Genomic DNA, 57,115 nt, shown 5'->3' with positions numbered 1-57,115 from the left:
GTAAAGGCAAAGGGAATTTCGCAATGCTCAAACCTGTATGGAAAGCGTTCGCCTGCACTCTGGCTTTCGGCGTGTGGGGCACGGTCATGGCGGCTGAGCCGATCGTCATCAAGTTCTCCCATGTGGTAGGCGACCAAACGCCCAAGGGCCAGGGCGCGTTGATGTTCAAGAAGCTGGCGGAAGAGCGACTGCCGGACAAGGTGAAGGTCGAGGTCTACCCCAACTCCACGCTGTACGGCGATGACAAGGAGATGGAAGCCCTGCTTCTGGGAGAGGTGCAGATCATTGCGCGGTCACTGGCCAAGTTCGATCAGTACACCAAGACCGTGCAGCTGTTCGACTTACCCTTTCTATTCGACGACATCGCCGCAGTAGACCGTTTCCAGCAAAGCCCCGAGGGCCAGAAACTGCTCAAGTCCATGGAAAGCAAGAACGTCACCGGCCTGGCCTATTGGCACAACGGCATGAAGCAGCTGTCGGCCAACAAGCCATTGCGTACCCCTGAGGATGCCCGTGGCCTGACGTTCCGGATACAGACCTCCGCGGTGCTGGAGGAGCAGTTCAAGGCGGTGGATGCCAAAGCCAAACCGATGATTTTCTCGGTGGTGTACCAGGGGCTGCGTACCGGCCTGGTCAACGGCACGGAAAACACCTATTCGAACTTCTACAACCAGAAGCTCAATGAGGTGCAGCCATACGTCACCGAATCCAACCACGGCATACTCGACTACATGTTGATCACCACGTCGGACTTCTGGAACGGCCTGCCGCCGGATATCCGCAGCGAGCTGGAGAAGATCGTGGTCGAATCCACTGCCCATACCAACCAGGAAGCGGAACGATTCAACCAACAGGACAAGCAGCACGTCCTGGACGCCAAGACCACCGAGATCATCACCCTCACACCGCAAGAGCGCAGTGTCTGGCGCGAACGAATGAAACCGGTATGGGCGAAGTTCGAGAAAGAGATCGGTCCGGACCTGATCAAGGCGGCCGAGGCTTCCAACAGCGCCCAGTGACATCGCCAGGCGTGACACTTTCCTGTGGCGAGGGAGCTTACTCCCTCGCCACAACAGTGCCCGCCCCCCTATCCCCAGCTGCACAGCACATTGCGTTATGATCCCCGCCTCTCCCTGAATAGAGCTTTTTCCGCTGATGCTGTCGTCCACCCCCGATATCACCCTTGCCCTGCCCCCTGTCCTGGTCGGTCCGCTGTTGCGGCGCCTGGAGCCTGCGCGCCTGGTGATGTGGTTGGTGGGCACGCGAGCGTTGGCGTTGACGCTACGCATTGACGGTGTCGGCGACCTGGCACTCGATGCATCACGTTGCACCGTGGTGCCGGTCGGGCAACGGGCGTTTGTGCACTTGATCGATGTGACGCTCGACGCCCCTCTGCCCCAGGACGTGGTGATTGGCTACGACCTGCTGGTGGACGGTGCGCCCATCGCCGAGTGGGCGCCGCATCTGTTGTATGACGGCGCGCAGTACCCGAACTTCATGCTGCATTCGCGTATCGAGCAATTGGTCCACGGTTCCTGCCGCAAACCCCACTACCCGGCCAACGACGGCCTGCTCTGTGTCGACCGTCTGCTCGCGCAAGACCCGGCGCAACGCCCGGCACTGTTGATGATGAGTGGCGACCAGGTCTATGCCGACGACGTCGCCGGGCCCATGTTGCGGGCGATTCACGGGCTGATCGAACGCTTGGGACTGTTCGAGGAATGCCTGGACGGCGCCGTCGTGGAAGACAGCGCCAAGCTCTACCAACACCCGGCCAGTTATTACCATCGCGCCGATTTGCTACCGGCACTGGAGAGCAACGAAACCCTGCGCGAGCGCTTTTTCGGCGGGGCGCGCAAGCCGATCTTCACCAGCAGCAGCGCCGACAATCACCTGGTGACCTTCGCCGAGGTCATGGCGATGTACCTGCTGGTGTGGTCGCCGGTGCCCTGGACACTGATCTCCGTGCAGCCCCCCGAACTGACCGCCGAGCGGCGCCAGCGCTACGACCTGGAACAGCGACGCATCGACGCGTTCAAGACCGGGCTGGGCGGTGTGGCGCGGGTATTTGCGCATTTGTCATGCCTGATGATTTTCGATGACCACGACATTACCGATGACTGGAATCTGTCCGCTCAGTGGGAGGAAACGGCCTACGGCCATCCGTTCTCCAAGCGCATCATCGGCAACGCCTTGATCGCCTACATGCTTTGCCAAGGCTGGGGTAACAACCCGGATGCCTTTGCGGACGTGCTCCCGAAAACCCTGGCCTTGAGCGACACCGCCCGAGACCGCTACCTCGACAGCGAACCCCAGGACCAATTGATCGACACCCTGCTGGGTTTCCAGCAGTGGCATTACGTACTGCCGAGCACCCCGGCCCTGGTGGTGCTCGATACCCGCACCCGTCGTTGGCGCAGTGAGAACAACCTCAAGCAACCTTCCGGCCTGCTGGATTGGGAAGCCCTGAGCGAGTTGCAGCAAGCGTTGTTGGATCACCCCTCGGCCATCATCGTCTCACCGGCACCGATCTTCGGCGTGAAGCTGATCGAGACCGTGCAGCGGGTGTTCAGTTGGTGTGGTTACCCGTTGCTGGTGGACGCGGAAAACTGGATGGCCCATCGCGGCGCGGCCCAGGTGATCCTGAACATTTTCCGACACTCGCGTACACCGGGTAATTACGTGGTGCTGTCAGGGGACGTGCATTATTCCTTCGTCTACGAGGTGCTGATCCCACACCGCAAGGGCGGCCCGCGTATCTGGCAGATCACCAGCAGCGGCATCAAGAATGAATTCCCGCCCGTGCTGCTGGAATGGTTCGACCGCCTGAACCGCTGGCTCTACTCCCCCCGCTCGCCCCTGAACTGGTTCACCAAGCGCCGCAGCATGCGCATCGTCCCCCACACCCCGGAACACGCCGAGGCGGGCGAACGGCTGTGGAACAGCGCCGGCATTGGCCAGGTGTTCTTCAATGAACAGGGCCAGCCCACGAAGATCTACCAGCACAACGCCAACGGCCAACCACCGACTCGCATGCGGCCCCCCAAATCCCCACCAGCCTGAAAACATTGTGGGAGCGGGCTTGCTCGCGAAAGCGGTGTATCAATCGCCAAATAAGTTGCCTGACACTCCGCTATCGCGAGCAAGCTCGCTCCCACAGGGGACTGGGACGGATGCAAAATCTACAGTCACACCAAAACAACTGTGGGAGCGAGCTTGCTCGCGATGACGGCGGCACAGCCAGCACCTGGGCAAGCTGACACGGCGCTTTCGCGAGCAAGCCCGCTCCCACAGGGGATTGGGGATGGATGCAAAATCCACGGTCCCACAGGGAAGTAGCAGTCAGAACGCCAACTGCAGGGTCTGCTGGCCTTCGAGGCTGAGCAGCAATTGTTTGGCCGCCAGGCCGCCAGCGAAGCCGGTGAGGCTGCCGGAGCTGCCGATGACGCGGTGGCACGGGGCGATGATCGAGATGGGGTTGCGACCGTTGGCGGCACCGACCGCCCGGACCGCTGTCGGCTGGCCGATCTGGACGGCGATATCGCGGTAGCTGCGGGTTTCACCGAAGGGGATGGTCAGCAGTGCGTGCCACACTCGGACCTGGAAATCAGTGCCGGCAAAGTCCAGCTCAAGTTCGAAACGGCGGCGCTGGCCGGCGAAGTATTCCAGCAACTGACGTTCGGTTTCCTTGAGGACCGGATGCCGAGTGTCTTCTTCCAAAGGCCCCAGGCGCACCCGGTTGAGCCGCTCGTTTTCCCACAGGATGGCCGCCAGTCTTGTCTCCCGGGCGACGAGGATCAACTGGCCGACGGGGGATGGGATGGTTTTGTACAGAGGCAACATCGAGGGATTCCTTGTCAAAGCCTTTGTGGCGAGAAAGCTTACTCCCTCGCCACAGGTTTTTCTCGCCGTTGCCAAAACCTCGCTCAGCCCAACAACCCCAACGCCTTCGCCCGCGCCACCGCCTGGGTGCGGCGCTCGACGCCGAGTTTGCTGTTGATGTGGCTGGCATGGGTCTTGACGGTGTGCAGCGAGATGAACAATTGCTCGCTGATCTCCTGGTTCGAACAGCCCTGGGCAATCAGCTGCAACACCGCCCGCTCGCGACTGCTGAGGGTTTCGACAGGTGCCGTCGGGTCGACAGGCTGGGCCACCGCCGAGGGCAGGCGTTCGAGCAGATGTTCGCGCAACGTGCTGGGCGGTGCGTGCAGCAGTTGTTCGCGAAACCATTCACAGTGCTTGCCAAACAACCACTCGAAGGGCTGCAACACGCCGCCGCTGGCGGCTTCGAAAGCTTGGGCCAGGGTACGGCGGGCTTCGGGCTCACGGCCGGCGCTCAACAGCAAGGCGATCTTCTGGTTGAGCGCCATCACGCTGAGCATTTGCCGGCCGGTTTGCTGGCCGTGTTCAAGCAGGGCATCGAGTCGCCCTTCGGCAAGCATCGGTTGACCCCGGATGGATTCCAGCACCGCCTGCTGCAATTCGACATGCAGCGGCAGTTGCGGGTGGAATTCCGGCGGCGCGGCGGCCCGTTCGCCCGTGTAGGTCTGGCCCAAGCGGGCCAGCCAGGCTTCGGCCAGGTCGGTGCGACCCTGGGCCAGCCAGAGCTCGCATTTGACCAGGGTAATCATTGCCAGGTAGTAGATCGGCGGAACGTCCCAGATGTGCATCAGGCGCTCGGCTTCAGCCAGTTCGGCAAAGGCCCGGGCGAACTCGCCGCCATGACCTTCGATGCGCGCGATCACGCAATGACCGATCAGCACGCTGATGTCGCGGCAGGCGCGGGCTTCGGTGAGGCCTGCCTGCAACCGCGCCAGGCCGACCTGGGGTTGCATGCGCAAGGTCAGCAGGAAACCCTCGTACATGATCAACCGCGCCCGCACCGCGTAAAGCCGCTGGGGCGATAATGCATGCAAACGCTGCAACCCCTGCTGCACTTCGTCCAGCGCCCGCAGGATTTCGCCCCGTGCCTGCAAGACCCGGGCACGGTCGTAATGGGCCAGGGCCTCGAACAATGGGTTGCCGACCCGCTGCGCCAGCTCCAGGGAATCGCGGTTCAGGTTCCGGGCACGCCACAGGTCGCCGTCGGCAATCGCCAGGTTCGACAAGGTGGACAGGCACATCAGCCGCTGGCCGTAGCGTTTTTGCGGCAGGCTCTCCAGGGCTTCGCCGCAATAACGCACGGTGGCCTCGCGATCGCCGCGGCCACGGGCGACGATACCGCTCAGGGCCAGCCATTGGGCAAGCATGGATTTTTGCGCGGTGGCGGAAGGGGCCGGCAGGAAGCGACTCAAGTGCGCGGCCAGCTCTTCGGCGGCGTCCAATTGACAGGCCAGGCCCAATGCCCAGCTATAGAGCACGATCAGTCGCGGCGTGCTGATGAGCAGGCTGTCGGGCAAATCCATTTTCCAGCGCAGCAACATGCCGACGTTCTGCTCGGCCAGCAGTTGCTCCTCCGAAAGGTTCTGCACCAGGTTCGCCGCCACGTCCAGGTGCCCGGCCCGCAGGGCCTGTTCCACGGCTTCGTCGATCAGGCCCTGGGCGTTGAACCAGCGACAGGCCCGCAGGTGCAGGGTCGCGGCCGGGACCATGGCCGGCGCGCTGGGGCGACTGCGCAGCAGGTCGGAAAACAGGTGGTGATAACGATACCAATGGCCGTGCTCGTCCAGCGGCACCAGGAAGACCTGGTGGGCCGCCAGGTAACGCAGGATTTCGCCGCTGTCATGGGCTTCGCGCACGGCATCGCACAGCGCGCTGCAAAAGCGTTCCTGGGGGGCCGTGTCGTAGAGGAACGCCTGCACCTCGGCGGGCAGGCAATCGATGACTTCTTCGAGCAGGTAATCGCGGATCAGCCCTTCCCCACCGTGCAGAGCCTGGGGCAGCAGGCCTTCGCTGCCGGCTTCGGAGGCGGCCAGCAACCAGAACCGCAGCCCGGCCACCCAGCCTTCACTACGCTGGATGAGGTTTTCCAGCGCCTCGCCGCGCAACGAGCTGCTGTGATGCTGGAGCAGGGTCAAGGCTTCGTCATGGGTCAGGCGCAGGTCTTGCTCGTTGAGTTCGAGCAATTGCCGCGACAGGCGCAGGCGCGCCAGGTGCCAGTCCGGGCGCTGACGGCTGGTGACGAGTACCAGCAAACCGTCGGGCAGGTGATTGAGGAAAAATTGCAGGGAGCGATCCAGCACCGGGCCCTGGGCCAGGTGGTAATCGTCGAGGACCAGCAGCAAGGGGTTACGGAGCGACAAGTGGGCGGACAATTCGTCCAGCAAGCCATCGAGCCATTCTTCGAAGGCAAAGGGTTGATGGCGCTGGCGCATTTTCAGCAGCCCCAGTGCCCGGCCCCCCAGTTGCGGGAAAAACGCCTGGAGCCCTTCGAGCAAGCGCTCCAGGAAACGCCCCGGATCGTTGTCCCGGGCACTGAGCCCCAGCCAGAGGCTTTGCCAATGGGCCGGCAGGCTCTGGCAGAACTCCACCGCCAGGGAGCTTTTACCGAACCCCGCCGGGGCACTGACCAACAGCAACCTGCCCCCAAGCCCAGCGGCCAAACGCTCGCACAACCGCGGCCGCGCGACATGGCCGTCGGGCAAGGGCGGGCGGTAGAAACGCCCGTCCTGTACCGCGATGGCTGCGCGGGCAGAATCCGGAAGTGAAGACAAATCAGTCATGGCCGGCTCTTGTAGGAATGCGGGTGGCGGCGTTGCAGATGTCCGCAGACTAGCGGTAAACGAGGAGGTATTGAAGGGAGTGCTACAAATGGCTACAAAAAGACTACAAGCCGACCGACTTGAAAAAACTCAGGCAGCCAACGCTCTTGTGGCGAGGGAGCTTGCTCCCGCTGGGTTGCGAAGCAACCCGCAAGGCAGCGACCGCGTTGTACCTGACACAATGAGTAGGCTGGTTTGGGGCTGCTGCGCAGCCCAGCGGGAGCAAGCTCCCTCGCCACAGGGTTTTGTGTTGACTGATCGAACAAAAAAAACGCCCCGAACCAGTCGGGGCGTTGTTTCGAGGATGCGGCCTCGGGTGGAGCGGTTTAGCGGATGCCGTCCTGACGCAGTGCGTTCGGGGTGAAGTCGGCGGTGGTGGCGGTGAAGCCGAAGTCGTAGGCCGATTTCTCTTCGTTTTTCATGCCCAGCGCCAAGTAGCGGCCGGACTGCAGGTCATAGAGGGTTTCCAGGGCGTACCACGGCACTTGCTTGTCGTAGTAGTTCTCGGCATGGGCCTCGGCCACGCGCCACAGTTGGCCACGACCGTCGTAGTGGTCGATCACCGCGGCTTGCCAGGTGTCTTCATCGATGAAGAAGTCACGCTTGGCGTAGATGTGGCGCTGGCCTTCCTTCAGGGTCGCAGTCACATGCCAGACACGACGCAGCTCGTAGCGGGTCAGGTCCTGGTTGATGTGGCCGGCCTTGAGGATGTCGGCGTACTTGAGTTGCGGCGAATCGATCTTGTAGCTGTTGGCGGCGATGTACAGTTCCTTCTTGCCTTCCAGCTTCCAGTCGTAGCGGTCCGGTGCGCCGTTGTACATGTCCAGGTTGTCGGAGGTACGCAGGCCGTCGGCCGCCGTACCCGGGCCGTCATAAGACACTTGCGGGGCACGGCGCACACGGCGCTGGCCAGCGTTGTAGACCCACGCCGAACGCGGCTCCTTCACTTGGTCCAGGGTCTCGTGCACCAGCAGCACACCACCGGCCAGGCGCGCCGGCGCGGTCACTTGTTGCTTGAAGTAGAACAGGATGTTGCCAGGGTTGGCCGGATCGAAATCCTTCATCTTGTCGCGGAACACGAACTGGTCGCGGAAGTACACCAGGCTGTACGAACCGTTGGGCTGCGGGGTGGCCTGGGTGACCAGGCGCGTCACGCTGCCGCCGCGATAGCGGGTGATGTGGTTCCAGATGACTTCCACGCCGCTCTGGGGAATCGGGAACGGCACGGCCGTCTCGAAGTTCTCCAGGCCGTTGCCGCCGGAGACCAGCTTGGTGTTGACCGCATTCTTCTTGATGGAGGCGAACACCTCGTCCGGCACGGTGGCGCCGCGATGGGTCGGGTAGACCGGCATCTTGAAGGTTTCCGGGTAGCGCTTGAACATCGCGTACTGGCCTGGGGCGAGCTTGTCCTTGTATTGCTCGACGTTCTGCGCGGTGATGGTGAACAGCGGCTTCTCGCTGGCATATGGGTCGGAGAGGAAACCCTTGCTGTCCACGGAGCCGGCGTTCTTGGCCATGGGTTTCCAGGCCGAGATCGAACCGTCGGCGTTGCCGGCCATCTCGGCGCCCATCGGCGTCAGGCTCTTGCCCAGTTTGTCGGCCTCGGCGGCAGGCACCGCCGCCATGACACTGGCAGCCAGCAGGGACAGCCCCAAGACACCGACCTGCAACAGATTCTTCGTTATTTTCATAATGTGTCGTCCTGAAATACGGTGCTTAGAAGGTCACGCCGACGCTGAGCGCCAGGAAGTCGCGATCGTCTACGGTGCTGAAGTCGCCACCAAAGAAGTTGGTGTAGGCCAGGCTGGCGTTGTAGGTGTTCTGGTACTCGGCATCCAGCCCGAGGCTGACGGCTTTGCGGCCTTCTTCGAAGTTGCCGCCAGGGCCCGGCGAGTAACCCTTGACGTCATGGGACCAGGCCACGTTGGGCTTGAGGTTCACGCCAGCGAACACGTCCGGGTATTCCCAGATGGCGCGAGCGCGGTAGCCCCAGGACGTGGAGGTGGTGAAGCCGTCGTTGTTGCAGTTGCTGTTGACGTCGTTGATGGTCTGGCCGCCCCCCGTCGCAGTGGACGTATTGAGCGAGTTACAGAAACCGTTGGGCAGTTCACCCGGCCCGAAAACCGGATCACGGCCATAGCGAGCGTCGGATTTGCTTTCCAGGCCACCGACATGGGTCACCCCGATTTCACCCACCAGGGTCAGGCGGCTGGCGCCCATGACTTGATCGAGGAAGTGCGTGAAGGTGGTCTGGAACTGAGTGATCTCTTTACGGCTATAGCCGTGCAGGTCCTGGCCCGGCGTGCCCTGGAGCACCGATGCATTGCCAAATCCGGGAAGTGGCGTCACACCGGCGAAGAGAATGTCAGTGGTGCTCAGTTGCACCGGTGCATTCGGCCGATAGCTGATCTCACCGCTCCACGCCGTACCGGTAGGCAGTGTCGTGGAGAAACTCAGGCCGTAGAGACGGATATCTTCCGGGTATTCGACGAAGTAGTTGGAGTTACCCGCTACGATCAGGGGACGCAGTGCCGCGATGGGCCCCGCGGTGTAGAACTGCTGCGCAGCCCCCTGGGCACTGAAAATCGGCGCACGGCTGTGGTAGTTCATGAAGTAGGCACCGAACTCGGTGTCCAGCGGTTCGAACATGTACTTCAACGATGCGCCCCACTGGCCGCTGTCACGGGCATCGCGGTCCGGGCCACGACGTACCAGCACGCCTTCTTCGTTGATGTCGACGCCCTGGCCTTCCAATATTGGAAGAATGGCGCCCGGCAACGGAATGGTCGAACGCTTGTTCAGCACCCGCAGGTTATCGGTGCAGCCGTCGGCAATCACATCCGGCTGGGAGAAGAACGTACCGCAGTTATCCACCACGGTCTGGTCCCACTCCAACTGGTAGAACGCCTCGGCCGAGAGGTTGTCGGTCAGGCTCTGGGACACGTAGAACATGTTGACCGGGATCAGGCCTTCCTTGATCTCGGCGCCAGGACGACGGAACGCGGAGACGTCGACCGGGTTGATGGAGTTGATGCCGCCCTGGATGAACGTGCTTTCACCCCAGCTGACCACCTGCTTGCCCAAACGCACAGAGCCTGGCTGATCGGCAATGGAATAGTTGTGGTAGACGAACGCATCGAGGATCTGCCCGCCGGAGGACTTGGCGCCTTCCTTGCGGTTGCTGTCGCTGATGTCCTTGTACAGGCGATTTTCGTCCTTGAGTTCGAAGTCGTACCAGTACTTGCCGCGCACGAACACGCCGGTATCGCCGTACTTCAGTTCCAGGTCATGGATGCCCTTGAAGATCTTCGAGAAGGTTTCCCCTCGCTTGAAGTTCAAGTGGCCGTCATCGGAGGTCTGCGACAAGCCTTTGCCGCCATTGTTGACACCGATCAGATCCCGGTTGGCCTTGGCCGTGGACCAGCTAGCACCGACCGACAGGGATGAGTCGAACTGGCCTTCGATTTCACCGATGTTGAAACTGACGCCGAATGCTGGCCCGGCGAGCGAAGAGGCGAGACTGACCGCCAGAGGCAGTTTTGCCCGGCGCCAGAACGTGGTTGCTGAGGTCATCGACGCTACTCCATGTGCATTATTGTTATGGCAATGGACATTTCAAAAACACCTCGGCGGCAGGGAGCGGCAGCGTCCCGACATCCGTCGAAGTCGCATCGCCCTTTCGTGCGTGCGCCCCGTTCTTGAGAATCCGTGAGCGGACTATAGCCAGCAGGTAGTACGGCTTGATCCCTCTAAAGTGTGATTTGCAGCCCGCGACCACTCTGGAACAGTCCTTTCGCCAGGCCGACAGATGCCGGCACGGCAAGGATGGCTGAAATTTGCGGTTTGACAAGGCAAGCGCTTGCTTGGTGGGGCTGCCGTGCCCTTTCGGGCACGGCAAAAAGGCCTAAAGCGTGGACAGGAAGGTGCTGTTGTTGCTCTGCCATTCGGTGATGTCGACGCGGATACGCTTCTTGTCGAGCTTGCCGACGCTGGTCTTGGGAATTTCCGTAACAAGGGCGATCTGGCTCGGGATCGCCCACTTGCTCAAATGCCCCAGCTCGACGAACGGCTTGAGGTGCTCCTTGAGTTCGCGAGCCCCGATCTCATGCCCTTCCCGGACCACCAGCAAGGCAAACGGCCGCTCGCCCCACTGCGGATCGGGAATGCCGACCACTGCTACTTCGCGTACCCCCGCATGCCGGCTGATGAGGTCTTCCAGGTCCAGGGAGGAGATCCATTCGCCACCGGTCTTGATCACGTCCTTGATGCGGTCGCGGATGTCGATGAAGCCCATGTTGTCCAGCGTGGCGACGTCACCGGTATGCAGCCAGCCGCCGTCCCAGAGTTCGGCGCCCTTGTGCGGCTCGTTGAAATAGCCCTCGGTGAGCCACGGCGCGCGCAGCACCAGTTCGCCTTGGGTCTCGCCATCGGCCGGCAGGAACCGCCCCTCGGCATCGACAATCGCCGCCTCCACCAGCGGCCCCGGCACGCCGGCCTTGATCCGATAGGTGGTGCGCTCGTCCTCGCTGCCAGCCATCAATTCTTCGTTGAGGTGGGCACAGGACACCAGCGGGCCGGTTTCCGACATGCCGTAGGCGGCGGTGAGCTGGATGCCCCGCGCCTTGGCCGCTTCGTACAGGCTGCGATTCAGGGCGCTGCCGCCGATGACGATTTTCCAGCCGCCGAAGTCGGTGTCCTGGGCGCCCTTGGCATTGAGGACCATTTGCAGGATGGTTGGCACGCAATGGGAAAAGGTGACCTTTTCCTTGCGCCATAGCTGGACCAGGAACTCGGGATCGTAGCGCCCCGGATAGACCTGCTTGAGCCCGAGCATGGTCGCCACGTAGGGCAGGCCCCAGGCGTGGACGTGGAACATCGGCGTGATCGGCATGTACACGTCGTTGGTGCCCAGCAGCCGCACGCTGTCGATGGACCCCATGATGGTGGCCACGCCCAGGGTGTGCAGCACCAGTTGCCGATGGGTGAAGTACACGCCCTTGGGGTTGCCGGTGGTTCCGGTGGTGTAGAACGTGGTGGCGACGGAGTTTTCGTCGAAATCCTGGAAGTCGTAGGTGGGCGCCGCGGCGGCCAGCAATTGCTCGTATTCACCCACCAGGTCCGGCAGGTCGGCGGTTTTTTCCGGCAGGTCGGTCAGTAGCAGGGTCTTGTCCACGGTGGTCAGGTGCCCGGCTATCGCCTGGTACAAGCCGACGAACTCGCTGTTGACCAGCACGAAGCGGTCCTCGGCGTGGTTCATGGTGTAGACGATCTGCTCCGGTGACAGGCGCACGTTGATGGTGTGGATCACCGCACCGATCATCGGGATCGCGAACATGCATTCGAGGTAGCGATGGCTGTCCCAGTCCATCACCGCCACGGTATCGCCGGCCTTGACCCCCGCCTCGGTCAACACGTTGGCCAGGCGCGCGACCCGTTCGATCAGCGTCGGATAGCTGTAGCGCAACTGGTCACGGTAGACGATCTCGCGGGTTTTCTCGTAACGCGTGCCGGACATCAGCAGCCGCTTGATCAGCAGCGGGTATTGATAGGCGCCTTCGGCTGGAGGAATAACGCGAGTCTGCAACATAAGAGTCCCTTTTCTGACTGCACGGTCTTGGCTGGAAGCAAGCACTCTAGAGCGCTTATACACGGATCAAATCAGCCAAAGGAATGATTTGATCCGCGCGCAAATACTAGCCTTGAGCCATCTCGCACCCAGGTTTCGCAAGCATCGCGTAACCAAACTTGTCAGATCGATATCCAACAGCGAGCATAGGTATCACGCTTGCTACAAAAGCCTATGGGGAAAATGCCCTGGCAGGTCTTCAGCATGCCACCACTTTTTGACAGAAAATAATGAACAACGAACTGACCTCTTCCCAGGCCTCCGTGCCTCAAGGTGCGCCGCTTGTGTCGATCGTGGCCCCTTGCTACAACGCCGGGAAATACTTGGAAGAGGCGTTCCACAGCCTCTTTGCCCAGGATTACCGGAACGTTGAGGTCATCGTGGTCGACGACGGCTCCACCGACGACAGCCTGGCCATGCTCCGGCAGTTGCAGCGAACCTACGCTTTCCAGCTCTACTCCCAGGAGAACCAGGGTGTGAGCGCGGCACTCAACCACGGGCTGAAATATGCCAAGGGCACGTATGTCGCCACCCCGGACCTTGACGATGTGATGCTGCCCCATTCGATCCGGGTCCGCGCCCAATACCTGGACGAACACCCGCAGGTGGGTTGTGTCGGCGCGCTGGTCATCTACATCGACAGCGATGGCCGGACCATCAAGGAGCAACGGCGCGACCACATCCAGGTACACACCTTCGATGACCTGCTGCGCAACGCCGCCGTCATCGGCGCGCCCACGGCCCTGTATCGCATGAGCGCCCTGCGGGACGCCGGTTTTTACGATCCGCAGCTCAGGGTCCAGGATTTCCAGATCACCCTGCGGATCGCCCGCCAGGGTTATGAGATCCACGAACTACCGATCTGCGTCACGCGCTATCGGCGCCACCCCAATAACCTGTCGAGGAAATACCGCTTGATGCTCAAGACGGACCTGCAGGCCATCGAGCCCTATCGGGACCACCCCGCCTACCAGTCGGCCCGCACGGTGCTGGTGCACAAAGCGCTGAAGTACGCCGTGGTCGAAGACCGGAAAGAAGCCTGGCGACTGTTGCGCAGTATCCCCTGGCGCCACTGGAACAAAACCAGTTTCAAGCGCCTCAAGCGACTGGCTTTGCGATTGCCGATGACAAGGTCCTAACCATGAAGTTCTTGCAGAAACTCAAGGAACGCAAAGTACGAAAGCACCTCAAGCGCCTGGAAAAACTCGAACGAGCACCGGAAAAAATCCGTCTGCGTTATCCGAAATACCAGGTCGGAGTGGGCACCTATGGCATTCCCGAGGTGATGGAGTTCGGCGACGACACGGTCCTCAAGGTCGGTTCCTACACGTCGATCGCCGAAGGGGTGAAGATCCTGTTGGGCGGCGGGCATCGCACCGACTGGGTCAGCACATTTCCGTTCCCACTGATGATCGATGAAGCCCGGGACATTCCCGGCAGCAACCCGACCAAGGGCGACGTGGTGATTGGCAGCGACTGCTGGATCTGCGCTGAAGCGATGATCCTGTCGGGCGTGACCATCGGCCATGGCGCCGTGGTCGCCGCCGGCGCGGTGGTGACACGCGATGTCGAGCCTTACGCCATGGTGGGCGGCAACCCGTGCCGGTTCATTCGCTGGCGCTTCGAGGAGCCGGTGCGTCAGGCCCTGCTGGCGTCGGCCTGGTGGGAGTGGCCGATGGAAGAGGTCAAGGCGGTGTCACCGCTGCTGTGCAGTGACAACATCGACGCTTTTCTGGATTACGCCCGCCAACGGCATTGATCGCCCCACATCTGCGTGGAAGCGATCAAGGCAAAGCGCGCAGCGGTCAGTGCGCCTCGGTAAACGCCAGCTTCACCCCGATGGCGACGAGCACCGCGCCCATGGTCCGGTCGAACCAGTGGCCCATGCGCGCGAAACCGGCGCGCACCCGTTGCTGGCTGAACAACAGCGCCACCAGGCAGAACCAGACAGCCGTCGCCATCGCCAGGTACACGCCGTAACCGGCCTGGATTGCCAACGGCGTGTGCGGGTTGATTACCACGGTGAACAGCGACAGGAAAAACAATGTCGCCTTGGGGTTCAGGCCGTTGGTGACAAACCCCGAAATGTACGCGCCGCGGGCGGTCCGCTCACCGACTTCCTTGTGCAGGTTTTCCTCGGCCGGCTTGGCCGGTTGCGCCCGCAGTGCCTTGAAGCCGATGTACAGCAGGTACGCGGCGGCGGCCCACTTCAGTGCGTTGAACAGCACGATCGATTGCGACACGATCAGGCCGATGCCCAGCAACGAATAGCCCACGTGCAGGAAAATCGCCGTGCCGACACCCAGCGCCGTCCAGGTCCCGGCGCGCCGGCCATGGGTCACGCTTTCGCGCACCACCACGGCAAAATCCGGCCCGGGGCTGGCGACAGCCAGCAGGTGGATCAGGGCGACGGTGAGGAATTCGGTAAGGTACATAGGGGCTCCTGAGGGGTGGGCCTTGTCAAGCTCCCTCGCCACGGGAGTTCGGTGCCAGGGCCACATTCATCTGATAGGCTCGCCACATTACGCCTTCGGTTCTTGACATAAAAGGTACAGCTGATGACGAACACCGCCCGCGCCGTTTTCCTCGACCACCCTTCCCTGGACCTCGGCGACCTGGACCTGAACCCGTTGCGCAGTTGCTTCGGCGAACTGCAACTGTTCGCCCGGACCACGCCGGACCAGGTCATCGAGCGGCTCAAGGGCGCCACGGTGGCAATCACCAATAAAATCGTGATCGATGCCCAGGCCATGGCGGCCAGCCCTGAACTGAAGCTGATCCTGATCAGTGCCACGGGTACCAACAATGTCGACCTGGCGGCCGCCCGCCACCACGGCATCACGGTCTGCAATTGCCAGGGCTACGGCACGCCGTCGGTGGCCCAGCACACCCTCATGCTGTTGCTGAACCTGGCGACGCGCCTGGTCGATTATCAAAAAGCGGTGGGGGAAGGTCGCTGGCAGCAGGCTTCGCAGTTCTGCCTGCTGGACTATCCGATTGTCGAGCTGGAAGGCAAGACCCTGGGCTTGCTCGGCCATGGCGAATTGGGCAGCGCCGTCGGGCGGCTGGCCGAAGCCTTTGGCATGCGCGTGCTGCTGGGGCAGATCCCTGGGCGCCCGGCCCGCTCCGACCGCTTGCCGCTGGAGCAATTGCTGCCACAAGTCGATGCCCTGACCCTGCACTGCCCGCTCAACGAGCACACCCGGAACTTGATCGGCGCCCGGGAACTGGCGCTGCTCAAGCCCGGCGCATTCGTGGTCAACACCGCCCGCGGCGGGTTGATCGACGAACAGGCCCTGGCCGAGGCACTGCGTGGCGGTCACTTGGGAGGCGCCGCTACCGACGTGCTCAGCGTGGAACCGCCGACCCAAGGCAACCCGCTGCTGGCCGGCGATATCCCACGGTTGATCGTCACCCCACACAACGCCTGGGGCAGCCGCGAGGCGCGGCAACGGATCGTCGGCCAAATGAGCGAAAACGCCCAGGGCTTTTTCAGCGGTACAGCGCGGCGTGTCGTCAGTTGATAAACTGCCGCACTTTTTTTTACCCGCTTTATCAAGGAGCAGACCATGGATCCGCGCAGTGAAGTACTGCTTCGTCAGGCCGAGTTATTCCAGGGTCCGGTGTTGTTGGCCGGCCTGCCCGCCGACGATTTGCTCGGCCGTTTGCCTGAGGCCCATGGCTGGTGCTGGCATGCCGGCGATCAGGCGGCGCTGGACGCTCGTTTTCCCGAGCGCAGCCACTTTGGCGTGACCGTGCCCGAGCGTGCGTTCGACACCGCCGTGGTGTTCCTGCCCAAGGCCAAGGACCTGACCGACTACCTCCTCAATGCCGTGGCGGCGCGCCTGGCCGGGCGCGAGGTGTACCTGGTGGGGGAAAAACGCAGCGGCATCGAAGGGGCGTCCAAGCAGCTCAACCCGTTCGGCAAGCCGCGCAAGCTCGACAGCGCCCGGCACTGCCAGCTGTGGCAGGTCACTGTCACCAACGCACCCGAAGCCAAGCCCCTGGAAAGCCTGGCCCAGACCTACGAACTGCCCCTGGCCGAAGGCCCGCTGAAGGTCATCAGCCTGCCGGGGGTATTCAGCCACGGTCGCTTGGACCGCGGCAGTGCGCTGCTGTTGGAACACCTGGATAAACTGCCCAGCGGACACTTGCTCGACTTCGGCTGCGGTGCCGGGGTGCTGGGGGCCGCAGTCAAGCGGCGCTATCCGCACAACACCGTCACCCTGTTGGACGTGGACGCATTTGCTGCCGCCAGCAGTCGCCTGACCCTGGCCGCCAATGGCCTGGAAGCCGAAGTATTGACCGGCGATGGCATCGACGCCGCACCGATGGGTCTGAGCGCGATCCTGAGCAACCCGCCGTTCCACGTCGGGGTGCACACCGATTACCACGCCACGGAAAACCTGCTGCGAAAAGCAGCCAAACATCTGAAAAACGGTGGCGAACTTCGGTTGGTCGCCAATAGTTTCCTCAAGTACCAGCCGCTGATCGAGGAGCATTTGGGCGTCTGCGCGATCAAGGCCGAAGGCCAGGGCTTTCGCATCTATCGGGCCAAGCGCGGTTGAAGCTTTTTAGGAAACAGTACTTGCTCAATCGGATTTGCCTAGGCAGAATCCGCTCCGTCCTAGGGGAGTAGTCTCCCGCGAGCACCCTGCTCGCCCGGCATACGTCAACATACTTGGTCAGCAGACCATGGCGTATGCGGCCCAAGCGTCCACGCAGATGGCCGCTGGGTTTGACAAGACCTATGACACGCACACCTTACCCGGGGCGGGAAGGCTGTACGTGTCATAGCCGTGTCGACCCGCCCCTTTAGGAAATTCCTGATGCTGGACTCACTCCTCGTACCTACGGCGATCGTTGCGCTGGCCGAAATCGGCGACAAGACGCAATTGCTCGCACTCATCCTCGCGGCTCGCTTTCGCAAACCCTGGCCGATCATCGCCGGCATCGTTGCCGCGACCCTGGCCAACCATGCGGCGGCCGGCGCGGTCGGCGCCTGGGTCAGCGGTTTTTTCTCCAACGCGGTCCTGCACTGGATATTGGCGGCCAGCTTCACGGCCACGGCACTGTGGACGCTGGTCCCGGACAAACTGGACGATGAAGAAGCCAACACGGCCCGCCGGTTCGGACCGTTCCTGACCACACTGATTGCGTTCTTCCTGGCGGAAATCGGCGACAAGACCCAGATCGCCACGGTGATGCTCGCCGCGCAATACCCGGAGTTGTGGCTGGTGATCATCGGCACCACCGTGGGCATGTTGATTGCCAACGTGCCGGTGGTCCTGGCGGGCAATTTCGCCGCCGAGAAGCTGCCCCTGACCCTGATCCGCCGCCTGGCCGCCTTGGCGTTCTTCGTCCTGGCGATCGTGGCGGTGTACAAGGCGATGCAGAGTAGTGGGTGGGTTTGATACCGCGTCATCGTTCATCGCGAGCAAGCTCGCTCCCACAGGGCTGCAGATCATTGTGGGAGCGAGCTTGCTCGCGATGAGGCCGGCAGCCTCACCACATGGCGATGCTTATTTCTTGGCTTGCTGATACAGCGGCATCACCTTCGGAATCGCCGCTTGCAACGAAGCGATACGACTGCTCGACGACGGGTGGGTGCTCATGAATTCCGGCGGCGCGCCTTCGGAGGCCTTGGCCATCTTGTTCCACAAGGTGATCGCCGCATTCGGGTCGTAGCCGGCGCGGGCGGCCAGTTCGAGGCCGATCAGGTCGGCTTCGTTCTCGTTGCCACGGCTGTTGGGCAAGGTCATGCCGTAGTTGGCGACGGTGTCGGCCAATGCCAGGCTGTCCTGGCCAAGGCCGAACAAGGCACCGGCGCCCTGCTTGGCCATCTCGATGCCATAGGCCTTGGACATCGCTTCGCGCCCGTGCTCGCGCAGGGCGTGGGCGATTTCGTGGCCCATGATCGCGGCGATTTCAGCGTCGGTCAGCTTCAACTGATCGATCAGGCCGGTGTAGAACATGATCTTGCCGCCAGGGCCGCAATTGGCGTTGAGTTCATCGCTCTTGATCAGGTTCACTTCCCAGTTCCACTGGGCCGAATCCGGGCGAAACACCGGTGCCTGGGCAATCAAGCGATCGGCAATGACCTGGATGCGCTTGGCATCGTTGCTGGTCTTGTCCAGCGCACCCTGGGCTTTGGCCTCACCCATCGTCTTTTGATAGGACTGGGCGTACATCTGGTTGACCTGTTCGGTCGACAGCATGCTGAACATGTACTGCTTGCGTTCCACACCCACGGCTCCGCCGCTGGTGGTGTTGACCGACTGGCAGCCGGTGAGCAGCAGCGCCGCGCTCAGAGCACTCACCATCAATGTCTTGTTCATGTAAAAGAAGCTCCCTGGAAACGTGGGCGTATCCTAGGCCTTGATTGGTATCGGCGCCAGATATACCACGAGGGATTAGCGTTTTCCGGACAGCCCCCACTGCGTCCATTTGCGACATCCACGCAGCTATTAGAGTCACCCGACGAACAGCGCCTCATGCCGCCCCACAGAAACGCCGATAAAGATCCCAGACGTCATTTCCGCGCCCGGAGCCTTTATGAAATTCAAATCGATCCAGTTTTCCGTGGCCGCCCTGGCCGGTGCCATCGTGCTCAGTGTGGTTGGCGCCCTTGTGCTGTACGCGCTGTTTGCCGGCGCCCGCACCCAGGAGATGGTGCAACAGCGCACCAAGGCGCAGTTCGAGCAGCTCATCGAACAACGCCTCAGTGCCCTGGCGCGCACCCAGGCCAGCCTGATCCAGCGGGAACTGGAAGCACCGCTGCTGCTGGCCCGCGGCCTGGCCACCACGAACGCCTTGATGGGCATCAACGGCGCGGACGGCAACCCGCAACTGAAGGTGCCCCGCGAGCAAATGATCAGCCTGCTGCGGGAAACCGTGGTGCGCAACCCGAAGATCCTCGGCGCCTACATCGCCTGGGAGCCGAACGCCATCGACCACGACGACAACAGTTACGTGAACAGCCCGGTGGTGGGCATGGAAACCAGCGGGCGTTTCCTGCCATGGTGGTTTCGCAACCAGGACGGCTCCCTGGGCCTGGAAAAACTCGCCGACGTGACCGACCAGAAACTGCTCTCCACCGGCATCCGCGCCAGTGAATACTACCTGTGCTCCCAGGACAGCAAGAAAGCCTGCGTGATCGACCCGGCGCCCTATCGCGTCGGCAACACGATGACCATGCTCGCCTCGTTCATCGAACCGATCATGATCGATGGCAAGTTCCAGGGCATCGTCGGCGCCGACCTGTCGGTGAACTTCATCCAGGACATGCTCGTGACCGCGGACGGCAAGCTGTACGACGGCGCCGGGGAAATGGCCTTGCTCTCGAGCAACAACCGGCTGGTGGCCTTCACCAAGGACCCGAGCAAGCTCGGGGAAAAGGCCAGCGACCTGCTGGATGCCAGCGAATTGGACAACCTGGCCAAGCTGGGCGTCGGCGAGGTGCGCTACGACATCGACGAAGAACACGGGCATATCGAGGTGTACATGCCGTTCGGCATCGGCGAGACCAACGCCCGCTGGACGCTGATGCTGCAGCTGCCGCTGAATGCGGTCATGGCCGACCTGCAAGCCTTGCAGCAAGACCTCGACCATCAGCGCCAGGCCGATATCTTCGGCATGGCGATGGTGGGCTTGGTGATTGCCGGCATCGGTCTGCTGGTGATCTGGCTGGTGGGCCATGGCATTGCCCGGCCGCTCAAGCAAATGGTGGCGATGCTCGATGACATCGCCCAGGGCGAAGGCGACCTGACCCGTCGCCTGGTGAGCGACCGCGCCGATGAGCTGGGGGCGATCGCCAGGGGCTTCAACACCTTCCTGAGCAAGTTGCAGGGCATGATCACTCAAGTGGTGACTTCGGTGCAGAGCGTCAGCGATTCATCGGAGCACACGGCCGATATTGCGATCCGCACCAACCAGGGCGTGCACAAGCAAATGTCCGAGATCGATCAGGTCGCCACCGCGGTGCAGGAAATGACCGCCACCGCCCAGGACGTGGCCCGCAACGCGACCCAGGCGGCCCAGGCCGCCAGTCATGCGGACCAGGCCGCCAGCCAGGGCATGCAGATCGTCCGGGATACCTCCACCTCCATTGGCGCCCTGGCCGTGGAAATCGGCAAGGCGGTGGGTGTGGTGCAGACCCTGGCCAAGGACAGCGAGAACATCAACGCGATCCTCACCGCCATCCGCGGGATCGCCGAACAGACCAACCTGCTGGCCCTCAACGCGGCCATCGAAGCGGCCCGGGCCGGTGAACAGGGCCGTGGTTTTGCGGTGGTCGCCGATGAAGTGCGCAACCTGGCGCAGAAGACGCAGCAGGCGACCGAAGAAATCCAGGCGATGATTCAGCAGCTGCAACAAGGCACCCGGGACGTGGTGCAAGTGATGGAAGACAGCCAGCACCGTACCGATGAAAGCGTGCAGCATGCGGCGAAAGCGGCCCAGGCCCTGGAAACGATTACCCAGGCCGTGTCGGTGATCAACGACATGAACACCCAGATCGCCAGCGCCGCCGAGGAACAAAGCGCTGTGGCCGACGACATCAACCGCAACGTGATCAACATCGGGCAAGTGGCGAACGAAGTGGCCAGCGGCGCCGACGAATCCAGCGCGGCCAGCGCCGGGCTGACCAAACTGGCGGAGCAGCAGCGGCGGTTGATCAATCAGTTCAGGGTCTGATCAAGACCCATCGCGAGCAAGCTCGCTCCCACAGGGGAATGCGATCAACTGTGGGAGCGAGCTTGCTCGCGATAGCGTCAGTTCAGCCAACCTTGAAGTGTCTGAGACTACGCCAATGCAGGGTTTCAGAGTTCGCCGAGGGCTTCGATCAGGGCCTGGTTCTGCTCCGGTGTGCCGATGCTGATCCGCAGGAATTGAGCAATCCGCTCCTGCTTGAAGTGCCGCACGATCACCCCCTGCTCCCGCAGTTTCGCCGCCAGCCCTGCCGCATCGTGCCGGGGGTGGCGGGCGAAGATGAAGTTGGCCGCCGAGGGCAGCACTTCAAAGCCCTTGGCTTGCAATTGGGCCACGACCCATTCACGGTGCTCGATGACCAACCGGCAGGTCCGGTCGAAATGCTCGCGATCATCGAACGCCGCCGCGCCGCCGACGTTCGCCAGGCGATCCAGCGGGTAGGAGTTGAAGCTGTTCTTGATCCGCTCCAGCGCTTCGATCAGGTCCGGATGGCCCACCGCCAGGCCCACGCGCAGCCCCGCCAGCGAGCGGGACTTGGACAATGTCTGGGTCACCAGCAGGTTCGGATAACGATCCACCAGGCCGATGGCCGTCTCGCCGCCGAAGTCGATGTAGGCCTCGTCGACCACCACCACCGAATCCGGGCTGGCCTTGAGGATCCGCTCGACCGCGTCCAGCGCCAGCAGGCAGCCGGTCGGCGCGTTCGGGTTGGGGAAAATGATCCCGCCGTTCGGCTTGGCGTAGTCGGCCGGGTCGATGCGGAATTGTTCGTCCAGCGACACTGCCTCGAACTGGATGCCGTACAACCCGCAATACACCGGATAGAAGCTGTAGCTGATGTCCGGGAACAACAGTCGCTGGTCGTGCTGGAACAGGCCGTGAAAGATGTGTGCCAGCACTTCATCCGAGCCGTTACCCAGGAACACCTGGTTGCTCTGCACGCCGTAGTAGCGGGCCACGGCGCCTTTGAGCAGGTCACTGTTGGGGTCCGGATACAGGCGCAGGTTGTCGTTCAGTTCGGCCTGCATCGCCGCCAGGGCCTTGGGCGATGGGCCGTAGGGGTTCTCGTTGGTGTTGAGCTTGACCAACCGGGTCAGCTTCGGTTGTTCGCCCGGCACGTAGGGCACCAGGTTCTTGACGAACGGGCTCCAGAATTTACTCATTTCAGTTCCCCTGCCCTTCAACGGATGGCTCATCAAGAATACGGTACTCGGCGCTGCGGGCGTGGGCGCTCAGCGATTCGCCACGGGCCAGTACCGAGGCGGTCTTGCCCAGTTCGGAAGCACCCTGCTCGGAGCAGAAGATGATCGAGGAACGCTTCTGGAAGTCATACACCCCCAGCGGCGACGAAAAGCGGGCGGTGCCGGAAGTCGGCAATACGTGGTTGGGCCCCGCGCAATAATCGCCCAGTGCCTCGCTGGTGTGGCGGCCCATGAAGATCGCGCCGGCGTGGCGGATCTGTGGCAGCCAGGCTTGCGGATCGGCAACGGACAATTCCAGGTGTTCCGGCGCGATGCGGTTGGCGACCTCGATGGCCTGCGCCATGTCATCGACCTTGATCAGCGCCCCACGGCCGTTGATCGAGGTGTTGATGATCTCGGCGCGGTCCATGGTCGGCAGCAGCTTGTCGATGCTGGCGGCGACCTTGTCGAGGAACTCGGCGTCCGGGCTGACCAGGATCGCCTGGGCGTCTTCGTCGTGCTCGGCCTGGGAAAACAGATCCATGGCGATCCAGTCCGGATCGGTCTTGCCGTCGCACACCACGAGGATTTCCGAAGGGCCGGCGATCATGTCGATGCCGACCTGGCCAAACACGTGACGCTTGGCGGTGGCGACATAGATATTGCCCGGCCCGACCACCTTGTCCACCCGTGGCACGCTTTCGGTACCGTAGGCCAGCGCAGCCACGGCTTGGGCTCCGCCGATGGTGAATACCCGGTCCACCCCGGCGATGCAGGCGGCGGCCAGCACCAGCTCGTTGATTTCACCCCGCGGGGTCGGGACGACCATGACCACTTCAGTCACGCCGGCGACCTTGGCCGGGATGGCATTCATCAGCACCGAGGACGGATAGGATGCCTTGCCGCCCGGCACGTACAGGCCGGCGCGGTCCAGCGGCGTGACTTTCTGGCCCAGCACCGTGCCGTCGGCTTCGGTGTAGCTCCAGGAGTCCTGTTTCTGCCTTTCATGATAGTCGCGCACCCGCGACGCGGCTTTTTCCAGGGCTTCGCGCTGGGGCACGGTGATCCGGGTCAGGGCCAGTTCCAGGCGTTCGCGCGGCAGGATCAGGTCGGCCATGGACGCCACTTGCAGGCCGTCGAATTTCTGGGTGAATTCCACCAGGGCGGCATCGCCACGCTCGCGCACAGCCTTGATGATGTCCAGCACCCGCTGATTGACCGAGTCGTCAGACACGCTTTCCCAGCTCAGCAGATGATCCAGATGATGTGCGAAATCCGGATCGGCAGCGTTGAGTCGGCGAATCGAAGTGGGAGCGGTCATAGCGAGGGCCTCATTAATGGCAAATGCTCAGGCGCCCTAAGCTACCAGTCCATTCGCGTGGGCACCTGAGAAAATTGGCTATGACACGGATAGACGGGCGCGACTCGAGGTCGCGCAGGTGAATCAGCCGCGGTGTCGCGATTCCACTGCCTTGCGCAGGGTATCGATCAGAGCCTGGATACGAGCATGCTGCATTTTCATCGACGCCTTGTTGACGATCAACCGGGAGGTGATGTCAGCGATGAAATCCTGGGGTTCCAGACCGTTGGCCCGCAGGGTGTTGCCGGTGTCGACCACGTCAATGATCTTGTCCGCCAGGCCGATCAGCGGCGCCAGCTCCATCGAACCGTACAGCTTGATGATGTCGACCTGACGGCCCTGCTCGGCGTAGTAACGCTTGGCAATGTTGACGAACTTGGTCGCCACGCGCAAACGCCCCTTGGGCTCCGGCGCGCCGACTTTACCGGCGGTCATCAGTTTGCAACGGGCGATCTGCAGGTCCAGGGGCTCGTACAGCCCCTGGCCGCCGTATTCCATCAGCACGTCCTTGCCGGCAACGCCCAGGTCGGCGGCACCATGTTCCACATAGGTCGGCACATCGGTGGCACGCACGATCAGCAAGCGCACGTCGGCCTGGGTCGTGGGGATGATCAGCTTGCGGCTCTTGTCCGGATTCTCGGTCGGCACGATGCCCGCTTCAGCCAGAAGCGGCAGGGTGTCGTCAAGGATGCGGCCCTTGGACAGTGCGATGGTCAACATGGGAAACGTCAGTCCTTATCAAGGTACTCATGCCCGGTCGCAAGCGGCGCCGGACACACATCGAGGGTGCAGACACCCTCGATGTGAAACGAAATCAACGGACACATCCATGTGCCCATGCAGCCGGAACTAGCCCGGCACGCGGCGGATCTTGGCGCCGAGCATCTGCAGTTTTTCTTCGATGCACTCGTAGCCACGGTCGATGTGGTAGATGCGGTCGATCAGGGTATCGCCTTCGGCAACCAGGGCCGAGATGACCAGGCTGGCCGACGCCCGCAGGTCGGTGGCCATGACTGGCGCGCCCTTGAGCTTCTCGGTGCCCGTGACGATGGCCGTGTTGCCTTCGACCTGGATCTTGGCGCCCATGCGGTGCAATTCGTAGACGTGCATGAAGCGGTTTTCGAAGATCGTCTCGATGACCGCGCCCGTGCCTTCGGCAATGGCGTTGAGGGAGATGAACTGCGCCTGCATGTCGGTCGGGAACGCCGGGTATGGAGCGGTCCGCACGTTGACGGCCTTGGGCCGCTTGCCGTGCATGTTCACTTCGATCCAGTCTTCGCCGCAGGTGACTTCGGCACCGGCTTCCTTGAGTTTCTCCAGGACGGCTTCGAGGATGGTCGGATCGGTGTCCTTGACCTTGACGCGGCCACCGGTGACGGCAGCGGCCACCAGGTAGGTGCCGGTTTCGATCCGATCCGGCATCACCTTGTAGGTGGCCGAATGCAGGCGCTCGACGCCATCGATGATGATGGTGTCAGTGCCGGCACCGCTGATCTTGGCACCCATGGCGATCAGGAAGTTCGCCAGGTCGACCACTTCAGGCTCGCGGGCAGCGTTTTGCAGCACGCTGCGGCCCTTGGCCAGTGCGGCGGCCATCATGATGTTCTCGGTACCGGTCACGCTGACGGTATCGAAGAAGAAATTCGCGCCGCGCAAGCCGCCTTCCGGCGCCTTGGCCTTGATGTAGCCGCCTTCGACGTCGATCACCGCGCCCATGGCTTCCAGGCCGCGGATGTGCAGGTCCACCGGACGCGAGCCGATGGCGCAACCGCCAGGCAAGGCGACTTCAGCTTCACCGAAACGGGCGACCATCGGGCCCAGTACCAGGATCGACGCACGCATGGTCTTCACCAGCTCGTACGGGGCGATCAGGGTCTTGATGGTGCGTGGGTCGATCTCGACGCTGAGCTTCTCGTCGATCACCGGCTCGATGCCCATGCGGCCGAACAGCTCGATCATCGTGGTGATGTCGTGCAGGTGCGGCAGGTTGGCCACGGTCACAGGACCATCGCACAGCAGGGTGGCGGCCAGGATTGGCAGGGCGGAGTTCTTTGCCCCGGAAATACGGATCTCGCCATCAAGACGAACGCCGCCGGTAATAATCAGTTTATCCATAAGAATCTCGAGGCCCTTGGGCTCAGGTGCGCTCGGCCCAGGCCGCGCTGCTGAAAAATTTCATCGTGACCGCGTGGATGCTGCCATCGGCAATCCATGGGTTCAAATGGGCATAGATGCTCTGCTGGCGCTTCACTGGGCTCAATGCCGCCAGTTCATCGCTGATCACGTTCAGCTGGAAGTTGCAGCCTTCGCCTTCAACTTCCACCTGCGTACCAGGCAGCTTTCCTTCAAGGAAGCTCTTCACTTCTACAGCCTGCATGCTCAACCTCAATCGGCGCCCTGTGCGCGCGGGTCGCACATCATACAAAAAAGCCCCGCGCCTGCGAACCCCGCGAAGCAGGACTCTGACGGGGGGACTTTTCCAACAATGTGGGTCAGGAGTGCGCCAACAGCTCGGTCAGCTCGCTGACCTGGGCTATTTCGCGCATGTCTTCGGGCATCCCACGGATGCTCCACGTTTTGCCGGCCGCCTTGGCGTCCCGCATGAAGCACAGCAGCAGCGACAAGCCGACACTGCTGGACTTCTGCACCGCCGAGCAGTCAATGACCACCTCGGCGGCACCGACGGACTTGATCAGCGCCTGGCCCTGCTTGCGCAAGGCCGGGCCGGTGCGGTAGTCCAGCACGCCACTGAGCAGCAGCTCACCCGCGTTACCCAGACGAACGGCCGACTCACTCACCGACTCGATCATTGTTCCTGCTTCTCTTTGGCTTCTTCGGTCACTTCCTTGGCCTTGGCGACTTCACCGGCCCAACCGTCGATGGTCTTGTCCAGGTCGTTGCCGTTGCGCTGCATCGCGTCGGCGAACTGATCGCGGAACAGCTTGCCGATGTTGATGCCGTTGATGATCACGTTGCGCACCTTCCACTCGCCGTTGATCTTCTCCAGCGTGTAGGAGACAGGGTAAACCGCGCCGTTGTTGCCCTTGACCTGCATGTCGACGCTGGTGCGGGTGCCGCTTTCGTCCTTGGCCGGGGAAACGGTGATGCCCTGGTTGTTGTATTCCAGCAAGGCGTTGCCATAGAACTGCATCAGGCTGCGCTTGAAGTTCTCCTGGAAGCGGGTCATCTGCGCCGGGGTAGCCTTGCGCGAGTACTTGACGGTCATGATGCTCTTGGAGATGCCATCGGCGTCCACCACAGGGCCGACGATGCCGTTCAGCGCGTCATAGAACGCACTGGGGTCTTGCTTGTACTTCTCTTTATTGGCGGCAAGGTCCGCCAACAACCGGGTGGTCGTGTCCTGGATGATGTCATGGGCCGAAGGCGCGGCCACGGCGTTGGCCATCAACGGCAGCGCCGCGAGCAGCACCAACAGGCTACGTCGCAAGATAGAGATCATTCAAAAGCTCCTCATTTGGCGTCTTTGCTAACGGTATTGAGCAGGAATTTACCGATCAGGTCCTCGAGCACCAGGGACGACTGCGTGTCATGGATGACGCCGCCGTCCTTGAGCACGGTGTCCTCCCCTCCCACGCTGATGCCAATGTATTTCTCGCCCAGCAGCCCGGCCGTGAGGATAGATGCCGTGGAGTCAGTCGGCAGGTTGTCCACGCGCTTTTCCAGCTGCAGCGTCACCCGACCGGTGAAATCCTCGCGGTTCAGATCGATTGCCGTGACCTTGCCGATGGTCACACCGGCCATGGTCACCTTGGCTCTGACCGTCAAACCGGCGATATTGTCAAAATTGGCATAAAGTTTATAAGTATCGGTGCTTGCCGTCGGCGCCAGTCCACTGACCCGCAAGGCCAGCAGCAACAAAGCCAGGATGCCAGCCAGCAAGAAAAGGCCGACACCGATTTCCAGGGTGCGGTTTTGCATCAGAAATCTCCAAACATCAAGGCGGTCAGAATAAAGTCGAGGCCCAGGACCGCCAGCGAGGCGTACACCACGGTCTTGGTTGTGGCACGGCTGATCCCCTCTGAAGTGGGCTCACAGTCATAGCCTTGAAACACGGCGATCCAGGTCACGACGAACGCGAACACGGCACTTTTGATCACGCCATTGAGGACATCATCGAGGAAGTCGACGCTGTTTTGCATGTTCGACCAGTAGGAACCTTCATAGACCCCCAGCCAGTCGACGGCCACCCAGGAGCCGCCCCAGATCCCCACGACGCTGAAAATCATCGCCAGCACCGGCAGGGAAATGAAGCCGGCCCACAGGCGCGGGGCAATGATGTACTTGAGTGGATCAACACCGATCATTTCCAGGCTGGACAACTGTTCGGTTGACTTCATGTTACCGATTTCAGCCGTCAGCGCCGAACCGGCGCGCCCGGCGAACAGCAGCGCCGTCACCACGGGGCCCAGCTCACGCAGCAGCGTCAGGGCGACCATCTGCCCGACCGCCTGCTCCGAACCGTAGCTGGACAAAATGCTGAAGCCCTGCAGCGCCAGCACCATGCCGATGAAGATCCCGGAGACCACGATGATCACCAGGGACATCACGCCCACCGAGTGCAACTGCTTGACCAGCAGGCCAAAGCCGCCGCCCGTCGCGTTGCGACCGAGCAAGGCGTGCATCAGGAACAGCGAGGAACGCCCCAGCACCGCCACCACATCGATGCCGGAGCGACCGAACAGACGAACTTTTTCCAACAGTGATTTCTTGCGCATCAGCGCTTCCCCAGCAGATCGGTACGGTAATCCGTGGCCGGAAAATGGAACGCCACCGGCCCGTCCGGATCACCCTTCATGAATTGGCGAATACGCGGGTTGTCCGAATCCGCCAGTTCCTGCGGTGTGCCCTGCCCCAACACCTGGCCCTCGCCGACCACATAGATGTAGTCGGCAATGCTGGCGGTTTCGGCCAGGTCATGGGAGACCACGATACTGGTGATGCCCAGCGCATCGTTGAGCAGGCGGATCAGCCGCACGAGCACACCCATGGCGATCGGGTCCTGGCCGACGAAGGGTTCGTCGTACATGAGGATCTTCGGATCGAGGGCAATCGCCCGCGCCAGCGCGACCCGCCGCTTCATGCCGCCGGACAGCTCGTCGGGCATCAGGTCGATGGCGCCACGCAGCCCGACGGCCTGCAACTTGAGCAGGACGATGTCGCGGATCATCTCTTGCGGCAGGTCGGTATGGACCCGCAGCGGAAACGCCACGTTCTCGAACACATCGAGGTCGGTGAACAGCGCGCCGCTCTGAAACAGCACGCCCATGTGCTTGCGCGCATCGAACAGGTCGCTGCGAGACAATTGGGGAAGATTCTGGCCATTGACCCAGACTTCGCCGGCGCTGGGACGCAACTGCGCGCCCATCAGCCGCAACAGCGTGGTCTTGCCACACCCGGAGGGCCCCATGATGCCGGTGACCTTGCCCCGTGGTATGCGAATATCGATGTCATTGAAAATGCTGCGCGTCCCTCGCTTGAAGGACAGGCCCTTCAGCTCGACCGCGTAGGCGTTGTCGGCACTCATCTAAACTCCTTGCGATGCAGCCTCACATTCGAATGCCCTGGGCAGCCGACAAGCGCCGGTACCGCCGGGCACGCGAACCGGCGGCGAACTATATCACTGCAACAGCCAAGCGCCCAAGGCCAACGCCCCGCCCGTTAAGCCTGGCTTAAGGTAAAAGCCACATTTTATGTCAAACGTTGTGCCCCCTTGAACAAAGCATGACGAACTTACGTGAGGGAATTGTTCATTACCGCTATAATCGCCGCCTTTTCATCGGGCTATACGATTTCAGACATGAGCCAATCCAGCGACCTGATTCAATCGGCACAACGTACCATCCGCCTCGAGCTCGAAGCCGTGCAAGGCTTGCTGCCCCATATCGACGCTGATTTCGTACGCGCCTGCGAGATGATTCTGGCCAGCAAGGGCCGCGTGGTCGTGGTCGGCATGGGCAAGTCCGGGCACATCGGCAACAAGATCGCCGCTACCCTCGCCAGCACCGGCACCACGGCCTTTTTCGTCCATCCGGCCGAAGCCAGCCATGGGGACATGGGCATGATCACCCGGGACGACATTATCCTGGCCCTGTCCAACTCCGGCTCCACCAACGAGATCATCACCCTGCTGCCGCTGATCAAGCGCCTGGGCATCCAGTTGATCAGCGTGACCGGCAATCCCGACTCGCCGCTGGCCAAGGCCGCCGAAGTGAACCTCAATGTCAATGTCGAACACGAAGCCTGCCCGTTGAACCTGGCACCGACCTCCTCCACCACCGCGGCCCTGGTCATGGGCGACGCCCTGGCCGTGGCGCTGCTGGAAGCCCGGGGCTTCACCGCGGAAGACTTCGCCTTTTCCCATCCCGGTGGCGCCCTCGGCCGTCGCTTGCTGCTGAAAGTCGAAAACGTGATGCACGCCGGCCAGGAACTGCCGCAGGTCGTGCGCGGCACGCTGCTCAAGGACGCGCTCATGGAAATGACCCGCAAGGGGCTGGGCATGACGGTGGTCCTGGAGGCCGACGGCAAGCTTGCCGGGATCTTTACCGACGGCGACCTGCGCCGCACCCTGGACCGCACCATCGACATCCACAGCGCGACCATCGAGCAGGTCATGACCCCCCACGGCAAGACCGCCCGCGCCGAGATGCTCGCCGCCGAGGCCCTGAAAATCATGGAAGACCACAAGATCAGCGCCCTGGTGGTCGTCGATGACGAAGACCGTCCGGTAGGCGCCCTGAACATGCACGATCTGCTGCGTGCGGGAGTCATGTAAATGAACACAGACCTGTTGCAACGTGGCAAAGCCATCAAGCTGGCCGTGTTCGATGTGGACGGCGTGCTGACCGACGGTCGCCTGTACTTCCTCGAAGACGGCAGCGAGTTCAAGACCTTCAACACCCTCGACGGCCAGGGCATCAAGATGCTGATGGCCGCCGGGGTACAGACGGCTATCATCAGCGGCCGCAAGACCCCGGTGGTCGAACGGCGTGCGAAGAACCTCGGCATCCCGCACCTTTACCAGGGACGCGAAGACAAACTGGTGGTGCTGGACGAGCTTCTGGGCCAACTCAACCTAAGCTATGAACAGGTGGCCTACCTCGGTGACGACCTGCCAGACCTGCCGGTGATTCGCCGGGTCGGCCTGGGCATGGCGGTCGCCAACGCGGCCAGCTTCGTGCGCGAGCATGCCCACGGCATCACCACGGCGCGAGGCGGCGAAGGTGCCGCCCGCGAATTCTGTGAACTGATCCTGCGCGCCCAGGGCCGCCTCGAAGCGGCCAACGCCGCGTACCTGTGAGCCATTTATGCTGAGCAAAAAGATTCGCACCGTTGCGGTGTTTGCCTGTATCGCGGCGATTTTCGCCGCGGTGGGCTATTGGAACATCAGCCCCGAACGGTTTCTCGACCAGCCCGCGGCCCAGGTCGAGGAACGGATCGACTGGTATGCGACCAACACCCATACCCTGCAGTACCTGCCCGATGGCAAGGTGCAATATGAGATGACGTCCGACAAGGTTGACCACGTAAAAGCCACTGACATTACGCTGGTCACCAAGCCGGACCTGAACATGTTCCGCGGCACCGAATTCCCGTGGCACGTGCAGAGCGAGCACGCCGAAGTCAATTCCGGCGGTACCGAAGTGGAACTGATCGACTCGGTACGCGTCGCCCGAACCGACGAGAAAAACCGCACGACCATCATCACCAGCACACGCATGACCGTGTTCCCACAGCAAGAATATGCGCAGACCGAGCAACCCGTTAGAATCGACGGCGCCGGGGGTGTATCGACCGGCACGGGCATGAAAGCGTATTTGAAGGAAAGCAGGATACACCTGCTATCGAACGTAAGAGGACAGTATGAAGCTCGCTAAAACCCTCCCTATTTTGCTCAGTCTGGGCGCAGCACTGGGAAGCGCGAGCGCCTGGGCTCTTCCCAACGACCGCGACCAGCCTATCCGCATCCAGGCCGACGACGCCCAACTCGACGACAAGAATGGCGTCGCCACTTATAAAGGTGATGTGATCATCACCCAGGGTTCGATGAAGGTCACCGGCAACACCGTGACCATCACCCGCACCCCGACCGGCGATATCGATGTGGTGACCTCGGTGGGCAACCTGGCCTATTTCGAGCAACTGCAAACCGCGGGCGATACCAAGCCGGTACAGGGCTACGGGGTGACCATCCAGTACCACGCCGCCCAGGATCGCGTGGTCCTGATCGACCGTGCCAAGGTCGTCGACAAGGACAACAACGTCACCCAGGGCGAGAAAATCGTCTACGACACCGTCAAGAAACTGGCCAGCGCCGGCCGCGCCACCGGCAGCAAAGTGACCGAGCAGCGTCCGCGGATCGACATGGTGATCCAGCCTAAAAAGAAAACCGAGCAGAAGGCCCAGTAATGGCAACTCTGAAAGCCCAGCACTTGGCCAAGAGCTACAAGGGCCGGCAAGTCGTGCGTGATGTCAGCCTGTCCATCGACAGCGGCCAGATCGTCGGCCTGCTCGGCCCCAATGGCGCGGGCAAGACCACCTGCTTCTATATGATCGTCGGCCTGGTCCAGGCCGATCAGGGTCGCGTGCTGATCGACGACCTGGATGTCAGCCACCAGCCGATGCACGGCCGGGCGAAGGCCGGGATCGGCTATCTGCCGCAAGAAGCGTCGATCTTCCGCAAACTGTCGGTCGCCGACAACATCATGGCGATCCTCGAGACCCGCAAGGAGCTCGACAAGGCCGGCCGCCGCCAGGAATTGGAAAGCCTGCTGCAGGAATTCCACATCAGCCACATTCGCGACAACCTGGGCATGAGCCTGTCGGGTGGCGAACGGCGCCGCGTGGAAATCGCCCGAGCCCTGGCCACCGCACCGAAGTTCATCCTGCTCGACGAACCGTTCGCCGGCGTGGACCCGATCTCGGTGGGCGACATCAAGCAGATCATCCATCACCTCAAGGCCAAGGGCATCGGCGTGCTGATCACCGACCACAACGTGCGCGAGACCTTGGATATCTGCGAAACCGCCTACATTGTCAATGACGGCCAATTGATCGCCGAAGGTGACTCCGCCGCGATCCTGGCCAACGACCTGGTCAAGGAAGTTTACCTGGGCCATGAGTTCCGGCTGTAAGCACACGTGTCTGGCGAATTGCCTGGGCGTCGCTTAATTTTATTATGGCGACGCTCTAGGCAAACACTTCAGTTTCAGGCATATAATTTGCTTAAGTTTGGCGCTCCGGCGCCCTGTAGTGGATGGCGCATGTGCGCCGGCGAATAAGGTGTTAAGCCCCTGCCATGAAACCATCGCTAGTCTTGAGAATGGGCCAGCAGCTGACGATGACACCGCAGCTGCAACAGGCCATCCGCCTGCTCCAATTGTCGACCCTGGACCTGCAACAGGAAATCCAGGAGGCCCTGGAGTCCAATCCGATGCTCGAACGCCAGGAAGAAGGCGACGACTTCGACAACACCGATCCTCTGGCCGACAACGTCGAGCAGAAGACCAATACCGAGATCCCGGAACCGTCCTACCAGGAAGCCGCCCCAACGGTGGATAACCTCGAGGATGGCGAATGGAACGAGCGCATCCCCAACGATCTGCCGGTCGACACGGCCTGGGAAGACGTCTACCAGACCAGCGCCAGCAACCTGCCCAGCAACGATGACGACGAGTGGGACTTCACCACCCGCACCTCGGCCGGCGAAAGCCTGCAAAGCCACCTGCTGTGGCAACTGAACCTGGCGCCGATGTCCGACACCGATCGCCTGATCGCCGTGACCCTGATCGATTGCATCAACAACCAGGGCTACCTGGACGAGACCCTCGAAGAGATCCTCGAAGCCTTCGACCCCGAACTCGACATCGAGCTGGACGAGATCGAAGCCGTCCTCCATCGCATCCAGCAATTCGAACCGGCCGGCATCGGCGCCCGCAACCTGGGCGAGTGCCTGCTGCTGCAACTGCGCCAGTTGCCTGCCAAGACGCCATGGCTGGCCGAAGCCAAGCGATTGGTCACCGATTACATCGACCTGCTGGGCGGTCGCGACTACAGTCAGTTGATGCGGCGCATGAAGCTCAAGGAAGATGAACTGCGCCAGGTCATCGAGCTGGTCCAGAGCCTCAACCCGCGCCCCGGCTCGCAGATCGAATCCACTGAGCCTGAGTACGTGGTGCCCGACGTGATCGTGCGCAAGCACAACGATCGCTGGCTGGTGGAGCTCAACCAGGAGTCGGTGCCCAAGCTGCGGGTCAACGCCCAGTACGCCGGCTTCGTCAAGCGCGCCGACACCAGCGCCGACAACACGTTCATGCGCAACCAGTTGCAGGAAGCCCGCTGGTTCATCAAGAGCCTGCAAAGCCGCAACGAAACCCTGATGAAGGTGGCCACCCAGATCGTCGAGCATCAGCGCGGCTTCCTGGAATACGGCGACGAAGCGATGAAACCGTTGGTCCTGCATGACATTGCCGAGGCAGTGGGCATGCACGAGTCGACGATTTCCCGGGTGACCACCCAGAAATTCATGCATACCCCCCGGGGCATCTATGAATTGAAATACTTTTTCTCCAGCCATGTCAGCACCTCCGAAGGCGGCGAATGCTCGTCCACGGCCATCCGCGCGATCATCAAAAAACTGGTGGCCGCGGAAAATCAGAAAAAGCCGTTGAGTGACAGCAAGATCGCTGGTTTACTGGAGGCACAAGGCATTCAGGTGGCCCGCCGTACCGTCGCCAAATACCGTGAATCCCTCGGGATCGCGCCTTCGAGCGAACGCAAGCGGTTGATGTAACAGGCCACGCCACAGCGTTCCAGTGGCAGGCATTTCTGCCTGCCGCTTTATGCACTGGCAACGAAGGAGAAGCTGTATGCAAGTCAACATCAGTGGACACCAACTGGAAGTGACCGAACCCCTGCGCACCTACATCGGCGAAAAACTCGACCGGTTGGAGAGGCATTTCGACAAGATCACCAACGTGCAAGTCACGATGAACGTCGAGAAGCTGCTGCAGAAAATCGAAGCCACGCTGCATATCCCCGGCGGAGAAGTGGTCGCCAACGCAGAGCACACAGACATGTATGCCGCGATTGACCTGCTGACCGACAAGCTGGATCGCCAACTCAAAAAGCATAAGGAAAAGACCCAGAGCCTCCTCCAGGGCGCGACCGGTCGTTAACCCCCCCAATCCATGATCCGACTAGAAACCATCCTGACCCCCGGCCGTTCCCAAGTGAACGCGCCGGGCGGCAGTAAAAAGAAAGCCCTCGAACAAATTGCCAACCTGATCCACCGCGAGGTGTCGGATCTGGGAATGCAGGACGTCTTCGAGGCGCTGGTTGCCCGTGAAAAACTCGGTTCCACCGGTTTTGGCAACGGCATCGCCATTCCCCACTGCCGCCTCAAGGGTTGTACCGCGCCAATCAGCGCACTGTTGCACCTTGAAGCCCCCATAGATTTCGACGCCATCGACGGCGCCCCGGTCGACCTGCTGTTCGTATTGCTGGTTCCGGAAGCGGCGACCGATGCGCACCTCGAGCTGCTGCGCCAGATCGCCAGCATGCTGGACCGCAAGGAAGTGCGCGAAAAACTGCGCAGCGCGCCGAGTAACGAAGCTCTGTACCAGGTGGTCCTGGACGAGCAGAACGGTCATTAAACATGCGCATGATCATCGTCAGTGGCCGCTCCGGCTCCGGTAAAAGCACGGTCCTCAACGTGCTTGAGGACAGCGGCTACTATTGCATCGACAACCTGCCCGCCGGCCTGCTGCCGGAACTGGCCGAGCGCGCCCTGATCCACACCGAGCTGGCGCAGCCGCTGGTGGCGGTGTCCATCGATGCGCGCAACCTGCCGAGCCACCTGTCGCGCTTTCCCGAACTGCTCGAGGAAGTGCGCAGCCGGCATATTCAATGCGATGTGTTGTACCTGGATGCCGATGAAGAGACGCTGCTCAAGCGTTTTTCCGAAACCCGCCGGCGTCACCCGCTGAGCAACGCCAACCGCTCCCTGGCCGAAGCCATCGAGGATGAAAGCCAGCTGTTGGGGCCGATCGCCGACCTGGCGGACCTGAAGGTCAACACCACGCACCTGAACCTGTATCAGTTGCGCGACACGATCAAGCTGCGCCTGCTGAACCAACCGGAGCCGGGCACGGCGTTCCTGGTGGAGTCGTTCGGCTTCAAGCGTGGCATGCCGGTAGACGCCGACCTGGTGTTCGATGTGCGTTGCCTGCCCAACCCCTATTGGAAACCGGAACTGCGCGAGCAGTCCGGGCTCGATCAGCCAGTGATCGACTACCTGGCCGCACAGCCGGACGTCGAGGAAATGTATCAGGACATCTCCAGCTACCTGCTCAAATGGCTACCCCGCTTTGCCGCGAGCAACCGCGCCTATGTCACGATCGCTATCGGCTGTACCGGCGGCCATCACCGCTCCGTCTACCTGACCGAACGCCTCGGCCAGCTCCTGCAAAAATCCCTGAAGAATGTCCAGGTTCGCCACCGCGACCTCAGCTAAAGGATTCACACCGCGATGCCTGCTCAGGAAATTGAAATCATCAACAAGCTGGGTTTGCATGCCCGAGCGTCGGCCAAGTTTGTCGGAGTCGCGGGACAGTTCAAGGACACCACCATCAGGGTCGGCCGCACACCGGAGTCCACGGTCGACGGTAAAAGCATCATGGCGATGATGATGCTCGCCGCCGGCAAGGGCACCAAGATCTACCTGAGCACTGAAGGGGATCAGGCGAAGGAAGCGATGGATGCCCTGGTGGACCTGATCAACCGATACTTCGACGAAGGCGAATAACGGCCCAAGCCAGGCGAGCTTGTTGGGCTGACAGAGCTGGCTTTTGTGGCGAGGGAGCTTGCTCCCGCTCGGCTGCGAAGCAGTCGTAAACCGCCATACGCCGCATCGCCGTGATGAAACAGGGTGCTGCTTCGCAGCACAGCGGGAGCAAGCTCCCTCGCCACAAAAGTCCCTTGCCACAAGCCCTCTCCCCCAGACCTGCATCACGCCAACGCCGTATCCAGCACCATCATCAGACAAAACCCCACCAACAACCCCAGGCTCGCCAGTTTCTCGTGACCATTGCGGCGGGATTCGGGAATGACCTCGTGGGTCACCACCAGCAGCATCGCCCCAGCCGCCAACGCCAGGCCCAGGGGCAAGAGCAGCTCGGCCAAGCTCACCAACCAGGCGCACAGCAGCGCGAACACGGGCTCGACCAGCCCTGACGCCGCGCCAATCAGGAACGCCTTGACCCGCGACATGCCAGCCGTGGCCAGTACCAACGCGATCACCAGCCCTTCGGGGACATCCTGCAAGGCGATGCCCATCGCCAGGCTGTCGGCATCCGGCATGCCGCCGCCCGCCGACACGCCCACCGCCATGCCTTCTGGAATGTTGTGGGCGATGATGGCGAACACGAACAACCAGATCCGCGGTGCAATGATCGGGCGTCCCGGCGCCGCCACCAGCCTTTCGGGGTTGGCCGAGACCTTGCGGTCCACCAGGTACAATCCGAATGCCCCCGACAGAATGCCAAAGCAGATAAGGCCGCTGGCCGCCCAAGGCGTGAATCCCAACTGCTCGGCCGCGGCAATGCCCGGCACGATCAGCGAAAACGCCGTGGCAGCGAGCATCACCCCGGCACCGAAGCCCAGCAGCGAATCGCTCACGGCCTGGGGCATGCGCCGGATGACCAGCACCGGCACGGCCCCCAGCGCGGTGCCCAAGGCACAAAGTCCGCCGCCCTGAAGAGCTCGCAACAGCCTGGGCTCCAGATCCAGCCACGCCAGGCCCTGGGCCGCCAATAACGTCATCCCGGCCAACAGCAGCAATGACCCCAAGGCATAGCGGAACATCCGTCCGCTTCCAATCGCCAGTGTTTGAGTATCCATAGTCAGCCTTGGAGGGTGTTCATGAAGGACTCGACGCCAGCGCCGCCTGATAGCGTCGGGCGACTTCAGGCCAATTGATCACGTTGTAGAAGGCGCTGATGTATTCCGGACGACGGTTCTGGTAGCGCAGGTAATAGGCATGCTCCCAGACGTCCAGGCCAAGAATCGGCGTGTTGCCATTCATCAGCGGACTGTCCTGGTTACCGCTGCTCTCCACCACCAGGGTCTTTTGCGAGGTCACGCTCAACCAGGCCCAGCCGCTGCCGAAACGGGTCAGTGCCGCTTTGGTGAACGCTTCCTTGAAACGCTCGATACCGCCCAGTTGCGCATCGATCGCCGCCGCCAGGGCCCCCTCGGGCAAACCGCCGCCCTGGGGCGTCATCACCTCCCAGAACAACGAATGATTGGCATGGCCACCCCCCTGGTTGATCACCGCGGCCTTCAGGCTGGGCGGCAACTGCTCCACGCTGGACACCAGTTTTTCGACAGGCCACCCGGCGTACTCGGTGCCGTCCACCGCCGCGTTGAGGTTATTGATGTAGGTCTGGTGATGCTTGGTGTAGTGGATCTCCATGGTTTGCGCATCGATGTGCGGTTCCAGGGCGTCGTAGGCGTAGGGCAATGCAGGCAAGGTAAAAGCCATGTTCAATGGACTCCATGATGAAGAGGGGCATTGCGCTGCCGGGGCGTAGCGGCATTGCAATGCAGCAGGCGCTGGGTGCGTGGGTACTCACCGTGCTCGCTGATGAAATTCAGCAGTTCGACGTAGGTCTTGTGGCTCTGGCGTTGCGCGGCGGCGCGTAGGGCCGGTGTCAGGCGTTCGTCCTGCATCGTCTGCAACAACCGTTGGTGGATCGCACACAAGTATTCGGCGCTCTCCTCCGGCTGGTTCAGGCGCAAGTGCAGGTCCGCCAGGTTGTGATGGGAGACGACGCAAGCAGCGACCGCTTCGTCGGCATCCGCCCAGCGCTCGAACAACACTTGGGCCAGCGCCAGAGCTTGCAGGTAGGCTTCGCGGGCATCCACCAGCTCGCCCAACATGAAACAGCGATTGGCCCGTTCGATCGTACGTTTCCAGTGTTCCATGGTGAGTCCTCCACACAGGTGTCGGGGTTACACGCCGCCGGCGGTGAGCTTCTCCGGGTCCAGCAGGACTTCGAGTTCGCTGCGAGACAGGTCGGTGTGTTCCAGGGCGACATCGATAACCGGTCGGCCTTGCTGATAAGCCTTCTTGGCGATTTCAGCGGCCTTCTGGTAACCGATGATCGGATTCAGCGCGGTCACCAGGATCGGGTTGCGCGACAACGCTTCCTTGAGCCTGGCTTCGTTGACCTTGAACGTGGCGATGGCCTTGTCCGCGAGCAAGCGGCTGGCGCTGGACATCAGGGCGATGCTGCTCAGCAGGTTCTGGGCGATGATCGGCAACATCACGTTCAATTCGAAGTTGCCCGATTGACCGGCAAGGGTGATCACCGTGTCGTTACCGATCACCTGGGCCGCGACCATCGCGGTGGCTTCGGGAATGACCGGGTTGACCTTGCCGGGCATGATCGAGGAGCCCGGTTGCAGGCCTTCGAGTTCGATCTCGCCCAGGCCCGCCAGCGGCCCGGAGTTCATCCAGCGCAGGTCGTTGGCGATTTTCATCAGCGACACGGCCGTCGTCTTGAGCTGTCCGGAAACCGCCACGGCGGTGTCCTGGGAGCCGATCAGCGCGAACAGGTTCTTGCCCGGGGTGAATTGCACGTGGGTCAATTGCGTCAGTTGTTGGCTGAACAGCTCGGCGAAGCGCGGATGGGCATTGACCCCTGTGCCGACCGCCGTGCCGCCCTGGGCCAGGGATTGCAGGCTCGGCAGCAGGTCCTGCAAGTGGCCGATATTGGCCTTGAGCTGTTGCGCCCAACCGTCGAGCACCTGGCTCAGGCGCACCGGCATGGCGTCCATCAGGTGGGTGCGACCCGTCTTGATGAACGGGTGGACTTCTTCGGCCTTGCGCTCGATCACCTGCACCAGGTGCAACAACGCCGGCAGCAGTTGCTCATGCAAGGCAAGCGCGGCACTGACATGTATGCTGGTGGGGATGATGTCGTTGCTGCTCTGGCCGCAGTTGACATGGTCGTTCGGGTTGATCGTCTCTCCCAGCAGGCCGCTGGCGAGGGTGGCGATCACTTCGTTGGCGTTCATGTTGGAGCTGGTGCCGGAGCCGGTCTGGAAGATATCCACCGGAAAATGATCCATGAAACGGCCTTCGAGCAGCCCCAGGGCGGCATCGACGATGGCCTTGCCCTGGGCCGCGCTGATCTGCTCCAGCTCCACGTTGGCCCGGGCGGCCGCGGCCTTGGCCAGGATCAGGGCGCGGATGAATGGCGCTGGCATCCGCTGGCCGCTGACCGGGAAATTATCCACGGCACGCTGGGTCTGGGCGCCATAGAGGGCATCCACCGGGACGTGCAGCTCGCCCATGCTGTCGCGTTCGATACGGGTATTACTCATCGGGAGATCCTTGCACCAGTTCAATAAGGGGAATCGAGGGCGCCAGGGCGCAGGTCGCCAGCGCCCAGGCATGGCTCTGCCAGCGCTTGAGGCGGCAGCGGCACAGTGATTGGCGTTCGAGGTCACGCAGGGGGCGCCAGGCCTGGTCGAGGCAGAGGCTGCGCCAATGCCAGGGCAGCGCGACATCCGAAGCGGTGTCGAGCAGCAGGCGGAAGGCGGTTTCGGAGATCATCCACGGCGAGGTGGCGGTGCAACAGGCCAGGTAGCGGCCCTCGGCCAGGTAGTGCTCAATCAGCCGCGGCTCGTCCGGGTTCATCGCGCAACGGATCTGGCGGCTCATCCAACGCCAGCTTTCAAGGTAGGGTTGTTCGTGCAGGGCAGAACTCATGACCGGGGCTCACACTCGGCGAATGAGATTCATTATTAGATGATAATAAGAAGCAACACAACTGTAAGTCGGTACAAAATTCATCGTGGCGAGGGAGCTTGCTCCCGCTGGTCTGCGAAGCAGACCCTGTCTATCAGGGCCTTCATGCTTTCGCTGCTGTTGAGATTTTTGCGGCTGCTGCGCAGCCGAGCGGGAGCAAGCTCCCTCGCCACAGAGGTCTGCGAACATAAAAAAGGCGCGTCATCCACTTGGATGACGCGCCTTTTTTCTGCGATTGAAGATCAGCTACCCGCCACCGTCATCCGCTCGATCAGTACCGAGCCGGTGCGGATGTTGCTGCGCAGTTCCAGGTCATTGCCCACGGCCACGATCTGCTTGAACATGTCGCGCATGTTCCCGGCGATGGTGACTTCCTGGACCGGGAACTGGATCTCGCCGTTCTCGACCCAGAAACCCGCCGCGCCACGGGAATAATCGCCGGTGACCATGTTCAGGCCATGGCCCATCAGTTCCGTCACCAGCAGACCCCGGCCCATCCGCCGCAGCAAAGCGGCCTGGTCTTCTTCGCCATGGGTCACGAACAGGTTATGCACGCCACCGGCATTGGCGGTGCTCGGCATGCCCAGTTTGCGTCCCGAATAGGTGCCGAGGATGTAGGACACCAGCTCGCCCTTTTCCACGAATGGCTTGGCGTAGGTGGCCAGGCCATCGCCGTCGAACGCGGAGCTGCCCATGGCCTGCATCAGGTGCGGACGCTCGTCGATGGTCATCCATTCCGGGAACAGTTTCTGGCCCAGCGCGCCTTCGAGGAACGACGACTTGCGGTACAGGTTGCCGCCGGACACCGCCGACAGGAAGCTGCCGAACAGGCCACCGGCCAGCTCGGCAGAAAACAGCACTGGCACTTCGCACGTCGGCACCGGCCGTGCACCCAGGCGGCTGGCCGCCCGTTGCGCGGCTTTCTGGCCGATGCTCACCGGGTCCGCCAGCAAGGTGCCCTGGCGGTTGACGTCGTACCAGTAATCACGCTGCATCTGGCCGTTGGCTTCGGCGATCATGACGCAGCTGAGGCTGTGGCGGGTCGATGCATAACCGCCGATGAAACCGTGGCTGTTGCCGTAGACGCGGCAGCCCTGGTGGGTATTGAGCGTCGTACCGTCGGCATTCTTGATCCGCGAGTCGGCATCGAACGCCGCCGCTTCGCAACGCAGCGCCTGCTCGATGGCCTGTTCAGGGGTGATGTCCCAGGCGTGAAACAGGTCGAAGTCCCGCAGTTCCTTGCACATCAGCGCGGCATCGGCCAGGCCCGAGGCTTCGTCTTCGGAGGTGTGCTGGGCAATCGCCAGTGCCGCGGCGACGGTTTCGCGAATTGCATCCGGGCCGCTGGCCGACGTGCTGGCCGAGCCTTTGCGCTGGCCCACGTACAAGGTGATGCCAAAGCCCTGGTCTCGATTGAATTCGACGGTTTCCACCTCGCGCTGGCGTACCGACGTCGACAGGCCCTGCTCCAGGGACACCGCCACCTCGCACGCACTGGCGCCTTGTCGCTTGGCCTCGGCGAGGATCTGCTCGACTTGTTCCTGCAGTGCCGGCAATGCTTGCGGGCCGACGCTTTGAACTGCACTCATGGTGTTCTCCACTCAAATTCTGTTTTCGGTGATGGCCATCGAGCGACCGGGCCGGACAAGCGGCCCCCGACTGGTTATCATGGCGGCGTTTCTTTGCGGACTGCCACCATGGTTGATTCTTACGACGACTCCCTCTACGAGGGTGAAAAAAGCAAATCCCAGGTCAAACGCGAGCTGCATGCTCTGGTTGACCTCGGCGAGCGCCTGACAACACTCAAGCCTGACTTGCTGGCCAAATTGCCTTTGACCGACGCCTTGCGTCGGGCCCTGGCCGATGCGCCCAAGCACACCGCGCATATCGCGCGTAAACGGCACCTGCAATTCATCGGCAAACTGATGCGCGATCAGGACACTGACGCCATCCTGGTGCTGCTCGATCAACTCGATGCCTCCACCCGGCAGTACAACGAACGCTTCCACAACCTGGAGCGCTGGCGCGATCGCCTGATCGCAGGCGACGACGGCGTGCTGGAAAAATTCGTCATCGACTACCCGGAGGCCGATCGCCAGCAATTGCGCTCCCTGATCCGTCAGGCCCAGCACGAACTGGCGCAGAACAAGCCACCGGCCTCGAGCCGTAAAATCTTCAAGTACATCCGTGAGCTGGACGAGACTCAACGCGGCTTGCGCTGAGTAACGCCCACGGGTGGAGGCCTTGCACTCCACCCGACGCTCCCGTCATGCGCCCGTGCCACCCACGGTAATCGCATCGATCTTCAGGGTCGGCTGACCCACGCCAACCGGCACCGATTGGCCGTCCTTGCCGCATGTGCCCACCCCGCTGTCCAGCGCCAGGTCGTTACCGACCATCGACACCTTGCTCATCGCCTCCGGCCCGTTGCCGATCAGGGTCGCACCCTTGACCGGTGCGGTGATCTTGCCGTCTTCGATCAGGTAGGCCTCGCTGGTGGAGAACACGAACTTGCCGCTGGTGATGTCCACTTGGCCGCCGCCGAGGTTGGCGCAATAGATGCCTTTTTTCACCGAGGCGATGATTTCCGCCGGGTCGCTTTGGCCACCCAGCATGTAGGTGTTGGTCATGCGTGGCATCGGCAGGTGCGCATAGGACTCACGACGGCCGTTGCCCGTGCGGGCCACGCCCATCAACCGGGCGTTGAGCTTGTCCTGCATGTAACCCTTGAGCACCCCGTTTTCGATCAACGTGGTGCATTCGGTTGGCGTGCCTTCATCGTCGACGCTGAGGGAGCCACGACGTCCGGCCAGGGTGCCGTCATCGACAATGGTGCAGAGTTTTGAAGCGACCATTTCCCCCATGCGCCCGCTGTAGGCCGAACTGCCCTTGCGGTTGAAATCGCCTTCCAGGCCGTGGCCCACCGCTTCGTGCAGCAGCACACCGGACCAGCCGGAGCCGAGCACCACCGGCAATGTGCCAGCCGGAGCCGGGATGGCTTCCAGGTTGACCAGGGCCTGGCGCAGCGCCTCACGGGCGTAGCCCATGGCGCGGTCTTCACTGAGGAAATAACGGTAATCGGTGCGCCCGCCGCCACCATGGCCGCCGCGCTCACGGCGACCGTTCTGTTCGACGATCACACTGACGTTGAAGCGCACCAGCGGTCGTACGTCCGCCGCCAGGCCACCATCGGTGGAAGCCACCAGGATCCGCTCCCAGACCCCGGCCATGCTGACCGACACCTGCTGGATGCGCGGGTCGAGGGCGCGGGTGGCGACGTCGATGCGCTTGAGCAATTCGACTTTCTCGGCGCGACTCATGACTTCCAGTGGGTTGTCCGGGGCATAGAGTTGCGTCACGTCCTGGCTGCTGAACGCCTGGACCGTGCCATTCTGTCCGGCGCGGGAGATCGAGCGGGCCGCACGGGCCGCGGCCCCCAGAGCTTCGAGGGTGATGGCGTTGCTGTAGGCGAAACCGGTCTTTTCCCCGGATTGGGCGCGCACGCCCACACCCTGGTCGAGGTTGAAACTGCCTTCCTTGACGATGCCGTCCTCCAGCGACCATGACTCGGAAATCTGGCCTTGGAAATACAGGTCGGCGGCATCGATGCCCGGGCCGGCCAGGTCGCCCAACACGCCTTGCAGGCTTTCAAGCGTCACGCCGCCAGGGGCTAAAAGGTGTTCACTGACTGAGGATAACAACCCGCTCATATGTTTTACGCCTTGGATTCGTCGTCTTGGACAGGCCGCTGTCGAGCGCCCTGCGAGAAAAAGCGCCGATGGCTGGCCACCGGCATACGCGTCCGGATGGACGCTTGTTCGCTGTTGTCGCGCTCGGCCACCAGCACGGCCTCGCCTTGATCCTGTTGTGCCAGCACGCGGCCCCACGGGTCGACAATCGCGGCATGGCCAAAGGTTTCCCGAGGCCCCGGATGCACGCCACCCTGGGCGGCCGCCAGCACGTAGCACTGGGTCTCGATGGCCCGGGCGCGGATCAGCACGTCCCAATGGGCTGCGCCGGTCACCGCGGTAAACGCCGACGGTGCCGTGATCAACTCGGCCCCGGCCGCCCGCAGCTCGCTGTAGAGCTCCGGGAACCGCAAGTCATAACACACCGTCAGGCCCACCCGGCCGACGGGGGTATCGGCAACCACCACGTTGGCGCCATAAGCATAGTCATCCGACTCGCGATAGCGCCCGCGATTGTCCGCCACATCCACATCGAACAGATGCAGCTTGTCGTAGCGCGCCACGATCTGGCCCTGGTCGTCGACCAGCAACGAACAGGCATGGGACCTGGCCTCGGGCTGGTCCACCGGCGGCAACGGCAGCGTGCCGGCCACAATCCATAACTTGAGGTCACGGGCGACCTGTTTCAACCACGGCAGGATCGGTCCCTGACCAAAGGCTTCGGCACGGCCGATATCGGCAATGTCCCGTCGCCCCATCGCCGCGAAATTCTCCGGCAGCACCGCCAGCCTCGCGCCGCCGGCGGCAGCCTGCTCCAGCAGCACCCGGGCACGGGCCAGGTTGGCGAGCACGTCGCTTTGGCTGACCATTTGAATCACGGCGACTGGCATGGTGCCTCCCTCATTTCTTGCATCATTCCCCTGTGGGAGCGAGCTTGCTCGCGATAGCGCAGGATCAGCAAAGGAAATATGACTGATACACGGCTATCGCGAGCAAGCTCGCTCCCACAGGGGTTATCCCATCGTCTGTCAAAACGGCTTGTCGAAGGTGATCTTCGGCTCTTTCCACGGCCCCTTGACGTCGTATCTTACGCTGGCAAAACGCGCCACGCGGTCGCCGATCAGTTTGTCGATCAGAAACAGCGCCCCGCCCACCGCCGGTGCACCGACAATCAGCGCGGCGATCGGCAGGTTGTTGGTCACCGGCAATGTCACCAGCAGCTTGGCGTCGACGCGGTCGGCCACCATGTCCAGCGTACCGTTGAGTTCCAGGTTGCTCGACGGTCCGGTCAGGATAATGGGTTCGCGGGTCACGTACACCCCATCGCTCGCCACCAGCAGCCCCTTGACCCGGTCATAACTCAAGCCCTTGCCGAACAGGTCGGAGAAGTCCAGGCGCAAGCGTCGGCCGATGGAGTTGAAGTTCAGCAGGCCGAATACCCGCAACGCCTGGGCGCTGCCTTCGACTTCGACGAACTGACCCTTGGTCAACGACGCGTCGAGGCTGCCGGAGAAGCGTTTGGTGGCGACCCACGCCGGCGAACCGGGCCAGCGACCATCGACATCCAGGCGGAAGGCCTGGCTGGTCACGCTCGGTGCGAACCCCCAGCCCTTGAGCACATCGGCCAGGTTCTTGCCGCCGATCCGTCCCTTGTACCAACTGTTGGTGGCGCCAGGCGTACCTTCCCAGCCGCCACTGCCATTCAACACCATGCCCTTGAGGCCCATGTCCAGGTTATTCAGCGCAATGCCCTTGGCAGTCGGGCGCACTTTCAACGACCATGCGCCAATCAGGTCAGGGCCCTGGAACAACTGGTCGATGGCGATATCCATCGCCGGGATCTTGCCGGGATCGACTGACGCCAACGGGTCCGGGGCGTTTTCATCTGCCTGGACCGTCGGGTCTGGGGCCGGCAGGCGAACGTAGTCGAGCTTGATGCCAATCGGTGCGGCCTTGGCGTCCGGCAGGTTGACATTGCCCTTGGCCTGCTGGCTGTCGAGCCGCAAGGCCCAGGCGTCCGGCTTGCGATCCAGTTGCACCGACGCCTGGTCCAGGGTGGTGCCCATGGCCGTGAGCTTGCCGACGGTCAGATCGGCGCTGCTGAGCAATTGCTTGGCACTGCCGCCCGGATCCTGGCCGGCGTACCTGTTCACCAGGTCCTGCCAGGGACTGACGTCCAGTTCCGACAATGTGCCCCGCAGTCGCAGCCCCTTGGCCCCAGGCAGCACCGCATCGCCGACGCCCAGCAACAACTCGCCGCGACCGTCGGCGAATTTCCCGCTTGGCGCAGCGTAAGTGAAGCTGGCCAGGTCACCATAATCGACCCAGTAACGCCGTTCCGGCCCCTGCAGGGTCATGCGAAACACCGTGTCGCGCCCTACATCGGCGGCCATGCCGAAGGGGGCCGGCAGGTCTACGGCCACGCCCTTGAGGCTGGAGCTGACCGACAGCTGGCTGTCGGCACCGTCGAGGATCACTTGCAACTGGTAGGGCACGACGCCCGATACCGGCAACGGTTGGGTGACGTTCAGCCAACTGGTGAGCTTATTGATCTCCACCTGCCCGGACGCGGCGACCCGCGTGTTGAGCGCACCGGCACGGCCCTCGGCGAAAATCTGCGCGGTCACGGGCCGGTCGAATGCCCGGGCGCTGATGCCCTTGCCGCTCAGGCCCTTGTCGCTGTCGAAGCGGAAATCGCCCTTGAGCTGGGTCAGTTCCAGCGCCGGCTCGCTGAGCTTGAGACGAGCCTGGTCCGTGGCGAAGTCCACCAGGATCTTCGGTTGCTCGCCTTTGACCAGCGGGATATCCAGCTTCACGCTGCCTTTCAGGTCGCCCTCGCCTTCCCAGCCGGCGAACGTCTCGGCGGTCCCGATCGGTGCGCTCTGGAGGATTTTCAAACCGTCGCCCAGCCCACCGGCGAACCCGCCGTCCAGCAGCAGATGAGAGCTCTGGCCGGTCGGTACATGGGGAATGTTCACCGAAACATCCTTGACCTGGGTATCGAGCAACTGCCCCTGGCTGGCATAGATGCGCACGCCGCTGTCTTCGACGAAGACATCGCCGCTGACCTTGCTGACCGAAGGCCAGCCCGGCTGGAACGCCAGTTCGGCGTCATGCACCTTGAAAAACAGGCTGATGCTGCGCGCCGCGTCCACGGCACCGTGATTGAGCGAGCCTTGATACTGGAAAAAGCCCTCATCCACCGCGCCCTTGACGATGGCCGTGCGCAGCCACTCATCCAGCGCCGGACTGAGGACCGCCGGCAGGTACTTGGCGGTGTAGCGCCCGTCACCGTCCACCAGGCCGACCCGCAGGTCCATGTAGTCTTCCTGGCTGTGGTCGAAATGCAGGCGAATCAGGAAGTCGCCGGCAATCCGGCCCTCCTCGCCCAGCACCTTCAGGTACGGCGCGATCAGGGTGAAGCCTTGCTTGTCAAGCTTCCAGGTCAGCCGGGCATTGGCCTGCAGGTACTGCCAGGGCTTGGCGAAGATCGGGTCCAGGTGCAGGGAAAAATCCTTGCTGTCCATGCGCAGCTCGCCGCCGCCCAGGTCGCCGCTCAGGCTCCCGGAGACGTTGCGCGCCGCCGGAGCGCCGCGATAGGCATCAAAGCCCACGGTATCCAGGTTGGTGGCGAAGCTGACTTTCTGGTCACCGGTGTTCTGCGGCCGGTAGTCCAGCAGCACGTTGCGCAGGCCACCGGTCACTTTGAGCCGGTCAATCGTCGTGGCCAGGCCTTCGGGCAACGGTGCCAGGGCATTGAGCAAAGGTGTGAGCGGGGTCAGGTCGAGGCGGTCGGCCTGCAGGTGCCAACGCTCCTCGGCCTGCTCGGTGGCGGCGGTTTGTTGCAGTTGCAGGTGCGATTCCCAGCGGGTCTCGCCCAGGTTCATCGCCAGGGAATCGAAGGTCGCGGTGAACCCTTGGCTACCACGCTGGAAATAAGCGTTGAGGGCCAGGTTGTGGATCTGTACCGGCTTGCGTTGGCCGTAAGCGCCCTGGAGCTGCGGCGCGTTCAGGCGCATGGCTGCGCTTTGCACCGTGCCCTCGCCCCAACTGAGCCAGAACTCACCGCCGGCCTGGATCCGGGAGAAATTCCATTGCTGGGTCAGGCGTTTGGGCAGCCATTTGGACCAGTCGCTTTGCGGCAGGCTCAAATAGGCGTCGGCCTGGCCGTTCTTCCAGTCGCTGGCGCGCAGGCGAGTGCGCAGGTTGATCGCCACCGGCTGCCCGTCAGGCAGGGTCAGGCGTGCGTCCAGGCGCTGGCGGGTGGCGCCGGTGTGCAGGCTCAAGCCAACGTAGGTCAGGGTCAGCGGCGGTTGCTCGACGGGCTGCAAGGTCACCTGGCTATCGAGCACCGAGAGCTTGGAGACCACTTGCATGCGTTCGAGCAGTTGCTGCGGATCGAAGGGCTGCTCGTCCTTCACCGGCAGGCCTTCCAAAGCCCATTTGCCGTCGGCGCCCTCCTTGAGGCTGATCTTCAGGCCACTGACTTCCAGGTGGGCGATACGCACCTGACGCGCCAGCAGGCTGTCCCACAGGTCAGGCACGGCCCGCACCTCGTCCAGGTGCAAGGCGTTGGGACCCTCGCCGACCACCACGTCGCGCGCCGCCAGGATCGGCGCCAAAGCGTTCCAACTGCCGTCCAGGCTACCGATGTGCACAGGCATGCCCAACGCGGCACCCGCGCGGGTCTCGACCTCGGCCCGGTATTCGGCCACCAGCGGAACCAGCTCGCGCCCGAGGCTGACGTACAACGCCAGCAACACCAGCAACAAGGCGCAAAGCCCCAGCCCCCAACGGGTCAGCGTCGCGATCAAGCGTGTCAGACGCTCCATGTCAGTGGGCTCCCCTGGCAAAGACAATCGAATCCGCGGGCCCGCCGCTTCTCAAGCTCTTCAGAGCAACACCACGTCGTATTGTTCCTGGGAATACATGGTTTCGACCTGGAAACGAATCGTGCGTCCGATAAACGCTTCCAACTCCGCGACATTGCCTGACTCCTCGTCGAGCAGGCGATCCACCACTTTCTGGTTGGCCAACACTCTATAGCCGGTCGCCTGGTAGGCGCGCGCCTCCCGGAGGATCTCCCGGAAGATTTCGTAACACACGGTTTCCGGGGTCTTGAGCTTGCCCCGCCCCTGGCAACTGCTGCACGGTTCGCACAGCACCTGCTCGAGGCTTTCGCGGGTGCGCTTGCGGGTCATCTGCACCAAGCCCAGTTCGGTGATGCCGATGATGTTGGTCTTGGCGTGATCGCGTTCGAGTTGTTTTTCCAGGGTCCGCAGCACCTGGCGCTGGTGCTCTTCATCTTCCATGTCGATGAAGTCGATGATGATGATCCCGCCCAGGTTGCGCAGGCGCAGTTGGCGGGCAATCGCGGTGGCGGCTTCCAGGTTGGTCTTGAAGATGGTTTCTTCCAGGTTGCGATGGCCGACGAACGCCCCGGTGTTGACGTCGATGGTGCTCATGGCTTCGGCCGGATCGACCACCAGGTAACCGCCGGACTTGAGCGGCACCTTGCGCTCCAGGGCTTTCTGGATTTCGTCCTCGACCCCGTACAGGTCGAAAATCGGCCGCTCGCCAGGGTAATGCTCCAGGCGATCGGCAATTTCCGGCATCAGCTCGGCGACGAACTGCGTGGTTTTCTGGAAGGTTTCCCGGGAGTCGATGCGGATTTTCTCGATCTTGGGGCTGACCAGGTCGCGCAAGGTCCGCAGTGCCAGGCCCAGGTCTTCGTAGATCACGCTGGGGGTGGCGATGGTCTTGATTTGCGCGGCGATCTGGTCCCAAAGCCTTCGCAGGTAGCGGATGTCCATGAGGATCTCATCGGCCCCGGCCCCTTCGGCGGCGGTGCGCAGGATGAACCCACCGGCTTCCTTGATGCCTTCTTTTTCCACGCAGTCGCTGACCACCTGCTTGAGGCGCTCGCGCTCGGCTTCGTCTTCGATCTTCAGGGAAATGCCAACGTGGGCGGTGCGCGGCATGTACACCAGGTAGCGCGACGGAATCGACAGTTGCGTGGTCAGGCGGGCGCCCTTGGAACCGATGGGGTCCTTGGTGACCTGCACCACCAGGCTCTGGCCTTCATGCACCAGCGCGCTGATGCTCTCCACGGCTGGCCCTTCGCGCATGGAAATTTCCGACGCATGGATGAACGCCGCGCGGTCCAGGCCGATGTCGACGAAGGCCGCCTGCATGCCCGGCAGCACGCGCACCACCTTGCCCTTGTAGATATTGCCAACGATGCCACGCTTTTGCGTGCGCTCGACGTGGACCTCTTGCAACACACCGTTTTCAACCACCGCCACGCGCGATTCCATCGGCGTGATGTTGATCAGGATCTCTTCACTCATGGCAGGGTCTCGTTCAGGCATGTTCACGATAATGGCCGCATCAAGTCAGACGGCGCTCAGCGCGCGCTCAAGGTTTGCCAACAGGGTATGCCGAAATGGCCCAGCAGTTCTGCGGTTTCGCACAGGGGCAGGCCGACCACGGCCGAATAGCTGCCTTCGAGTCCGGCGACGAACACCGCGCCCAGCCCTTGGATACCATAGCTGCCGGCCTTGTCCCGGGGTTCGCCGCTGGCCCAATAGGCCATCGCTTCCTGTTCGGTGATGGAGCGAAAACGTACCCGACTGCGCACCACCCGTGATTCGCAGCGCGAGCCGTCCAGCACGGCAATGGCGGTCAGCACTTCATGGTCGCGACCGGACAGGCTCAGCAGCATGGACAAGGCGTCGGCCTGGTCCACTGGCTTGCCGAGAATCCGCCCCTCCAGCACCACGGCGGTGTCCGCGCCGAGCACGCAGCCATCCACATCGGCGTCCAAGGTTCGTCGCCCAGCCTCGGCCTTGCCGCGCGCCAGGCGCTCGACATAGGCCGAGGGGGATTCGTGATCCAGGGGCGTTTCATCGATATCCGCGCCGATGGCGGTAAAGGGCACGCCGATCTGCGCGAGCAGCTCACGCCGACGCGGCGAGCCTGAGGCGAGGTAAAGCGGTTTCATCAAGACATCTCCCTATCAAGGCCAATGCCTGACCGAATCAGTTGATTTTGAAACGCAGGCGCAGGCCACGCAAACCGAAGCTGACCCATGGCCAGAGCAAGGCACTGACCAGGGCTGGCAAGACCAGCGCCAGGGTTGGCTGGCGATTGCCGGTCAGCGCGCTGAGCCACAGCTGCACCAGTTGCGCCAGGCCGAAGATCACCAGAATCACCAGGCACTGTTGCCACATGGGGAACATCCGCAGGCGTTGTTGCAGCGACAGCACCAGGAAGGTGATCAGCGTCAGGATCAACGCGTTCTGCCCCAGCAGCGTGCCGTAAAGCACATCCTCGGCCAGGCCCAGGCACCAGGCGGTGACCATGCCGACCTTGTGGGGCAAGGCCAGCGCCCAGAAAGCCAGCAACAGGGCCAACCACAGGGGGCGCAGGATTTCCATGAATTGCGGCAACGGCGAAACGCTGAGCAACAGGCCAATGGCGAAGGTCAACCAGACTATCCAGCCGTTACCGGATTGGGTACTGCTCATTCTTCTCGTGCTCCCCTGGTGGCCGGCGTGGAGGCTGGCGGTTTGGCGGCGGGCCGGGCTGGCTGAGACGCCGGCGCGTGAGTGGCCGACCTGGGTGGCTTCGCAGCAGGCGCGGCCGGGGTAGCCGGTGCGGCCGCTGGCGTTGTTGCCGGAGTTGCCGGAGCCGGTGCAGCCACCTGCGGCTTGGGCACGATTGCAGGAACTGCCGCCGGGGCAGCCGACTCGCCGCCTTGCCGGTCCTGGGCTTCCTGGGCCGCCGCGGCTTCGTTGGCACGCTCCTCGGGTGTCCGGGTGTCGCTGAACACCAGCAGCAGGTAACGACTGCGGTTCAACGCGGCCGTCGGCACCGCGCGCACAATGGCGAACGGCTGGCCGGAGTCATGGATGACTTCCTTGACCGTCGCCACCGGATACCCGGCCGGGAAACGCTGGCCGAGGCCGGAGCTGACCAGCAGGTCGCCTTCCTTGATGTCGGCGGTATCGGCCACGTGCCGCAGTTCCAGGCGCTCCGGGTTGCCGGTGCCACTGGCAATCGCCCGCAGGCCGTTGCGGTTGACCTGCACCGGAATGCTGTGGGTGGTATCGGTCAGCAACAGCACGCGAGATGTATAAGGCATCAACTCCACCACCTGGCCCATCAGGCCCCGGGCATCGAGCACCGGTTGGCCGAGGACCACACCGTCGCGCTCGCCCTTGTTGATCAGGATGCGGTGGGTGAAGGGGTTGGGGTCCATGCCGATCAACTCGGCCACTTCGACCTTCTCGTTGACCAGTGCCGAGGAGTTGAGCAACTCGCGCAGCCGCACGTTCTGCTCGGTGAGGGCCGCCAGCTTCTGCATGCGCCCCTGCAACAGCAGGTTTTCGGTCTTGAGTTTTTCGTTTTCGGCGACCAGTTCGGTCCGGCTGCCAAATTGGCTGGCGACACCTTGCCACAAGCGCTGCGGCAGGTCGGTGATCCAATAGGATTCCATCAACACCAGCGACATCTGGCTGCGTACAGGCTTGAGCAGCGTGAAGCGGGCATCGACCACCATCAGCGCGACCGATAGCACGGTCAGCACCAGCAGGCGCACGCCCAATGAGGGGCCTTTGGCGAAAAGCGGTTTAATAGGCCGCTCCTCCCAGGCAAATGTTTTCTTTATTCATACGGCATCAAACCGGCCTGGATACGAATGACAGAAGATAAACGCCAACGGGCAGCACTGCAAAGTGCTGCCCGAGAGCGAACAACATAGACCACTGCGCCAGGCTTATTCGCTGGAGAGCAGGTCCATGGTGTGCTTGTCCATCATTTCCAATGCACGGCCACCGCCGCGGGCAACACAGGTCAACGGGTCTTCGGCAACGATCACCGGCAGGCCGGTTTCCTGGGCCAACAGCTTGTCGAGGTCACGCAACAGCGCGCCACCACCGGTCAGCACCAGGCCGCGCTCGGCGATGTCCGACGCCAGCTCCGGCGGCGACTGCTCCAGGGCGCTCTTGACGGCCTGGACGATGGTCGCCAGCGACTCTTGCAGCGCCTCGAGCACTTCGTTGGAATTGAGGGTGAAGGCCCGTGGAACGCCTTCGGCCAGGTTGCGACCGCGTACGTCGACTTCACGCACTTCACCGCCCGGGTAGGCCGTGCCGATTTCCTGCTTGATACGCTCGGCGGTGGATTCGCCGATCAGGCTGCCGTAGTTGCGACGCACATACGTGATGATCGCTTCGTCGAAACGGTCGCCGCCCACACGTACGGATTCGGCGTAGACCACACCGTTGAGGGAGATCAGCGCGATTTCGGTGGTACCGCCACCGATGTCGACGACCATCGAGCCGCGGGCTTCTTCCACCGGCAGGCCGGCACCGATGGCAGCGGCCATGGGCTCTTCGATCAGGAACACTTCACGGGCACCGGCACCGAGGGCCGATTCGCGGATAGCGCGACGCTCCACCTGGGTGGACTTGCACGGAACGCAGATCAGCACACGAGGGCTGGGCTGCAAGAAGCTGTTTTCGTGAACCTTGTTGATGAAGTACTGCAGCATCTTTTCGCAGACGCTGAAGTCGGCGATCACGCCGTCTTTCATTGGGCGAATGGCCGCGATGTTGCCCGGTGTACGGCCCAGCATGCGCTTGGCTTCCGTACCGACAGCCACGACACTCTTCTGGTTACCGTGGGTGCGGATGGCCACGACCGAGGGTTCATTCAGGACGATACCGCGCTCGCGCACGTAAATAAGGGTGTTGGCAGTGCCCAGGTCGATGGAAAGATCGCTGGAAAACATGCCACGCAGTTTCTTGAACATGGGAAAGGGACCCTAGGCAACGCGTGGGTAAAAAAGTGCGGCAAACTCTAACAACGACAGGGATTTTGGGCAAGGCACCAATATGTTAAATTGGCCGCTTTTCTGTGCACCAAACCCCACAATCGCGGCCGTAAAGCCGTAGAAATGCGGTAGTGTTCCGACAATCTAACACACGGACAGACTGCGTCCGTTTTGTTTTCCACTGGAGAATCCCATGGCGCTTGAACGCTCCGACGTGGAAAAAATCGCTCATCTGGCCTGTCTGGGCCTCAATGAAGCCGATCTTCCACACATTACTTCTGCCCTGAACAGCATTCTAGGGTTGGTCGACGAGATGCAGGCGGTCGATACCGACGGCATCGAACCGCTGGCCCACCCTCTGGAGGCCAGTCAGCGCCTGCGCGCTGACGTCGTGACCGAAAGCAATAACCGCGATGCTTATCAGTCCATCGCACCAGCGGTCGAAAACGGCCTGTACCTGGTTCCGAAAGTCATCGACTAAAGGGAAAGAGCCTTTCATGCATTACATGACTCTGGCCGAGATCGCCCGCGGACTCGCCGACAAAAAGTTTTCTTCCGAAGAGCTGACCCAGGTCCTGCTGGCGCGCATTACCCAGCTCGACCCGCAGATCAACAGTTTCATCAGCCTCACCGAAGAGCTGGCCCTCAAACAGGCGAAAGCCGCCGACGCCCGCCGCGCCAACGGTGAAACCGGCGCCCTGCTCGGTGCGCCGATTGCCCACAAGGACTTGTTCTGCACCCAGGGCATCCGCACCAGCTGCGGCTCGAAGATGCTCGACAACTTCAAGGCGCCCTACGATGCCACCGTGGTGTCCAAGCTGGCCGCCGCCGGGGCCGTGACCCTGGGCAAGACCAACATGGACGAATTCGCCATGGGTTCGGCCAGTGATTCGAGTTGGTACGGCGCGGTGAAAAACCCGTGGAACCTGGAACACGTACCGGGCGGCTCGTCCGGCGGTTCCGCCGCCGCCGTGGCCGCGCGCCTGTTGCCGGCCGCCACCGCCACCGACACCGGCGGCTCGATTCGCCAGCCGGCTGCGTTCACCAACGTCACCGGCCTGAAACCAACCTACGGTCGCGTGTCGCGCTGGGGCATCATTGCTTACGCTTCCAGCCTTGATCAGGCGGGTGCAGTTGCCCGTACCGCCGAAGATTGTGCGATTTTGTTGCAGGGTATGGCTGGATTCGATCCGAACGACTCCACCAGCATCGATGAGCCGGTGCCGGACTACACCGCCAGTCTGAATGCTTCGCTGCAAGGCCTGCGCATCGGGGTGCCGAAGGAGTACTTCGGCGCCGGTCTCGACCCACGCATTGCCGATCTTATCCAGAACAGTATTAAAGAGCTGCAGAAGCTCGGCGCGGTCATCAAGGAAATCAGCCTGCCGAACATGCAGCACGCGATTCCGGCGTACTACGTGATCGCCCCGGCGGAAGCCTCCTCCAACCTGTCGCGCTTCGACGGTGTGCGCTTCGGCTATCGCTGCGAGGACCCGGAAAACCTGATCGACCTGTACAAGCGCTCCCGTGGCGAAGGCTTCGGTGCCGAAGTGCAGCGCCGGATCATGGTCGGCGCCTATGCGCTGTCCGCCGGCTACTACGACGCCTACTACCTCAAGGCGCAGAAAATCCGCCGCCTGGTGAAGAACGATTTTATGACGGCCTTTAATGAAGTCGACATCATCCTCGGCCCGACCACGCCAAACCCGGCCTGGAAATTCGGCGCCAAGAACAACGACCCGGTCGCTGCCTATCTGGAAGACGTCTACACCATCACCGCCAACCTCGCGGGCCTGCCGGGCTTGTCCATGCCGGCCGGCTTCGTCGATGGCCTGCCGGTGGGCGTGCAACTGCTCGCGCCGTATTTCCAGGAAGGCCGCCTGCTCAACGTGGCTCACCAGTATCAGTTACACACTGACTGGCACACCCGCACCCCCCAGGGGTTTTGAAACTGCTGCGCTCGGTAATGCTGCGTTGAAAACTGGCTCGAAATGCTCATTGACTAAAGTCAACTCCGCTTTCTCACCAGTTTTCGCCTTACCTTACCTTCGCTCGCGACGTTTCAAAATCCCCCGATAAGGCTTCTGAGGAGAAACACATGCAATGGGAAGTCGTGATCGGGCTGGAGATTCATACCCAGCTCACCACCCGGTCGAAAATCTTTTCCGGTAGCTCCACCACGTTCGGCTCCGAGCCCAACACCCAGGCCAGCCTGGTCGACCTGGGCATGCCCGGCGTGCTGCCGGTGCTCAACGCCGAAGCCGTGCGCATGGCGGTGATGTTCGGCCTGGCGATCGACGCCGAGATCGGCCAGCACAACGTATTCGCCCGCAAGAACTACTTCTACCCGGACCTGCCCAAGGGCTACCAGATCAGCCAGATGGAACTGCCGATTGTCGGCAAGGGCCACCTGGACATCGCCCTGGAAGACGGCACGGTCAAGCGCGTCGGCATCACCCGGGCGCACCTGGAAGAAGACGCCGGCAAGAGCCTGCACGAAGAATTCAACGGCGCCACCGGCATCGACCTGAACCGTGCCGGCACGCCGCTGCTGGAGATCGTCTCCGAACCGGACATGCGCAGCGCCAAGGAAGCCGTGGCCTACGTCAAGGCGATCCACGCACTGGTGCGCTACCTGGGCATCTGCGACGGCAACATGGCCGAAGGCTCGCTGCGCTGCGACTGCAACGTGTCGATCCGGCCCAAGGGCCAGGTCGAGTTCGGCACCCGCTGCGAGATCAAGAACGTCAACTCGTTCCGCTTCATCGAGAAGGCGATCAACAGCGAGATCCAGCGCCAGATCGAACTGATCGAGGACGGCGGCAAGGTCATCCAGCAAACCCGCCTGTATGACCCGAACAAGGACGAGACCCGTCCGATGCGCAGCAAGGAAGAAGCCAACGACTACCGTTACTTCCCCGACCCGGACCTGCTGCCGGTGGTCATCGAGGACTCGTTCCTCAATGACGTGCGCGCCACCCTGCCGGAACTGCCGCCGCAGAAACGCGAGCGCTTCCAGGCGCAGTTCGGCCTGTCGAGCTACGACGCCAACGTCCTGGCCACCAGCCGCGAACAGGCCGATTACTTCGAAAAAGTCGTGAGCATCGGCGGCGACGCCAAGCTGGCGGCCAACTGGGTGATGGTCGAGTTGGGCAGCTTGCTGAACAAGCAAGGCCT

Annotated in this window: 53 protein-coding genes, 1 pseudogene and 1 riboswitch; of the genes and pseudogenes, 23 read left to right on the top strand and 31 right to left on the bottom strand. The window is 62.4% G+C overall.

Translation table 11 applies throughout. The annotated features are described in order from the left end of the window. Nucleotides 1–23 precede the first annotated feature (23 nt). Both BLO80_RS26905 and BLO80_RS26900 read left to right on the top strand, forming a co-directional pair. Nucleotides 24–1,019 carry a TRAP transporter substrate-binding protein gene (locus tag BLO80_RS26905; protein ID WP_092333259.1) on the top strand — a complete coding sequence of 332 codons (996 nt, stop codon included), beginning with the start codon at nt 24–26 and terminating at the stop codon, nt 1,017–1,019. Nucleotides 1,020–1,155: 136 nt separating this feature from the next. After that, on the top strand, nt 1,156–3,063 hold the full coding sequence (locus BLO80_RS26900; RefSeq protein WP_092333261.1) for an alkaline phosphatase D family protein: 1,908 nt from the start codon (nt 1,156–1,158) through the stop codon (nt 3,061–3,063). Between the two features lie 279 nt (nt 3,064–3,342). Here BLO80_RS26900 and BLO80_RS26895 read toward each other — a convergent pair whose 3' ends face one another. The 5 genes from BLO80_RS26895 to BLO80_RS26875 all read right to left on the bottom strand — a co-directional run bounded on the left by BLO80_RS26895 (nt 3,343) and on the right by BLO80_RS26875 (nt 12,288). Next, entirely contained in the window at nt 3,343–3,843 is a 501-nt protein-coding gene (locus BLO80_RS26895; RefSeq protein ID WP_092333263.1) for a methylated-DNA--[protein]-cysteine S-methyltransferase, read from the bottom strand. 83 nt (nt 3,844–3,926) lie between these two features. Then, nucleotides 3,927–6,662 carry a winged helix-turn-helix domain-containing protein gene (locus BLO80_RS26890; RefSeq protein ID WP_092333265.1) on the bottom strand — a complete coding sequence of 912 codons (2,736 nt, stop codon included), beginning with the start codon at nt 6,660–6,662 and terminating at the stop codon, nt 3,927–3,929. 365 nt (nt 6,663–7,027) lie between these two features. Further along, nucleotides 7,028–8,392: a DUF1329 domain-containing protein gene (locus BLO80_RS26885; RefSeq protein WP_092333267.1), complete on the bottom strand. Its 1,365-nt coding sequence runs from the start codon at nt 8,390–8,392 to the stop codon at nt 7,028–7,030. Between the two features lie 25 nt (nt 8,393–8,417). After that, complete coding sequence (locus BLO80_RS26880; protein WP_092333269.1) at nt 8,418–10,274, bottom strand: DUF1302 domain-containing protein; 1,857 nt, start codon at nt 10,272–10,274, stop codon at nt 8,418–8,420. Nucleotides 10,275–10,605: 331 nt separating this feature from the next. Continuing rightward, a complete protein-coding gene (locus tag BLO80_RS26875) occupies nt 10,606–12,288 on the bottom strand; it encodes a fatty acid--CoA ligase (RefSeq protein WP_092333271.1) in 1,683 nt (560 codons plus the stop codon). 269 nt (nt 12,289–12,557) lie between these two features. On the opposite strand from BLO80_RS26875, the gene BLO80_RS26870 reads away from it, so the two are divergent. Beyond that, nucleotides 12,558–13,466, top strand: coding sequence for a glycosyltransferase family 2 protein (locus tag BLO80_RS26870; protein WP_092333273.1), 909 nt, complete (start codon nt 12,558–12,560; stop codon nt 13,464–13,466). A 2-nt stretch (nt 13,467–13,468) separates the two neighbouring features. After that, nucleotides 13,469–14,086 carry a CatB-related O-acetyltransferase gene (locus BLO80_RS26865; protein ID WP_092333275.1) on the top strand — a complete coding sequence of 206 codons (618 nt, stop codon included), beginning with the start codon at nt 13,469–13,471 and terminating at the stop codon, nt 14,084–14,086. A 46-nt stretch (nt 14,087–14,132) separates the two neighbouring features. Here BLO80_RS26865 and BLO80_RS26860 read toward each other — a convergent pair whose 3' ends face one another. Further along, nucleotides 14,133–14,762 carry a LysE family translocator gene (locus tag BLO80_RS26860; RefSeq protein ID WP_092333277.1) on the bottom strand — a complete coding sequence of 210 codons (630 nt, stop codon included), beginning with the start codon at nt 14,760–14,762 and terminating at the stop codon, nt 14,133–14,135. A gap of 123 nt (nt 14,763–14,885) precedes the next feature. On the opposite strand from BLO80_RS26860, the gene BLO80_RS26855 reads away from it, so the two are divergent. The 3 genes from BLO80_RS26855 (at nt 14,886) to BLO80_RS26845 (ending at nt 17,741) form a co-directional block, all read left to right on the top strand. After that, nucleotides 14,886–15,851: a 2-hydroxyacid dehydrogenase gene (locus BLO80_RS26855; RefSeq protein WP_092333279.1), complete on the top strand. Its 966-nt coding sequence runs from the start codon at nt 14,886–14,888 to the stop codon at nt 15,849–15,851. A gap of 45 nt (nt 15,852–15,896) precedes the next feature. Further along, the gene (locus BLO80_RS26850) at nt 15,897–16,895 is read left to right on the top strand and encodes a class I SAM-dependent methyltransferase (protein WP_092333281.1); all 999 of its coding nucleotides are present in this window, start codon (nt 15,897–15,899) and stop codon (nt 16,893–16,895) included. A gap of 50 nt (nt 16,896–16,945) precedes the next feature. Further along, nucleotides 16,946–17,066, top strand: a riboswitch (yybP-ykoY riboswitch). 90 nt (nt 17,067–17,156) lie between these two features. Next, entirely contained in the window at nt 17,157–17,741 is a 585-nt protein-coding gene (locus BLO80_RS26845; RefSeq protein ID WP_092205553.1) for a TMEM165/GDT1 family protein, read from the top strand. 108 nt (nt 17,742–17,849) lie between these two features. Here BLO80_RS26845 and BLO80_RS26840 read toward each other — a convergent pair whose 3' ends face one another. Beyond that, on the bottom strand, nt 17,850–18,665 hold the full coding sequence (locus BLO80_RS26840) for a M48 family metalloprotease (protein ID WP_092333283.1): 816 nt from the start codon (nt 18,663–18,665) through the stop codon (nt 17,850–17,852). A gap of 217 nt (nt 18,666–18,882) precedes the next feature. On the opposite strand from BLO80_RS26840, the pseudogene BLO80_RS30755 reads away from it, so the two are divergent. After that, a pseudogene (locus BLO80_RS30755) lies at nt 18,883–20,163 on the top strand (HAMP domain-containing protein); the annotation flags it as partial. Nucleotides 20,164–20,178: 15 nt separating this feature from the next. Then, nucleotides 20,179–21,021: a methyl-accepting chemotaxis protein gene (locus BLO80_RS30750; RefSeq protein WP_371128551.1), complete on the top strand. Its 843-nt coding sequence runs from the start codon at nt 20,179–20,181 to the stop codon at nt 21,019–21,021. A 125-nt stretch (nt 21,022–21,146) separates the two neighbouring features. On the opposite strand, the gene hisC is transcribed toward BLO80_RS30750, so the two are convergent. The 10 genes from hisC to BLO80_RS26785 form a co-directional block, all read right to left on the bottom strand. Continuing rightward, on the bottom strand, nt 21,147–22,199 hold the full coding sequence (hisC, locus tag BLO80_RS26830) for a histidinol-phosphate transaminase (protein WP_092333287.1): 1,053 nt from the start codon (nt 22,197–22,199) through the stop codon (nt 21,147–21,149). Between the two features lies 1 nt (nt 22,200). Next, the gene (hisD, locus tag BLO80_RS26825; protein WP_092333289.1) at nt 22,201–23,538 is read right to left on the bottom strand and encodes a histidinol dehydrogenase; all 1,338 of its coding nucleotides are present in this window, start codon (nt 23,536–23,538) and stop codon (nt 22,201–22,203) included. A gap of 123 nt (nt 23,539–23,661) precedes the next feature. Continuing rightward, on the bottom strand, nt 23,662–24,297 hold the full coding sequence (gene hisG / locus BLO80_RS26820) for an ATP phosphoribosyltransferase (RefSeq protein WP_003197870.1): 636 nt from the start codon (nt 24,295–24,297) through the stop codon (nt 23,662–23,664). Between the two features lie 129 nt (nt 24,298–24,426). Beyond that, nucleotides 24,427–25,692: a UDP-N-acetylglucosamine 1-carboxyvinyltransferase gene (gene murA, locus BLO80_RS26815; protein ID WP_092333291.1), complete on the bottom strand. Its 1,266-nt coding sequence runs from the start codon at nt 25,690–25,692 to the stop codon at nt 24,427–24,429. A 22-nt stretch (nt 25,693–25,714) separates the two neighbouring features. Continuing rightward, a complete protein-coding gene (locus BLO80_RS26810; protein WP_007953556.1) occupies nt 25,715–25,954 on the bottom strand; it encodes a BolA family protein in 240 nt (79 codons plus the stop codon). Nucleotides 25,955–26,069: 115 nt separating this feature from the next. Then, on the bottom strand, nt 26,070–26,375 hold the full coding sequence (locus tag BLO80_RS26805; RefSeq protein WP_092333328.1) for an STAS domain-containing protein: 306 nt from the start codon (nt 26,373–26,375) through the stop codon (nt 26,070–26,072). An 8-nt stretch (nt 26,376–26,383) separates the two neighbouring features. Then, the gene (locus tag BLO80_RS26800; protein WP_092333293.1) at nt 26,384–27,037 is read right to left on the bottom strand and encodes an MlaC/ttg2D family ABC transporter substrate-binding protein; all 654 of its coding nucleotides are present in this window, start codon (nt 27,035–27,037) and stop codon (nt 26,384–26,386) included. 11 nt (nt 27,038–27,048) lie between these two features. Beyond that, a complete protein-coding gene (gene mlaD / locus BLO80_RS26795; protein WP_003178020.1) occupies nt 27,049–27,516 on the bottom strand; it encodes an outer membrane lipid asymmetry maintenance protein MlaD in 468 nt (155 codons plus the stop codon). Then, a complete protein-coding gene (gene mlaE, locus BLO80_RS26790) occupies nt 27,516–28,313 on the bottom strand; it encodes a lipid asymmetry maintenance ABC transporter permease subunit MlaE (protein ID WP_092333295.1) in 798 nt (265 codons plus the stop codon). Before mlaE ends, mlaD begins: the two co-directional genes overlap by 1 nt. Continuing rightward, a complete protein-coding gene (locus BLO80_RS26785) occupies nt 28,313–29,122 on the bottom strand; it encodes an ATP-binding cassette domain-containing protein (protein ID WP_092333297.1) in 810 nt (269 codons plus the stop codon). The genes mlaE and BLO80_RS26785 overlap by 1 nt, the downstream gene beginning before the upstream one ends. A 273-nt stretch (nt 29,123–29,395) precedes the next feature. On the opposite strand from BLO80_RS26785, the gene BLO80_RS26780 reads away from it, so the two are divergent. The 10 genes from BLO80_RS26780 (at nt 29,396) to BLO80_RS26735 (ending at nt 36,400) form a co-directional block, all read left to right on the top strand. Continuing rightward, nucleotides 29,396–30,370: a KpsF/GutQ family sugar-phosphate isomerase gene (locus tag BLO80_RS26780; RefSeq protein WP_092333299.1), complete on the top strand. Its 975-nt coding sequence runs from the start codon at nt 29,396–29,398 to the stop codon at nt 30,368–30,370. After that, entirely contained in the window at nt 30,371–30,895 is a 525-nt protein-coding gene (locus tag BLO80_RS26775) for a KdsC family phosphatase (RefSeq protein WP_060739154.1), read from the top strand. Between the two features lie 7 nt (nt 30,896–30,902). Beyond that, on the top strand, nt 30,903–31,472 hold the full coding sequence (gene lptC, locus BLO80_RS26770) for an LPS export ABC transporter periplasmic protein LptC (protein WP_092333301.1): 570 nt from the start codon (nt 30,903–30,905) through the stop codon (nt 31,470–31,472). Continuing rightward, on the top strand, nt 31,459–32,004 hold the full coding sequence (lptA, locus tag BLO80_RS26765) for a lipopolysaccharide transport periplasmic protein LptA (protein WP_092205006.1): 546 nt from the start codon (nt 31,459–31,461) through the stop codon (nt 32,002–32,004). Before lptC ends, lptA begins: the two co-directional genes overlap by 14 nt. After that, a complete protein-coding gene (lptB, locus tag BLO80_RS26760) occupies nt 32,004–32,729 on the top strand; it encodes an LPS export ABC transporter ATP-binding protein (RefSeq protein WP_072410876.1) in 726 nt (241 codons plus the stop codon). The genes lptA and lptB overlap by 1 nt, the downstream gene beginning before the upstream one ends. Nucleotides 32,730–32,893: 164 nt before the next feature. Beyond that, on the top strand, nt 32,894–34,387 hold the full coding sequence (locus BLO80_RS26755) for an RNA polymerase factor sigma-54 (RefSeq protein ID WP_092333303.1): 1,494 nt from the start codon (nt 32,894–32,896) through the stop codon (nt 34,385–34,387). Nucleotides 34,388–34,463: 76 nt separating this feature from the next. Further along, nucleotides 34,464–34,772: a ribosome hibernation-promoting factor, HPF/YfiA family gene (gene hpf / locus BLO80_RS26750; protein ID WP_003178005.1), complete on the top strand. Its 309-nt coding sequence runs from the start codon at nt 34,464–34,466 to the stop codon at nt 34,770–34,772. A gap of 12 nt (nt 34,773–34,784) precedes the next feature. Next, a complete protein-coding gene (ptsN, locus tag BLO80_RS26745) occupies nt 34,785–35,249 on the top strand; it encodes a PTS IIA-like nitrogen regulatory protein PtsN (protein ID WP_092333305.1) in 465 nt (154 codons plus the stop codon). Nucleotides 35,250–35,251: 2 nt separating this feature from the next. Next, on the top strand, nt 35,252–36,109 hold the full coding sequence (gene rapZ, locus BLO80_RS26740; protein WP_092333307.1) for an RNase adapter RapZ: 858 nt from the start codon (nt 35,252–35,254) through the stop codon (nt 36,107–36,109). Nucleotides 36,110–36,124: 15 nt separating this feature from the next. After that, nucleotides 36,125–36,400: an HPr family phosphocarrier protein gene (locus tag BLO80_RS26735; RefSeq protein ID WP_092333309.1), complete on the top strand. Its 276-nt coding sequence runs from the start codon at nt 36,125–36,127 to the stop codon at nt 36,398–36,400. Between the two features lie 203 nt (nt 36,401–36,603). Here BLO80_RS26735 and BLO80_RS26730 read toward each other — a convergent pair whose 3' ends face one another. The 6 genes from BLO80_RS26730 to pmbA form a co-directional block, all read right to left on the bottom strand. Next, nucleotides 36,604–37,494 carry a ZIP family metal transporter gene (locus BLO80_RS26730; RefSeq protein WP_092333311.1) on the bottom strand — a complete coding sequence of 297 codons (891 nt, stop codon included), beginning with the start codon at nt 37,492–37,494 and terminating at the stop codon, nt 36,604–36,606. A 19-nt stretch (nt 37,495–37,513) separates the two neighbouring features. Next, the gene (locus tag BLO80_RS26725) at nt 37,514–38,137 is read right to left on the bottom strand and encodes a superoxide dismutase (protein ID WP_092333314.1); all 624 of its coding nucleotides are present in this window, start codon (nt 38,135–38,137) and stop codon (nt 37,514–37,516) included. A 2-nt stretch (nt 38,138–38,139) separates the two neighbouring features. After that, the gene (locus BLO80_RS26720; RefSeq protein WP_092333316.1) at nt 38,140–38,580 is read right to left on the bottom strand and encodes a hypothetical protein; all 441 of its coding nucleotides are present in this window, start codon (nt 38,578–38,580) and stop codon (nt 38,140–38,142) included. Between the two features lie 27 nt (nt 38,581–38,607). Beyond that, a complete protein-coding gene (locus tag BLO80_RS26715) occupies nt 38,608–39,984 on the bottom strand; it encodes a class II fumarate hydratase (protein ID WP_092333318.1) in 1,377 nt (458 codons plus the stop codon). Continuing rightward, nucleotides 39,977–40,372 (bottom strand): hypothetical protein, encoded by a 396-nt coding sequence (locus tag BLO80_RS26710; RefSeq protein WP_053118468.1) that lies wholly within the window; start codon nt 40,370–40,372, stop codon nt 39,977–39,979. The genes BLO80_RS26715 and BLO80_RS26710 overlap by 8 nt, the downstream gene beginning before the upstream one ends. A gap of 281 nt (nt 40,373–40,653) precedes the next feature. After that, nucleotides 40,654–42,000 carry a metalloprotease PmbA gene (gene pmbA / locus BLO80_RS26705; protein WP_060739165.1) on the bottom strand — a complete coding sequence of 449 codons (1,347 nt, stop codon included), beginning with the start codon at nt 41,998–42,000 and terminating at the stop codon, nt 40,654–40,656. A gap of 108 nt (nt 42,001–42,108) precedes the next feature. On the opposite strand from pmbA, the gene yjgA reads away from it, so the two are divergent. Continuing rightward, complete coding sequence (gene yjgA, locus BLO80_RS26700) at nt 42,109–42,633, top strand: ribosome biogenesis factor YjgA (RefSeq protein WP_072410857.1); 525 nt, start codon at nt 42,109–42,111, stop codon at nt 42,631–42,633. Between the two features lie 45 nt (nt 42,634–42,678). Here the strand turns inward: yjgA and tldD are convergent, their stop codons facing one another. The 8 genes from tldD to mreB all read right to left on the bottom strand — a co-directional run bounded on the left by tldD (nt 42,679) and on the right by mreB (nt 53,917). Then, nucleotides 42,679–44,121: a metalloprotease TldD gene (gene tldD / locus BLO80_RS26695; protein ID WP_057451545.1), complete on the bottom strand. Its 1,443-nt coding sequence runs from the start codon at nt 44,119–44,121 to the stop codon at nt 42,679–42,681. A gap of 5 nt (nt 44,122–44,126) precedes the next feature. Further along, a complete protein-coding gene (locus BLO80_RS26690) occupies nt 44,127–44,990 on the bottom strand; it encodes a carbon-nitrogen hydrolase family protein (RefSeq protein ID WP_092333320.1) in 864 nt (287 codons plus the stop codon). Between the two features lie 138 nt (nt 44,991–45,128). After that, entirely contained in the window at nt 45,129–48,932 is a 3,804-nt protein-coding gene (locus BLO80_RS26685) for a YhdP family protein (protein WP_092333322.1), read from the bottom strand. Nucleotides 48,933–48,992: 60 nt separating this feature from the next. Further along, nucleotides 48,993–50,450 carry a ribonuclease G gene (rng, locus tag BLO80_RS26680; RefSeq protein WP_018613976.1) on the bottom strand — a complete coding sequence of 486 codons (1,458 nt, stop codon included), beginning with the start codon at nt 50,448–50,450 and terminating at the stop codon, nt 48,993–48,995. 56 nt (nt 50,451–50,506) lie between these two features. Continuing rightward, nucleotides 50,507–51,103: a Maf family protein gene (locus tag BLO80_RS26675; RefSeq protein ID WP_092333324.1), complete on the bottom strand. Its 597-nt coding sequence runs from the start codon at nt 51,101–51,103 to the stop codon at nt 50,507–50,509. Between the two features lie 37 nt (nt 51,104–51,140). Then, nucleotides 51,141–51,629, bottom strand: a complete 489-nt coding sequence (gene mreD, locus BLO80_RS26670) for a rod shape-determining protein MreD (protein ID WP_092204996.1) — start codon at nt 51,627–51,629, stop codon at nt 51,141–51,143. Next, nucleotides 51,626–52,738, bottom strand: coding sequence for a rod shape-determining protein MreC (gene mreC, locus BLO80_RS26665; RefSeq protein WP_092333326.1), 1,113 nt, complete (start codon nt 52,736–52,738; stop codon nt 51,626–51,628). The genes mreD and mreC overlap by 4 nt, the downstream gene beginning before the upstream one ends. A 141-nt stretch (nt 52,739–52,879) precedes the next feature. Beyond that, on the bottom strand, nt 52,880–53,917 hold the full coding sequence (gene mreB / locus BLO80_RS26660; RefSeq protein ID WP_002555108.1) for a rod shape-determining protein MreB: 1,038 nt from the start codon (nt 53,915–53,917) through the stop codon (nt 52,880–52,882). 214 nt (nt 53,918–54,131) lie between these two features. On the opposite strand from mreB, the gene gatC reads away from it, so the two are divergent. The 3 genes from gatC to gatB all read left to right on the top strand — a co-directional run. Then, entirely contained in the window at nt 54,132–54,419 is a 288-nt protein-coding gene (gatC, locus tag BLO80_RS26655) for an Asp-tRNA(Asn)/Glu-tRNA(Gln) amidotransferase subunit GatC (protein WP_092341006.1), read from the top strand. A gap of 16 nt (nt 54,420–54,435) precedes the next feature. Further along, nucleotides 54,436–55,887, top strand: coding sequence for an Asp-tRNA(Asn)/Glu-tRNA(Gln) amidotransferase subunit GatA (gene gatA, locus BLO80_RS26650; protein WP_092341004.1), 1,452 nt, complete (start codon nt 54,436–54,438; stop codon nt 55,885–55,887). Between the two features lie 149 nt (nt 55,888–56,036). Beyond that, a partial coding sequence (gatB, locus tag BLO80_RS26645) for an Asp-tRNA(Asn)/Glu-tRNA(Gln) amidotransferase subunit GatB (RefSeq protein ID WP_092341002.1) occupies nt 56,037–57,115 on the top strand: 1,079 nt, incomplete at its 3' end.

It is taken from the genome of Pseudomonas sp. NFACC56-3 (genome assembly GCF_900100025.1).
GTDB classification, from domain to species: Bacteria; Pseudomonadota; Gammaproteobacteria; order Pseudomonadales; family Pseudomonadaceae; genus Aquipseudomonas; species Aquipseudomonas fluorescens_AA.
The sequence above is the reverse complement of the archived record's forward strand: the minus strand, read 5'-3'. Positions and strand labels throughout refer to the sequence as shown.

Coding starts and splice junctions, on each gene's coding strand:
- BLO80_RS26905 (WP_092333259.1), top strand. CDS start 24: ATGCTCAAACCTGTATGGAAAGCGTTCGCCTGCACTCTGGCTTTCGGC.
- BLO80_RS26900 (WP_092333261.1), top strand. CDS start 1,156: ATGCTGTCGTCCACCCCCGATATCACCCTTGCCCTGCCCCCTGTCCTG.
- BLO80_RS26895 (WP_092333263.1), bottom strand. CDS start 3,843: ATGTTGCCTCTGTACAAAACCATCCCATCCCCCGTCGGCCAGTTGATC.
- BLO80_RS26890 (WP_092333265.1), bottom strand. CDS start 6,662: ATGACTGATTTGTCTTCACTTCCGGATTCTGCCCGCGCAGCCATCGCG.
- BLO80_RS26885 (WP_092333267.1), bottom strand. CDS start 8,392: ATGAAAATAACGAAGAATCTGTTGCAGGTCGGTGTCTTGGGGCTGTCC.
- BLO80_RS26880 (WP_092333269.1), bottom strand. CDS start 10,274: ATGACCTCAGCAACCACGTTCTGGCGCCGGGCAAAACTGCCTCTGGCG.
- BLO80_RS26875 (WP_092333271.1), bottom strand. CDS start 12,288: ATGTTGCAGACTCGCGTTATTCCTCCAGCCGAAGGCGCCTATCAATAC.
- BLO80_RS26870 (WP_092333273.1), top strand. CDS start 12,558: ATGAACAACGAACTGACCTCTTCCCAGGCCTCCGTGCCTCAAGGTGCG.
- BLO80_RS26865 (WP_092333275.1), top strand. CDS start 13,469: ATGAAGTTCTTGCAGAAACTCAAGGAACGCAAAGTACGAAAGCACCTC.
- BLO80_RS26860 (WP_092333277.1), bottom strand. CDS start 14,762: ATGTACCTTACCGAATTCCTCACCGTCGCCCTGATCCACCTGCTGGCT.
- BLO80_RS26855 (WP_092333279.1), top strand. CDS start 14,886: ATGACGAACACCGCCCGCGCCGTTTTCCTCGACCACCCTTCCCTGGAC.
- BLO80_RS26850 (WP_092333281.1), top strand. CDS start 15,897: ATGGATCCGCGCAGTGAAGTACTGCTTCGTCAGGCCGAGTTATTCCAG.
- BLO80_RS26845 (WP_092205553.1), top strand. CDS start 17,157: ATGCTGGACTCACTCCTCGTACCTACGGCGATCGTTGCGCTGGCCGAA.
- BLO80_RS26840 (WP_092333283.1), bottom strand. CDS start 18,665: ATGAACAAGACATTGATGGTGAGTGCTCTGAGCGCGGCGCTGCTGCTC.
- BLO80_RS30750 (WP_371128551.1), top strand. CDS start 20,179: ATGATCACTCAAGTGGTGACTTCGGTGCAGAGCGTCAGCGATTCATCG.
- hisC (WP_092333287.1), bottom strand. CDS start 22,199: ATGAGTAAATTCTGGAGCCCGTTCGTCAAGAACCTGGTGCCCTACGTG.
- hisD (WP_092333289.1), bottom strand. CDS start 23,538: ATGACCGCTCCCACTTCGATTCGCCGACTCAACGCTGCCGATCCGGAT.
- hisG (WP_003197870.1), bottom strand. CDS start 24,297: ATGTTGACCATCGCACTGTCCAAGGGCCGCATCCTTGACGACACCCTG.
- murA (WP_092333291.1), bottom strand. CDS start 25,692: ATGGATAAACTGATTATTACCGGCGGCGTTCGTCTTGATGGCGAGATC.
- BLO80_RS26810 (WP_007953556.1), bottom strand. CDS start 25,954: ATGCAGGCTGTAGAAGTGAAGAGCTTCCTTGAAGGAAAGCTGCCTGGT.
- BLO80_RS26800 (WP_092333293.1), bottom strand. CDS start 27,037: ATGATCTCTATCTTGCGACGTAGCCTGTTGGTGCTGCTCGCGGCGCTG.
- mlaD (WP_003178020.1), bottom strand. CDS start 27,516: ATGCAAAACCGCACCCTGGAAATCGGTGTCGGCCTTTTCTTGCTGGCT.
- mlaE (WP_092333295.1), bottom strand. CDS start 28,313: ATGCGCAAGAAATCACTGTTGGAAAAAGTTCGTCTGTTCGGTCGCTCC.
- BLO80_RS26785 (WP_092333297.1), bottom strand. CDS start 29,122: ATGAGTGCCGACAACGCCTACGCGGTCGAGCTGAAGGGCCTGTCCTTC.
- BLO80_RS26780 (WP_092333299.1), top strand. CDS start 29,396: ATGAGCCAATCCAGCGACCTGATTCAATCGGCACAACGTACCATCCGC.
- BLO80_RS26775 (WP_060739154.1), top strand. CDS start 30,371: ATGAACACAGACCTGTTGCAACGTGGCAAAGCCATCAAGCTGGCCGTG.
- lptC (WP_092333301.1), top strand. CDS start 30,903: ATGCTGAGCAAAAAGATTCGCACCGTTGCGGTGTTTGCCTGTATCGCG.
- lptA (WP_092205006.1), top strand. CDS start 31,459: ATGAAGCTCGCTAAAACCCTCCCTATTTTGCTCAGTCTGGGCGCAGCA.
- lptB (WP_072410876.1), top strand. CDS start 32,004: ATGGCAACTCTGAAAGCCCAGCACTTGGCCAAGAGCTACAAGGGCCGG.
- BLO80_RS26755 (WP_092333303.1), top strand. CDS start 32,894: ATGAAACCATCGCTAGTCTTGAGAATGGGCCAGCAGCTGACGATGACA.
- hpf (WP_003178005.1), top strand. CDS start 34,464: ATGCAAGTCAACATCAGTGGACACCAACTGGAAGTGACCGAACCCCTG.
- ptsN (WP_092333305.1), top strand. CDS start 34,785: ATGATCCGACTAGAAACCATCCTGACCCCCGGCCGTTCCCAAGTGAAC.
- rapZ (WP_092333307.1), top strand. CDS start 35,252: ATGCGCATGATCATCGTCAGTGGCCGCTCCGGCTCCGGTAAAAGCACG.
- BLO80_RS26735 (WP_092333309.1), top strand. CDS start 36,125: ATGCCTGCTCAGGAAATTGAAATCATCAACAAGCTGGGTTTGCATGCC.
- BLO80_RS26730 (WP_092333311.1), bottom strand. CDS start 37,494: ATGGATACTCAAACACTGGCGATTGGAAGCGGACGGATGTTCCGCTAT.
- BLO80_RS26725 (WP_092333314.1), bottom strand. CDS start 38,137: ATGGCTTTTACCTTGCCTGCATTGCCCTACGCCTACGACGCCCTGGAA.
- BLO80_RS26720 (WP_092333316.1), bottom strand. CDS start 38,580: ATGGAACACTGGAAACGTACGATCGAACGGGCCAATCGCTGTTTCATG.
- BLO80_RS26715 (WP_092333318.1), bottom strand. CDS start 39,984: ATGAGTAATACCCGTATCGAACGCGACAGCATGGGCGAGCTGCACGTC.
- BLO80_RS26710 (WP_053118468.1), bottom strand. CDS start 40,372: ATGAGTTCTGCCCTGCACGAACAACCCTACCTTGAAAGCTGGCGTTGG.
- pmbA (WP_060739165.1), bottom strand. CDS start 42,000: ATGAGTGCAGTTCAAAGCGTCGGCCCGCAAGCATTGCCGGCACTGCAG.
- yjgA (WP_072410857.1), top strand. CDS start 42,109: ATGGTTGATTCTTACGACGACTCCCTCTACGAGGGTGAAAAAAGCAAA.
- tldD (WP_057451545.1), bottom strand. CDS start 44,121: ATGAGCGGGTTGTTATCCTCAGTCAGTGAACACCTTTTAGCCCCTGGC.
- BLO80_RS26690 (WP_092333320.1), bottom strand. CDS start 44,990: ATGCCAGTCGCCGTGATTCAAATGGTCAGCCAAAGCGACGTGCTCGCC.
- BLO80_RS26685 (WP_092333322.1), bottom strand. CDS start 48,932: ATGGAGCGTCTGACACGCTTGATCGCGACGCTGACCCGTTGGGGGCTG.
- rng (WP_018613976.1), bottom strand. CDS start 50,450: ATGAGTGAAGAGATCCTGATCAACATCACGCCGATGGAATCGCGCGTG.
- BLO80_RS26675 (WP_092333324.1), bottom strand. CDS start 51,103: ATGAAACCGCTTTACCTCGCCTCAGGCTCGCCGCGTCGGCGTGAGCTG.
- mreD (WP_092204996.1), bottom strand. CDS start 51,629: ATGAGCAGTACCCAATCCGGTAACGGCTGGATAGTCTGGTTGACCTTC.
- mreB (WP_002555108.1), bottom strand. CDS start 53,917: ATGTTCAAGAAACTGCGTGGCATGTTTTCCAGCGATCTTTCCATCGAC.
- gatC (WP_092341006.1), top strand. CDS start 54,132: ATGGCGCTTGAACGCTCCGACGTGGAAAAAATCGCTCATCTGGCCTGT.
- gatA (WP_092341004.1), top strand. CDS start 54,436: ATGCATTACATGACTCTGGCCGAGATCGCCCGCGGACTCGCCGACAAA.